Source organism: Aeromonas sp. QDB34, from assembly GCF_027705405.1.
GTDB classification, from domain to species: domain Bacteria; phylum Pseudomonadota; class Gammaproteobacteria; order Enterobacterales; family Aeromonadaceae; genus Aeromonas; species Aeromonas hydrophila.
Map to the genome: position 1 here is coordinate 1 of NZ_JAPDBT010000015.1, position 57,671 is coordinate 57,671.

General features: G+C 60.7%; 49 protein-coding genes and 1 rRNA gene (1 of these 50 running past the window's edge). 23 read left to right on the forward strand and 27 right to left on the reverse strand.

Annotation, left to right across the window (positions count from 1 at the left end; translation table 11 throughout):
• From rrf to OKC29_RS17330, 8 genes are all read left to right on the forward strand, one after another.
• Positions 1–83: ribosomal RNA gene (gene rrf, locus OKC29_RS23075) — 5S ribosomal RNA — on the forward strand; the annotation flags it as partial.
• Positions 84–248: 165 nt separating this feature from the next.
• On the forward strand, positions 249–1,214 hold the full coding sequence (gene ebgR / locus OKC29_RS17300) for a transcriptional regulator EbgR (RefSeq protein ID WP_073348614.1): 966 nt from the start codon (positions 249–251) through the stop codon (positions 1,212–1,214).
• A 321-nt stretch (positions 1,215–1,535) separates the two neighbouring features.
• The gene (gene ebgA / locus OKC29_RS17305) at positions 1,536–4,610 is read left to right on the forward strand and encodes a beta-galactosidase subunit alpha (RefSeq protein ID WP_073348615.1); all 3,075 of its coding nucleotides are present in this window, start codon (positions 1,536–1,538) and stop codon (positions 4,608–4,610) included.
• Positions 4,607–5,062: a beta-galactosidase subunit beta gene (locus OKC29_RS17310; protein WP_073348616.1), complete on the forward strand. Its 456-nt coding sequence runs from the start codon at positions 4,607–4,609 to the stop codon at positions 5,060–5,062. Before ebgA ends, OKC29_RS17310 begins: the two co-directional genes overlap by 4 nt.
• Before the next feature lie 103 nt (positions 5,063–5,165).
• The gene (locus OKC29_RS17315; protein WP_073348617.1) at positions 5,166–6,611 is read left to right on the forward strand and encodes an amino acid permease; all 1,446 of its coding nucleotides are present in this window, start codon (positions 5,166–5,168) and stop codon (positions 6,609–6,611) included.
• Positions 6,612–6,687: 76 nt separating this feature from the next.
• Entirely contained in the window at positions 6,688–7,026 is a 339-nt protein-coding gene (locus OKC29_RS17320) for a tRNA-binding protein (protein WP_005342042.1), read from the forward strand.
• A 166-nt stretch (positions 7,027–7,192) separates the two neighbouring features.
• Complete coding sequence (locus OKC29_RS17325) at positions 7,193–8,629, forward strand: amino acid permease (RefSeq protein ID WP_073348618.1); 1,437 nt, start codon at positions 7,193–7,195, stop codon at positions 8,627–8,629.
• Between the two features lie 211 nt (positions 8,630–8,840).
• Complete coding sequence (locus OKC29_RS17330; protein ID WP_010635494.1) at positions 8,841–9,812, forward strand: bile acid:sodium symporter family protein; 972 nt, start codon at positions 8,841–8,843, stop codon at positions 9,810–9,812.
• A gap of 57 nt (positions 9,813–9,869) precedes the next feature.
• On the opposite strand, the gene ovoA is transcribed toward OKC29_RS17330, so the two are convergent.
• Positions 9,870–12,020 (reverse strand): 5-histidylcysteine sulfoxide synthase, encoded by a 2,151-nt coding sequence (gene ovoA, locus OKC29_RS17335; RefSeq protein WP_073348619.1) that lies wholly within the window; start codon positions 12,018–12,020, stop codon positions 9,870–9,872.
• Positions 12,021–12,384: 364 nt separating this feature from the next.
• Here ovoA and OKC29_RS17340 point away from each other — a divergent pair, with 364 nt between their 5' ends.
• On the forward strand, positions 12,385–13,107 hold the full coding sequence (locus OKC29_RS17340) for a head GIN domain-containing protein (protein ID WP_073348620.1): 723 nt from the start codon (positions 12,385–12,387) through the stop codon (positions 13,105–13,107).
• Positions 13,108–13,160: 53 nt separating this feature from the next.
• Here the strand turns inward: OKC29_RS17340 and fghA are convergent, their stop codons facing one another.
• Positions 13,161–13,997, reverse strand: a complete 837-nt coding sequence (fghA, locus tag OKC29_RS17345; RefSeq protein WP_011704224.1) for an S-formylglutathione hydrolase — start codon at positions 13,995–13,997, stop codon at positions 13,161–13,163.
• Between the two features lie 49 nt (positions 13,998–14,046).
• Positions 14,047–15,174: an S-(hydroxymethyl)glutathione dehydrogenase/class III alcohol dehydrogenase gene (locus tag OKC29_RS17350; protein WP_005307638.1), complete on the reverse strand. Its 1,128-nt coding sequence runs from the start codon at positions 15,172–15,174 to the stop codon at positions 14,047–14,049.
• A gap of 119 nt (positions 15,175–15,293) precedes the next feature.
• On the opposite strand from OKC29_RS17350, the gene OKC29_RS17355 reads away from it, so the two are divergent.
• Entirely contained in the window at positions 15,294–16,199 is a 906-nt protein-coding gene (locus OKC29_RS17355; RefSeq protein WP_073348621.1) for a LysR substrate-binding domain-containing protein, read from the forward strand.
• Positions 16,200–16,259: 60 nt separating this feature from the next.
• On the opposite strand, the gene OKC29_RS17360 is transcribed toward OKC29_RS17355, so the two are convergent.
• The 4 genes from OKC29_RS17360 to OKC29_RS17375 form a co-directional block, all read right to left on the reverse strand.
• A complete protein-coding gene (locus OKC29_RS17360) occupies positions 16,260–17,225 on the reverse strand; it encodes an ABC transporter permease (protein ID WP_016349044.1) in 966 nt (321 codons plus the stop codon).
• Positions 17,226–17,282: 57 nt separating this feature from the next.
• Positions 17,283–18,398, reverse strand: coding sequence for an ABC transporter permease (locus tag OKC29_RS17365; RefSeq protein ID WP_043170712.1), 1,116 nt, complete (start codon positions 18,396–18,398; stop codon positions 17,283–17,285).
• A gap of 82 nt (positions 18,399–18,480) precedes the next feature.
• Positions 18,481–20,061, reverse strand: coding sequence for an ABC transporter ATP-binding protein (locus OKC29_RS17370; protein ID WP_039214817.1), 1,581 nt, complete (start codon positions 20,059–20,061; stop codon positions 18,481–18,483).
• Between the two features lie 83 nt (positions 20,062–20,144).
• On the reverse strand, positions 20,145–21,143 hold the full coding sequence (locus OKC29_RS17375; RefSeq protein WP_024944638.1) for a BMP family lipoprotein: 999 nt from the start codon (positions 21,141–21,143) through the stop codon (positions 20,145–20,147).
• A gap of 492 nt (positions 21,144–21,635) precedes the next feature.
• On the opposite strand from OKC29_RS17375, the gene OKC29_RS17380 reads away from it, so the two are divergent.
• The 3 genes from OKC29_RS17380 to uvrD all read left to right on the forward strand — a co-directional run bounded on the left by OKC29_RS17380 (position 21,636) and on the right by uvrD (position 26,261).
• Positions 21,636–23,555, forward strand: coding sequence for a hypothetical protein (locus tag OKC29_RS17380; protein WP_123784995.1), 1,920 nt, complete (start codon positions 21,636–21,638; stop codon positions 23,553–23,555).
• The gene (locus OKC29_RS17385) at positions 23,539–24,021 is read left to right on the forward strand and encodes a hypothetical protein (protein ID WP_123784996.1); all 483 of its coding nucleotides are present in this window, start codon (positions 23,539–23,541) and stop codon (positions 24,019–24,021) included. The genes OKC29_RS17380 and OKC29_RS17385 overlap by 17 nt, the downstream gene beginning before the upstream one ends.
• A 68-nt stretch (positions 24,022–24,089) precedes the next feature.
• Complete coding sequence (gene uvrD, locus OKC29_RS17390; RefSeq protein WP_077095866.1) at positions 24,090–26,261, forward strand: DNA helicase II; 2,172 nt, start codon at positions 24,090–24,092, stop codon at positions 26,259–26,261.
• Positions 26,262–26,390: 129 nt separating this feature from the next.
• On the opposite strand, the gene OKC29_RS17395 is transcribed toward uvrD, so the two are convergent.
• From OKC29_RS17395 to OKC29_RS17420, 6 genes are all read right to left on the reverse strand, one after another.
• A complete protein-coding gene (locus tag OKC29_RS17395) occupies positions 26,391–27,251 on the reverse strand; it encodes a Txe/YoeB family addiction module toxin (protein WP_242897903.1) in 861 nt (286 codons plus the stop codon).
• Between the two features lie 3 nt (positions 27,252–27,254).
• Positions 27,255–28,412: an AAA family ATPase gene (locus OKC29_RS17400; protein ID WP_073348625.1), complete on the reverse strand. Its 1,158-nt coding sequence runs from the start codon at positions 28,410–28,412 to the stop codon at positions 27,255–27,257.
• Positions 28,409–29,554: a DUF262 domain-containing protein gene (locus tag OKC29_RS17405; protein ID WP_073348626.1), complete on the reverse strand. Its 1,146-nt coding sequence runs from the start codon at positions 29,552–29,554 to the stop codon at positions 28,409–28,411. Before OKC29_RS17405 ends, OKC29_RS17400 begins: the two co-directional genes overlap by 4 nt.
• 254 nt (positions 29,555–29,808) lie before the next feature.
• Positions 29,809–30,252, reverse strand: a complete 444-nt coding sequence (locus tag OKC29_RS17410) for an REP-associated tyrosine transposase (protein ID WP_232090970.1) — start codon at positions 30,250–30,252, stop codon at positions 29,809–29,811.
• 135 nt (positions 30,253–30,387) lie between these two features.
• The gene (locus OKC29_RS17415) at positions 30,388–31,281 is read right to left on the reverse strand and encodes a LysR family transcriptional regulator (RefSeq protein WP_073348627.1); all 894 of its coding nucleotides are present in this window, start codon (positions 31,279–31,281) and stop codon (positions 30,388–30,390) included.
• A gap of 148 nt (positions 31,282–31,429) precedes the next feature.
• Positions 31,430–32,215: a hypothetical protein gene (locus OKC29_RS17420; RefSeq protein WP_073348628.1), complete on the reverse strand. Its 786-nt coding sequence runs from the start codon at positions 32,213–32,215 to the stop codon at positions 31,430–31,432.
• A gap of 231 nt (positions 32,216–32,446) precedes the next feature.
• Between OKC29_RS17420 and OKC29_RS17425 the strand changes: the two genes are divergently transcribed.
• On the forward strand, positions 32,447–32,791 hold the full coding sequence (locus OKC29_RS17425; protein ID WP_226031237.1) for an SH3 domain-containing protein: 345 nt from the start codon (positions 32,447–32,449) through the stop codon (positions 32,789–32,791).
• A 96-nt stretch (positions 32,792–32,887) separates the two neighbouring features.
• Here the strand turns inward: OKC29_RS17425 and OKC29_RS17430 are convergent, their stop codons facing one another.
• On the reverse strand, positions 32,888–34,291 hold the full coding sequence (locus tag OKC29_RS17430) for a hypothetical protein (protein ID WP_073348629.1): 1,404 nt from the start codon (positions 34,289–34,291) through the stop codon (positions 32,888–32,890).
• A gap of 233 nt (positions 34,292–34,524) precedes the next feature.
• Positions 34,525–34,722: a putative selenium delivery protein YdfZ gene (gene ydfZ / locus OKC29_RS17435; RefSeq protein WP_073348630.1), complete on the reverse strand. Its 198-nt coding sequence runs from the start codon at positions 34,720–34,722 to the stop codon at positions 34,525–34,527.
• Positions 34,723–35,000: 278 nt separating this feature from the next.
• Between ydfZ and OKC29_RS17440 the strand changes: the two genes are divergently transcribed.
• The gene (locus tag OKC29_RS17440) at positions 35,001–35,501 is read left to right on the forward strand and encodes a DUF1993 domain-containing protein (RefSeq protein ID WP_024944643.1); all 501 of its coding nucleotides are present in this window, start codon (positions 35,001–35,003) and stop codon (positions 35,499–35,501) included.
• 88 nt (positions 35,502–35,589) lie between these two features.
• On the opposite strand, the gene OKC29_RS17445 is transcribed toward OKC29_RS17440, so the two are convergent.
• From OKC29_RS17445 to OKC29_RS17455, 3 genes are all read right to left on the reverse strand, one after another.
• Complete coding sequence (locus OKC29_RS17445; protein ID WP_017410559.1) at positions 35,590–36,039, reverse strand: SRPBCC family protein; 450 nt, start codon at positions 36,037–36,039, stop codon at positions 35,590–35,592.
• Positions 36,040–36,118: 79 nt separating this feature from the next.
• Positions 36,119–36,631, reverse strand: coding sequence for a cupin domain-containing protein (locus OKC29_RS17450; RefSeq protein ID WP_073348631.1), 513 nt, complete (start codon positions 36,629–36,631; stop codon positions 36,119–36,121).
• Between the two features lie 99 nt (positions 36,632–36,730).
• Positions 36,731–37,387: a DUF3313 domain-containing protein gene (locus OKC29_RS17455; protein ID WP_017410561.1), complete on the reverse strand. Its 657-nt coding sequence runs from the start codon at positions 37,385–37,387 to the stop codon at positions 36,731–36,733.
• Between the two features lie 271 nt (positions 37,388–37,658).
• Here OKC29_RS17455 and OKC29_RS17460 point away from each other — a divergent pair, with 271 nt between their 5' ends.
• Positions 37,659–38,333 carry a chromophore lyase CpcT/CpeT gene (locus OKC29_RS17460; RefSeq protein ID WP_041213570.1) on the forward strand — a complete coding sequence of 225 codons (675 nt, stop codon included), beginning with the start codon at positions 37,659–37,661 and terminating at the stop codon, positions 38,331–38,333.
• A 9-nt stretch (positions 38,334–38,342) separates the two neighbouring features.
• Here OKC29_RS17460 and OKC29_RS17465 read toward each other — a convergent pair whose 3' ends face one another.
• A complete protein-coding gene (locus OKC29_RS17465) occupies positions 38,343–39,227 on the reverse strand; it encodes a LysR family transcriptional regulator (protein WP_073348632.1) in 885 nt (294 codons plus the stop codon).
• Between the two features lie 101 nt (positions 39,228–39,328).
• Between OKC29_RS17465 and OKC29_RS17470 the strand changes: the two genes are divergently transcribed.
• Entirely contained in the window at positions 39,329–39,949 is a 621-nt protein-coding gene (locus OKC29_RS17470; protein WP_073348633.1) for a LysE family translocator, read from the forward strand.
• A gap of 98 nt (positions 39,950–40,047) precedes the next feature.
• Here OKC29_RS17470 and OKC29_RS17475 read toward each other — a convergent pair whose 3' ends face one another.
• Positions 40,048–41,157, reverse strand: coding sequence for a YeeE/YedE thiosulfate transporter family protein (locus tag OKC29_RS17475; RefSeq protein WP_174892440.1), 1,110 nt, complete (start codon positions 41,155–41,157; stop codon positions 40,048–40,050).
• Positions 41,158–41,281: 124 nt separating this feature from the next.
• Positions 41,282–42,904: a methyl-accepting chemotaxis protein gene (locus tag OKC29_RS17480; protein ID WP_162275562.1), complete on the reverse strand. Its 1,623-nt coding sequence runs from the start codon at positions 42,902–42,904 to the stop codon at positions 41,282–41,284.
• Between the two features lie 1,238 nt (positions 42,905–44,142).
• Between OKC29_RS17480 and mgtA the strand changes: the two genes are divergently transcribed.
• On the forward strand, positions 44,143–46,905 hold the full coding sequence (gene mgtA / locus OKC29_RS17485) for a magnesium-translocating P-type ATPase (RefSeq protein WP_073348635.1): 2,763 nt from the start codon (positions 44,143–44,145) through the stop codon (positions 46,903–46,905).
• A gap of 99 nt (positions 46,906–47,004) precedes the next feature.
• Here the strand turns inward: mgtA and OKC29_RS17490 are convergent, their stop codons facing one another.
• From OKC29_RS17490 to OKC29_RS17515, 6 genes are all read right to left on the reverse strand, one after another.
• Entirely contained in the window at positions 47,005–47,652 is a 648-nt protein-coding gene (locus OKC29_RS17490; protein ID WP_162275563.1) for a LysE family translocator, read from the reverse strand.
• Positions 47,653–47,731: 79 nt separating this feature from the next.
• Positions 47,732–48,550 carry an AraC family transcriptional regulator gene (locus OKC29_RS17495; RefSeq protein WP_073348637.1) on the reverse strand — a complete coding sequence of 273 codons (819 nt, stop codon included), beginning with the start codon at positions 48,548–48,550 and terminating at the stop codon, positions 47,732–47,734.
• A gap of 67 nt (positions 48,551–48,617) precedes the next feature.
• A complete protein-coding gene (gene rarD / locus OKC29_RS17500) occupies positions 48,618–49,520 on the reverse strand; it encodes an EamA family transporter RarD (RefSeq protein WP_011704249.1) in 903 nt (300 codons plus the stop codon).
• A 125-nt stretch (positions 49,521–49,645) separates the two neighbouring features.
• Positions 49,646–49,819 carry a hypothetical protein gene (locus OKC29_RS17505; protein ID WP_016349064.1) on the reverse strand — a complete coding sequence of 58 codons (174 nt, stop codon included), beginning with the start codon at positions 49,817–49,819 and terminating at the stop codon, positions 49,646–49,648.
• Between the two features lie 125 nt (positions 49,820–49,944).
• Entirely contained in the window at positions 49,945–51,441 is a 1,497-nt protein-coding gene (locus OKC29_RS17510) for an aldehyde dehydrogenase (RefSeq protein WP_073348638.1), read from the reverse strand.
• 160 nt (positions 51,442–51,601) lie between these two features.
• Positions 51,602–52,144, reverse strand: a complete 543-nt coding sequence (locus OKC29_RS17515; protein ID WP_073348639.1) for a cupin domain-containing protein — start codon at positions 52,142–52,144, stop codon at positions 51,602–51,604.
• 185 nt (positions 52,145–52,329) lie between these two features.
• On the opposite strand from OKC29_RS17515, the gene OKC29_RS17520 reads away from it, so the two are divergent.
• The 5 genes from OKC29_RS17520 to OKC29_RS17540 form a co-directional block, all read left to right on the forward strand.
• Complete coding sequence (locus OKC29_RS17520) at positions 52,330–53,661, forward strand: aspartate aminotransferase family protein (RefSeq protein ID WP_073348640.1); 1,332 nt, start codon at positions 52,330–52,332, stop codon at positions 53,659–53,661.
• Between the two features lie 98 nt (positions 53,662–53,759).
• Positions 53,760–55,256: a CoA-acylating methylmalonate-semialdehyde dehydrogenase gene (locus OKC29_RS17525; RefSeq protein WP_073348641.1), complete on the forward strand. Its 1,497-nt coding sequence runs from the start codon at positions 53,760–53,762 to the stop codon at positions 55,254–55,256.
• Between the two features lie 84 nt (positions 55,257–55,340).
• Positions 55,341–56,096, forward strand: a complete 756-nt coding sequence (locus OKC29_RS17530; RefSeq protein ID WP_073348642.1) for a glutamine amidotransferase-related protein — start codon at positions 55,341–55,343, stop codon at positions 56,094–56,096.
• Positions 56,093–57,208, forward strand: a complete 1,116-nt coding sequence (ald, locus tag OKC29_RS17535; RefSeq protein WP_017410574.1) for an alanine dehydrogenase — start codon at positions 56,093–56,095, stop codon at positions 57,206–57,208. Before OKC29_RS17530 ends, ald begins: the two co-directional genes overlap by 4 nt.
• Positions 57,209–57,327: 119 nt before the next feature.
• Positions 57,328–57,671: the 5' end (the start) of a PfkB family carbohydrate kinase gene (locus OKC29_RS17540; protein WP_011704257.1), read on the forward strand. Its footprint extends 496 nt past the window's final position; the window shows 344 of its 840 coding nt (coding positions 1–344); its start codon is at positions 57,328–57,330; its stop codon lies off the right edge, out of view.

Sequence of the window (57,671 nt, forward strand, 5' to 3'; positions counted from 1 at the left end):
TCCCATGCCGAACTCAGAAGTGAAACGCGGTAGCGCCGATGGTAGTGTGGCATTCGCCATGCGAGAGTAGGACACTGTCAGGCACCTATTTAGAAGAGGCCTCCCATTCGGGAGGCCTTTTTGCATTTCTGCGTTCCAAAAATCTGCCATGTCGCCGGCATTTTAGTAAAAGTGCTGGGCTATCAAGGGATTGCCCGTTACTCTTTAGCCGTTACCGATTAACACGTGATGCTGCCAGCGAGGTATTGATGGCTACGTTGAAGGAAATTGCACAGGAAGCGGGGGTTTCTCTCGCCACGGTATCCCGGGTACTGAACGAGGATCCCAGCCTGAGCGTCAAGGAAGAGACCAAGCAGCGGATCTTCGAGATTGCCGAACGGCTGGAGTACAAAACCAGCAGCGCCCGCAAGGGGGTACACAAGAGCAAGCTGCACTTTCTGGTGGTCTATGCCTATCCCCAGAGTACCGAGGTCAACGACCCTTACTATCTCGCCATCCGTTATGGTATCGAGACCCAGAGTGCCCGCCTCAATATCGAGCTGACTCATCTCTACAACTGTGGTGAAGGGCGCGAGCTGAGCGCCGTGGATGGCATTCTGGTAGTCGGCACCCTCACATCCGAGCGTCTGGCCCAGCTCAGGGCTTGTTCCAGCCAGCTGGTGTTTGTCGACTGCCGTTCACAGGGAGAGTTCGACTCGGTCGATGTGGATCTCGCCCTAATCAGCCAGCAAGTGGTGGATTATTTTATCGCGCAGGGGCATCAGCGCATCGGTTATATCGGTGGCCAGGATGAGAATCCTGATCTGCGTGAACTGGCCTTCCGGGAGTATGGCCAGCGGCTGGGGGTGGTGCAGGAGAGCGATCTCTATCGTGGGGACTTCTCCAGCGCTTCCGGCTACCAGTTGGCGAAGGAGATGCTGGTTGGCGACTGGCCCAAGGCGCTGTTCGTCGCCTCCGACTCCATCGCCATCGGTGTGCTGCGTGCCATCCATGAGAAGGGATTGGCGATTCCTCAGCAGATCGAGCTTATCAGCGTCAACGATATTCCGACCGCCAAGTTCACCTTCCCGCCGCTCTCAACGGTGCGGATCCACTCCGAGTTGATGGGCTCCCAGGGGGTCAATTTGCTGGTTGAGCGGCTGCGAGACGAGCGGGATATTCCACTCCGAGTGTTGGTACCGAGCAAGTTGACCCTGCGCGGCACCACTCGCTGATTTTAGTAAAATATTCTGCTTTTTAGTCGCGCCATCTTGCGGTGGTGCGACACATCTCCCAAGCAAACCTCTTTCCTATATCATCCCATAACGTCATATCATATTGTTTTATAGTTGATTTTATTGCAGATCAGCCAACTGCTATCAACATCCATGCCACTCATCCATATCTTGCCCTTCTTTATCTCCCGCTTCTGATCTCGCTCACAAAACCATCTGTTCATTGTGATCAGGTTAAAACTTTACCAACTCAAAGCTGATATTTAGTAAATGTTTATCTAGAGTTTACCCAGTCAAAGTTGCCTTGTTCCGGGAGGACATGTGAATAACTGGGAAAACGTCCAATTCGTTGGTGAAAACAGGCTGGCCCCGCGCGCCTACTTCTTCTCTTATGCCGACCACGCGCTGGCGGCCACCATGCAGCGCGAGCTGAGCCGCCGTTTTCTGGACCTTGGCGGTCAGTGGCAGTTCCACTACTTCGACCACCCCCTGCAGGTGCCGGAAGACTTCTATCACAGCCCCATGAGCGACTGGGACCAGATCACCGTGCCCAACATGTGGCAGATGGAAGGACATGGTCAGCTGCAGTACACCGACGAAGGTTTTCCCTTCCCTATCGACGTGCCCTTCGTGCCGACCAACAACCCCACCGGCGCCTATCAGCGCAGCTTCATGCTGAGCCCAGCCTGGGACGGCGAGCAGGTGATCATCAAGTTTGACGGGGTGGAGACCTACTTCGAGGTCTATGTGAACGGCCACTATGTCGGCTTCAGCAAGGGGAGCCGTCTCACCGCCGAGTTCGATATCAGTGCCTACGCCAAGGTTGGCGAGAACCTGCTGTCGGTACGGGTGATGCAGTGGGCTGACTCCACCTATATCGAAGATCAGGATATGTGGTGGATGGCGGGGATTTTCCGCGACGTCTATCTGGTGGGCAAACCGACCGCTCATGTGCAGGACTTCTTCATCCGCACTGCGCTGGCGGATGACAATCAAAGCGCTACCCTGAGCTGCGATATCCAGCTGGAGAATCTGGGGGCACCCGCCCGTGATCACCGTCTGGTCTGGTCGCTGCTGGATCAGGGCCGCGAGATCGCCAGCGGCTCGCTCGACCATCTCGCCATCGACGGCAAGTGTGACTGCCGCTTCACGCTGGATCTGGCCACCCCCCATCTGTGGAGCGCCGAAGACCCTTACCTCTATCAGCTGCAACTCTCCCTCTACAACGGTCAGGGCGACCTGCTGGAAGTGATCCCGCAGCGGGTCGGGGTGCGTGAAATCAAGGTCAAGGATGGCCTTTTCTACGTCAACGGCCACTACCTCAAGCTGCACGGGGTGAACCGCCACGACAACGACCACCTCAAGAGCCGCGCGGTCGGCATGGATCGGGTGGAGCGCGATATCGTGCTGATGAAGCAGCACAACCTCAACTCGGTGCGCACCGCCCACTACCCGAATGACCCGCGCTTCTATGAGCTGTGCGACCAGTACGGCCTGTTCGTGATGGCGGAGACCGACGTGGAGACCCACGGTTTTGCCAACGTCGGCGATCTCAGCCGCATCACCGACGATCCCTTCTGGGAGCCGGTGTTCGTGGATCGCATCGAGCGCCACGTGCACGCCCAGAAGAATCACCCCTCCATCATCATCTGGTCGCTCGGCAACGAGTCCGGCTACGGCTGCAACATCAGAGCCATGTACCAGCGCTGCAAGGCGATCGACCCGACCCGGCTGGTGCACTACGAAGAGGATCGCGATGCCGAGGTGGTGGATGTGGTCAGTACCATGTATTCGCGCGTATCCCAGATGAACTGCTTCGGCGAGTTCCCGATGGCCAAGCCGCGCATCCTCTGCGAATACGCCCACGCCATGGGCAACGGCCCGGGTGGCCTGAGCGAATACCAGCAGGTGTTCGACCGCCATCCCCACATTCAGGGTCACTACATCTGGGAGTGGTGCGATCACGGCATTCTGGATCAGGACGAGCAGGGGCGCCCCGTCTACAAGTACGGCGGCGACTACGGCGACTACCCCAACAACTACAACTTCTGCATGGATGGCCTCATCTATCCGGATCAGACCCCGGGGCCGGGCCTGCGTGAATACAAGCAGGTGATCTGCCCGGTCAAGGTGCGCGCGCTGGATTTGGCGAGCGGCAAGCTGGCGGTGGAAAACCGCTACTGGTTCTCCACTCTCGACGATATCCGCCTGCTGGTCGAAGTGAAGGCCGAAGGCGAACTACTGGCCAGCCAGCAGATCCGGCTGGAAGGGGTTGCCCCCGGTGCCACCACCGAGTTGCAGCTCGAACTGCCATCCCTGGATGGGCGGGAAACCTTCGTTCAGCTGCGGGTCATCAAGGCCACCGCCACCCGCTACAGTGCGGCGGAGCACGAGCTGGGCCAGTACCAGTTCCAGCTGAAGGCATCGACTCGCCAGCTGCAGCCCTTTGCCAACCCCAACGCTACCCCGTTGCATATCGCCGATGAGCGCCTCGCGCTGACCTTGAGCGGCAGCGGCTTTGCCCTGCGCTTCTCGCGCCTCGACGGCAAGCTGGTGAGTTGGCAGCAGGATGGCAATGAGCTTATCGAGCGGGCGCCGCGCCTCACCTTCTTCAAGCCGATGATCGACAACCACAAGCAGGAGTACGAGAGCCTGTGGCACCCGAATCACCTGCAGATCATGCAGGAGCACTTCCGTGGCTTAAGCTGGCGTCAGCTGGGTGACGCGGTCGAGGTAACGGTGGAGAGCCTGATCGCGCCGCCGGTGTTCGACTTCGGTATGCGCTGCCGCTACGTCTACACCCTGAGCCCGAATGGTCAGCTGCACGTGGCACTGTCCGGCCAGCCCTACGGCGGCTATGACGACATCATCCCCAAGATCGGCTTCGAGCTGGGCATTCGTCAGGATCTCGAACGGGTGCACTACTACGGCATGGGGCCGGGCGAGAACTATCAGGACAGCCGCCAGAGCAACTGGATCGACAGCTTCAACAGCACAGTCGGCGAGATGTGGGAGCACTACCCCTTCCCGCAGGACAACGGCAACCGCCAGCAGGTGCGCTGGGCGACCCTGACCAACCGTCACGGCGCCGGTCTCTACGTGCGGCCCGATGCCCCCATCAACCTGAGCGTCTGGCCCTACAGCTGGGAGCATATCCACGCGGCGCAGCACATCAACGAGCTGGAGCCGAGCGGTTATCTCACCCTCAATCTGGATCACAAGGTGCTGGGGCTCGGCTCCAACTCCTGGGGCTCCGAGGTGCTGGACTCCTGGCGGGTGCGCTTCGAGCCGTTCAGCTTCGGTCTGACCCTGCTGCCCATCGCCCGTGGCAACCTCAATCCGGCTGCGCTGGCCGGGCTCGATCTCACCATCAACGGCGGGAGGAACCTCGCATGATCACCCTGGATAACCTGACCCTGTTCAAAAACATCTACCGGGAGGGCAAGAAGTGGGGCCGCTGCGTGGAGGCCATCAACAACCTGGCGAACCTCAAGCCCGGTATCTGCCACTCCATCGGGGACTCCCTCACCTACCGCTTGCAGGAGGGGGCCAGCCCGGCCACCTCACTGTTCGAGGGGCAGCGCCGCTACTTCGACGTCCACTACTACCTGGAAGGGGAAGAGACGGTGGAGTGGGCTGCCAAGAGCGAGCTGCGGGTCGAGCAGGCCTATGACGACACCACCGACCGCGAGTGGCTGGCCGGCGAGGTGCGCGAGCGCCAGCAGGTGGGCAACGGGCAGGTGGTGATCTTCGAGAACGACGAGGCCTACCGGTTCGTCGGTGATGCGCCGGTGCGCAAGGTGATCATCAAGGTCACCGTCGAAGGCGGCTACTTCAAGAACAAATAACAAGCCGCCGGTTCTGCACAGATAAAAGCCGGAAGGGCGGGGCTCACCCTACAAATCATGCCCCGCCCTTTTGCGGCAATAACTACAGGTCTGGAGATGCACCATGTCTGATTCCAAACGTAATACGATAGGCAAGTTTGGTCTGCTGTCGCTCACTTTCGCGGCGGTATTCAGCTTCAACAACGTCATCAACAACAACATCGAGATCGGTCTGGCCTCGGCTCCGATGTTCTTTCTGGCCACCATTTTTTACTTCATTCCGTTTTGCCTGATCATTGCGGAGTTCGTGTCACTGAATAAAAACTCCGAAGCGGGGGTGTATGCCTGGGTGAAGAGCTCCCTCGGCGGTCGTTGGGCCTTTATCTCCGCCTACACCTACTGGTTCGTGAACCTCTTCTTCTTCACCTCCTTGCTGCCGCGGGTCATCGCCTACGCCTCCTATGCCTTCCTCGGCTACGAGTACATTCTCACCCCTGTGGCGACCACGGCATTGAGCATGGTGCTGTTCGCCTTTGCCACCTACGTCTCCACCAACGGCGCCAAGATGCTCGGCCCCATCACCTCGGTGACCTCGTCCCTGATGCTGCTGCTGACCCTCTCCTACATCCTGCTGGCGGGGGCGGCACTGGTGGGTGGCGTGCAACCGGCTGACCCCATCACGGTAGAGGCCATGGTCCCCGATTTCAGCTGGGCCTTCCTCGGTATCACTACCTGGATCTTTATGGCAGCCGGTGGCGCCGAGTCAGTGGCGGTCTACGTCAATGACGTGAAGGGCGGCTCCAAATCCTTCGTCAAGGTGATCATCATCGCCGGGATCTTTATCGGGGTGCTCTACTCCATCGCCTCGCTGTTGATCAACGTATTCGTGCCAAGCGGCACCCTGAAATATACCGGCGGCTCGGTGCAGGTGTTCGAGGGGCTGGCAGCCTACTTCGGCCTGCCGGAGATCCTGATGAACCGCTTCGTCGGTCTGGTCTCCTTCACCGCCATGTTCGGCTCCCTGCTGATGTGGACGGCGACTCCGGTGAAGATCTTCTTCTCCGAGATCCCGGCCGGCATCTTCGGCAAGAAAACCGTCGAGCTGAACGAGAACGGCGTGCCCGCCCGCGCAGCCTGGATCCAGTACCTCATCGTGCTGCCACTGATGGTGATCCCGACCCTGGGCTCCAACACTGCACAGGATCTGATGAACACTGTTATCAACATGACCGCCGCCGCTTCCATGCTGCCGCCGCTGTTCATCATGCTGGCCTACCTCAATCTGCGCCTGAAGCTCGATCACCTGCCGCGGGAGTTCAAGATGGGTTCGCGCACCACCGGCATCGCTGTGGTCTCGGTGCTGATCGCCATCTTCTCGGTGGGCTTCCTCGCCTCCACCTTCCCGACCGGTGCCGACATCATGACCATCATCTTCTACAACGTCGGCGGGATCGTGATCTTCCTCGGCTTCGCCTGGTGGAAATACAACAGATACGAGGCCTCCCTCAGTGCCGAAGCGCGTGCCAAAGAGGCCCAGCCGACAGCGCAGGTTGCCATGCAGACGCCATAGGCACGGCATTGAATCCCAATCAAACCGGGTGGCCGTTGGCCACCCGCAAACCGTTGAACCAGAAAAGGAAAAGAGCATGAGCGAGACGATCGAGTTTGCCGAATTCAAACGGGTCGAGATGAAGGTGGGCAAGGTGCTGGAGGTGGTTCGTCACCCCGGTGCCGACAAACTCTACATCGTCCAGATCGATGTGGGTGGCGAGCGGCCGCTGCAGACCGTCACCAGTCTGGTGCCTTACTACAGCGAAGAGGAGCTGATGGGCAGCGAGGTGGTGGTACTGACCAACCTCAAGCCCACCAAAATGCGCGGTGAGCGATCCGAGTGCATGTTGCTCTGCGCCGAGACCCCGGACGAGAGCCAGAGCGTGCTGTTGCAACCGCGGGTGCCGATGGCGCCGGGCACTCCGATCGTCTGAATGGTATTGCGAGCCGGTGCGGGAGACGGTACCGGTTCAGCAACGAGGCCGTCCACGCGGCCCGATCATAACAAGAGAGTAAAGCGCGGGGCCGACAGACCCTTGCCGAACACATCACAGAGTCACAGCGTTACCCGCAGGGAGCGCAAGTCCACTGGAGGACACCATGTCTGAATCCGTACGCGGCACCATAGGCAAGTTTGCCCTGTTGTCGATGACCTTTGCCGCCGTGTTCAATGTGCGCAACATCGTCAACAACAACATCGAGCTGGGGCTCAGCTCCGCCCCCATCTTCCTGCTGGCGACCCTCGTCTACTTCATCCCGTTCGTCTTCATCATCGCCGAGTTCGTCTCGGCCAATAAAAACTCCGAGTCGGGGATGTACGACTGGCTGAAAAAACCGCTCGGCACCCGGATGGCCTATCTGGGCTCTTTTCTTTACTGGTTCGTGAACCTGTTCTGGTTCGTCTCATTGCTGCCCAACGTCATCGCCTACGCCTCCTACGCCATGCTGGGCTATGAGTACAGTTTCTCCCCCATGGTCACCTCGATCATCTCCATCGTGCTGTTTGCGGCGGCGACCCACATCTCCACCAAGGGTGCGAGCTGGCTCGGCAAGATTGCGGAGATCGTGGCCTACGGGGTATTTGCCCTGTTCGCCATCTATGTGCTGGGCGCGTTGATGGCCCTGAGTGGCGATCATGTGCCGGCCCAGCCCATCACGCTGGAGGCGATGACTCCCACCGTCAACTGGGCGACGCTGGGCATCATGTGCTGGATCTTCCAGGCGGCGGGCGGTGCCGAGACCGCAGCGGCCTACCTCAATGATGTGAAGGGGGGCCAGAAGTCCTTCATCAAGGTGATCATCAGTGCCGGTATCGTCATCGGTGCCATGTATGCGGTCGGTTCCCTCTTGGTGAACGTGTTCGTGCCGCGCGAGAGCCTCACCTATGCCGGCGGCATGGTGGAGATCTTCACCGGCATGGCGCAGTATTTCGGGCTCTCCGAGGCGCTGGTGGGCCGCTTCGTCGGCGTGGTGCTGTTCATCGCCATGTTCGGTTCCATGATGATGTGGACCTCGGCGCCGGTGAAGATCCACTTCTCCGAGATCCCGCAGGGGGTTTACGGCGAGAAGACCACCCAGCTCAACGAGCACGGCGTGCCGGTGCGCGCCGCTTGGTGGCAGTTTGTCTTCGTGTTCGCGATGCTGGTGGTCAACGGCTTCGGCTCCGAGTCGGTGCAGCAGATGATGAACACCGCCATCAACCTTACCGCCGGCACCGCCATGTTGCCGCCGATCTTCATCATGGTGGCCTACTTCGTGTTCCGCTGGAAACATGACGACACCCCGCGCGAGTTCCGCATGGGGTCGCGCAAGTTTGGGATGGGCGTGGTGTCGGTGCTGATCGCCATCTTCGTGGTGAGCATGAGCGCCTCCGCCTTCCCGAGCGGGGTGGATCTGGTGCGCGCCTTCTTCATCAACGTCTTTATGACCGCGGTCTTCTCGGCGCTGGCCTACTGGTGGATCTCCCGCTTCGAGAAGCGCCAAGCCCGCAAGCAGGCCACCGGCACAGCCGGCGGCAAGCTGGCCAAGCAGAGTTGAAGCACAAGGCTGGCCGGATCCGGTGGCCAGCCGGGCTTGCTTAATTTCCGACAGATAAAGGGGCGTCGCTCAACTTTGCGCCTCCCGTTTATCGGGGTAAGCTGGAGATTCGTTTCAACAGGAGCTGTGCCACAGCTCCTGTTGTGTTTCCTGTCGTCCCCGATCACCGGCCCCGCGAGGGGACGGGATCTGCTTTCACCGGAGACCGCTCGTGCGTCTGGATCCCTTTACCTCTGTACTGATTGTGGTGGTCGCGCTGGCCTCCTTCTTCCCCTGCGAGGGGCAGGTGGCCGTCTGGTTCGGTCTGCTGACCAAGCTGGCGGTGGCGCTCTTGTTCTTCATGCATGGCGCCAAGCTGTCGCGCCAGAACCTGCTGGCGGGCCTCGGCCACTGGCGGCTGCACCTGGTGGTGATGGCCAGCACCTTCGTGCTGTTTCCGCTGCTGGGGCTCTTGCTCACGCCGCTGGTACCCCACTGGCTGAGCCCGGCCATCTACCTCGGTTTCCTCTACCTCTGTGCCCTGCCCGCCACCGTGCAGTCGGCCATCGCCTTCACCTCCATGGCCGGGGGCAATGTGTCGGCGGCGGTGTGCAGCGCCTCGGCCTCCAGCATTCTCGGCATCTTCCTCTCGCCGGTGCTGGTGGGGCTGATGATCAATGTGCAGGGGGAGGGGGTCGATACCTGGCACTCCATTCAGGCCATCATGGTGCAGCTGATGCTGCCGTTCGTGGTGGGCCACCTGTCGCGCCCGCTCATCGGTCGCTGGGTCGACAGCCATCGCCCGCTCATCGGCAAGCTGGATCAGAGCTCCATCCTGCTGGTGGTCTACGTCGCCTTCAGCGAGGCGGTGGTGCAGGGGATCTGGCACCAGGTTGGCTGGTACGATCTGGCCAGCATCGTGCTGCTGAGTTGCGTGCTGCTGGCGCTGGTGCTGGGCTGGAACGTCTGGATCAGTCGCCGCCTCGGCTTCAACAGGGCGGACGAGATCACCATCGTCTTCTGCGGCTCCAAGAAGAGTCTGGCCAACGGGGTGCCCATGGCCAACGTCATGTTCCCGGCCGCCAGCGTTGGGGTCATGGTGCTGCCGCTGATGATCTTCCACCAGATCCAGCTGATGGTGTGCGCCGTGCTGGCCCGCCGCTACCACGAGCAGGAGGCCGTGCCCCAGGTTCAGCAGGGGTAAGCGGTCCGGATAAAAAAGAGGGAGGCCATGGGCCTCCCTCTTTCGTTTGTCGCCTCGTCAGCGTTTGCGCCAGACGGTGAGCTGGGCCACCGTGTGCTGGTACTTGCGGGCGGTCTCGCGGATGACGAAGGGGACGTCCCTCGGGGGCATCTGCTCCTCGAACTCCGCTGCCAGCAGCCGTTGCAGCGCCTGATAGGTGCCGAGGGCCTCGCCGTTCTCACGCACACCGCCGAGCCAGTTGGCCTTGGGGGTGTAGTCGGTCAGCCAGGTGTAGGGGCTGGTGAGCACCAGCAGGCCGCCGCTGCGAAGGCGCGGAGCAATGTCCCGCAGGAAGCGGGCGGGTTCTCGCAGCCGGTCGATCAGATTGGAGGCGAGCACCAGGTCGTAGTCGCAGTACTTGGGCTTGAGGTTGCAGGCATCCCCCTGGCTGAAGTGGACGCGATCGGCCTGCTCACGGCCGAGCTCATGGCGGGAGAGGCGCGCCTCGCAATATTCCACCAGATCGCCTTCCACCGGCACCGCATAACGGAAGCTGTCCTGTCTTGCCAGGGTCAGGGCCACGTCGATGAAGCGGGCCGAGTAGTCGACCCCGTCCACGTGGGCGAAGCGGCGAGCCAGTTCGAAGCTGGCGCGGCCGGTGGCGCAGCCGATGTCGAGCGCCCGCTCATGGCGGCCGCAGAGCTCGCTGGCAAGACCGGCCAGAGCCTCGGCGTAGTTGGCGACCCCGAAGTGGGTCGGTCCGTACTGGAAGTCGAGATACTGAGCGACGAGCGTGTCGGTTTCATAGGGGTTCACGATGACGGGCTCCTGATGGCGGGATACCAGGTAGCGGAAGCCCGCGTGCTGGAAGAAGTGGCGACGGAAGGCGTAGCGGGAGGACTTGAGTGCCTCGTTGCCGGTGCTGATCCAGCTCCCTCCCTTGATGAGGGTGTGCTTGCCGTCGAAGGTGGGGGTGGAGAAGTCGTCGTAGAGGGGATGCACCTTGAACCCCTCGAAGCCGTCGATGGCGGTGCTGGTCCACTGCCAGACGTTGCCCACCAGATCGAAGAAGCTGCCCTGCGGGCAGGCATCCACCGGACAGGACGACGCGAAGCGGGCCAGGTTGATGTTGCCGGGCGCCTCGATCCAGTCCGGCTGATCGCCGGTCAGCTGTTCGCGCAGCAGCATCCACTCCGCCTCGCTCGGTAGCTGGACGGGCAGGCCGGTCTGGGCCGCCTGCCAGCGACAGAAGGCGGCGGCCTCCAGCTGGTTCACCTCCGCCGGCCAGTCCCAGGGCATAGGGACCTGCTCGGTCATCAGCCGCAGTTGCAGTTGCTCGGGTTCGAGGGGGTCACCGACCCAGAAGGTGGGCATGTGGGCCCTGGCATACTGGCGCCAGCCCCAGCCTTCGTCATCCCACCAGGCGCGGGTCTGGTAGCCACCCGCCTGCACGAAATCGAAAAATTCTGCGTTGCTCACCAGCATGCGACTGGCCTGGAAGGGGGCCAGTTCGATATGGCGCTCGCCGTATTCGTTGTCCCAGCCGTAGGTGGCGTCTTGTTTGCCGAGCCGCACCCGGCCACCGGCCACCGGCAGCAGGGTGTTGGCGGGCACCTCGTCACGGCGATGGCGCGCCTCGGAGCAGACCGGCCACTGGGGCTGGCTGCGCACCCAGGCCAGCGGCAGCTGGCGGATCAGCACGCTGGAGGTCTCGAGGTGGATGCGCTCGTGCTCTATCCCCATCAGGATGACCCAGGCCGGACTCTGCCAGTCGATGGGCAGGGTCAGCGGCATCCGCTCGATGAAATCACACACGAGCGCGCGCACCCGGCCGCGATAGTCGCGCAGCTCGCTGACGGAGGGCCAGTCGTAGTGGGTCTCGTCCAGATCGTCCCAGCTCATCTCGTCCACCCCGATGGCGACCATGGCCTCGATGCGGGCGTCGAGGCGGCCCTCGATGAGGCGGGCCGCCAGCAGCTTATTGATGAAGAAGGCGGCGGTGTGGCCATAGTAGAAGATGAGCGGGTGGCGCAGGGGGATCGCCTTGTCAAACCAGGCCCGCTCGTCGGCCAGGCAGTCGAACAGCGAGTCGTAGAGATCGAAGGTCTGGCAGAAGTAGGCGAGCAGCTCGCGGCGCTTGTGTTCGGGATCGCTGCCGGTCAGCAGCGGGGTACGGGTCGATTCCGGCAGGCCGGTGGCGGTGAAATAGAGAAGAGTGGCTTGGGTCACGCTCTGACTCCTTGTTGGCAGTGAAGACTGACAAGACAGTGGTAATGGCATTACCGCAATGGAGAGCTTTGTACGCACAAGGTACCACTATTGGCTCAACAGACCGGCGCGGCAACCAAAAACTTCCACGGCTTGTCAGCATAGCGACCCCGCGAACGGCTCGCCAATCGCTCCTCCACCTGCTCGTTTGGGGATGGTCAGATTCGCCAGATTATGGTCTGAATGGCTCTCCATTTGCTGTGATCATGTAGCGTAAAAATGAATATATTCTTGTAAATCATGCGGTTGATTAACTGGCACAGGCTTTGCGATGGATGCTGCCCAAGGGGCCACGACTGGCCAATACACAATGAGGAGAGTGGCGATGAAATGGATAATAGGCGTGGTGCTGGCGGTCGGGCTCAGCGGTTGCAGCTGGCTGGATGATACCCGGGTGAGCGGGGCGGGGGCCGTGATCGAGCAGCAGCACGGGGTGGGCCGGCAGGTGACCCGGGTGCTGGCCGGCGTGCCTGCCAGCGTTCATCTGGTGGCCGGCGAGCCGCGCGGGCTGCGCATCCGCGGGCAGGAGAACCTGCTGCCCTACCTGGTGCTGAGCGAGCGGGGCGACAAGCTGGAGATCGAGGTGAAGGACGGTTACCGGCTCGATCCGACCGAGCCGCTGGAGATCACCATCACCCTGCCCGCGCTCCATGAGCTGGCGCTGGCAGGGGTTGCCAACGGCGAGCTGCGCGGCTTCAAGGGGGAGACGCTGGTGCTGTCGGTGGCCGGGGTCGGTGACATCGTCGCCGACGGGCTCGAGCTGGATCGGCTGGAGGGCAACATCGCGGGCGCCGGCAGCCTGGATCTGGGAAGCAGCACGGCCAGGGCGGTCGAGCTCAACATCGCCGGCTCGGGGGATGTGCTGGGGGCCGAGCTGCAGGGGCGCGAGGTGGAGGTCAATATCGCCGGCAGCGGCGACGTGGAGGTCAGGGCTCAGGAGCGGCTCAAGGTCGGCATCGCCGGCTCGGGCTCGGTCAGCTACTGGGGCGATCCCGTGCTGCAGAGCGAGATCGCCGGCTCCGGCGAGGTGAGCCGGCAGGGCAGCTGACTGGTTTTGTCTACCGACCAGAAAAAAACAGGCCCGTCACGGGCCTGTTTTGATCAGAGGTGGCGGGCGTGAAAGCGCAGGTGCGCCTCGATGAAGCTCGCCACGAAGTAGTAGCTGTGGTCGTACCCGGCGTGGCGGTTGAGCTCCAGCGGCCACTCCTTGCCGGCGGCCGCATCGGCCAGGGCGTCGATGTGCAGCTGTTCGGCCAGGAAGGGATCGTCCAGCCCCACATCCACCAGGGTCGGCAGCGGTGTCACCGGGTGGTGGCGCAGCAGCTGGCAGGCGTCCCACTCCTGCCACAGCAAGGGGTTGTTGCCGAGGTAGGCGCCGAGCGCCTTCTGGCCCCAGGGGCAGCGGCTCGGGTGGCTGATGGGGCTGAAGGCCGACACCGAGCGGTAGCGGCCTGGCTCGCGCAGGGCGGCGATGAGCGCCCCGTGGCCACCCATGGAGTGGCCGCTGATGGCACGCTTCGTCGAGACCGGGAAGTGGGTCTCGATGAGCTCGGGCAGCTCGCGGGTGACATAGTCGTACATCTGGTAGTGATCGCGCCAGGGATGCTGGGTGGCGTTGACGTAGAAGCCGGCGCCCATGCCGAGATCGTAACCGGGGTCGTCCGCCACGTCTTCACCGCGCGGGCTGGTGTCCGGCGCCACCAGGGCGATGCCGAGTTCGGCGGCGATGCGCTGGGCGCCCGCCTTCTGCATGAAGTTTTCATCGGTGCAGGTGAGGCCGGAGAGCCAGTAGAGCACGGGTACCTTCTGGCCGGTGAGGGCCTGGGGCGGCAGATAGATGGCGAAGCGCATCTCGCAACCCAGCACCTCGGAGGCGTGGCTGTAGCGCTTGTGCCAGCCGCCGAAGCTCTTGTTGCTGCTGATTATGTCCAGATTCATCGGGGGAACTCCTGCACCCCGCCCACGATGGCGGGCGGGGTGATCATGCTCAGTAGTGGATGACGCTGCGGATGCTCTTGCCTTCGTGCATCAGATCGAACGCCTCGTTGATCTGCTCAAGCCCCATGGTGTGGGTGATGAAGTCGTCCAGCTTGAACTCGCCCTGCATGTAGCGCTGTACGTAGCTCGGCAGCTCGCTGCGACCGCGCACGCCGCCGAAGGCGCTGCCGCGCCAGACCCGGCCGGTGACCAGCTGGAACGGACGGGTGCTGATCTCCTGGCCGGCGCCGGCCACGCCGATGATGACCGACTCGCCCCAGCCTTTGTGGCAGCACTCCAGCGCCGCGCGCATCACCTTGACGTTGCCGATGCACTCGAACGAGAAGTCGACGCCGCCGTCGGTGAGCTCGACGATCACCTCCTGGATGGGCTTGTCATAGTCGTTCGGGTTGATGCAGTCGGTGGCGCCCAGCTTGCGGGCCAGTTCGAACTTGCTCTCGTTGATGTCGATGGCGATGATGCGGCCGGCCTTGGCCAGGCGAGCGCCGATCACCGCGGAGAGGCCGATGCCGCCCAGCCCGAAGATGGCGACGCTCTCACCCTCTTTCACCTTGGCGGTGTTCATCACGGCGCCGATGCCGGTGGTGACGCCGCAGCCGAGCAGACAGACCTCTTCCAGCGGGGCGGCCGGGTCCACCTTGGCGATGGAGATCTCGGGCAGTACCGTGTATTCGCTGAAGGTGGAGGTGCCCATGTAGTGATAGATGGGCTGGCCATCCTTGGAGAAGCGGGTGGTACCGTCCGGCATCAGCCCCTTGCCCTGGGTGGCGCGGATCTTCTGGCACAGGTTGGTCTTGCCGGATTTGCAGAACTTGCACTCGCCGCACTCGGGGGTGTAGAGCGGGATCACGTGATCGCCCACCTTGACGCTGGTGACGCCCTCGCCGACGGATTCGACGATACCGCCCCCCTCGTGACCGAGGATGCAGGGGAAGACCCCTTCCGGATCTTCACCGGAGAGGGTGAAGGCATCGGTGTGGCAGACGCCGGTGGCGACGATGCGTACCCGCACTTCGCCCGCCTGGGGCGGCATGACCTCGACTTCTTCGATGGAGAGGGGCTGGCCCGGGCCCCAGGCGATGGCGGCCTTACACTTGATGCTTTGAACCTGTGCCATGACGGATGTCCTTATTGTTGAGCAGGGTGAGGAGAATGGGTTCGGACATCCAGTGTAGTTTCCCGCTTATTTGGTGATAATAAGGCGAAATCTGAAATCACTTTTACAGACAGGTAATAATGTTCGGCTGGGAAGGGATCTGTGAATTTGTCAGCGTGGCGGAGCAGGGGGGGTTTACCCCGGCGGCGCGCAAGCTGGGGGTGTCGGTGGCGCAAGTCAGCCGCCAGGTGGCACAGCTGGAGGATCGGCTGCAGGCCAAGCTGCTGCTGCGCACCACCCGCCAGGTGCGGCTCACCGAGCTCGGCGAGATTTACTATCGCCACTGTCGCCAGTTGCTGGACAACCTCTACGAGGCGGAGCTGGCGGTGGGGCGCCATCAGGCGGTGCCGCAGGGCACCCTGCGCATCACGGCCCCGGTCTCCTACGGCGAGAGCCGCATCGCCCCGCTGGTGAACGACTTCATGGTGCGCTTTCCCCAGCTGGAGGTGACCCTCAACCTCACCAACCAGCTGCTGGATCTGGTGCACGAAGGCTACGATCTGGCGCTGCGGCTCGGCCACCTCAAGGACTCCAGCCTGGTGGCGCGCAAGCTGGCGCAGCGGGTGCCCTATGTGTGCGCCTCACCGGCCTACACCGCCCGCCACGGCATGCCCAACAGCCTATCCGAGCTCACCCGTCACACCTGCCTGGTGGGCAACAGCGACGAGTGGCACTTCACCCTGGATGGCCGTCCCCACAGCGTGCGGGTGCACGGACTGCTGCAGTGCAACAGCGGCCATGCCCTGCTGGATGCGGCGCTCAAGGGGATCGGCATCATCCAGCTGCCGGACTATTACGTGAGCGACCACCTGGCCCAAGGCGAGCTTATCGAGCTGCTGCCGGAGCTGCGGGCGCCGGCGGAGGGGATCTGGGCCCTCTATCCCCACAACCGCCATCTCTCTCCCAAGGTGCGGCTGCTGGTGGACTATCTGGCGGAGCGGCTGAGCGATCCCCATCAGCCTGCGCTGGTGCGCCCCGTCGGCTGAGCTCAGCTCAATAAAAAAGGCCCGCATGTGCGGGCCTTTTGCATGGCATGAAGGACGGGGCTATTCCCGTTCCTTGACGTAGGGGGTGCCGAGCGCCTTGGGTGCCACCGCCTTGCCGATGAAGCCGGCCAGCAGGAACACGGTCAGGATGTAGGGCAACGCCTCGATGGCCTGCACCGGGATCGGGAAACCGCCGATGCTGACCCCTTGCAGCCGGATGGCGACCGCATCGAGGAAGCCGAACAGCAGGCAGGCCGCCATGGCATTCCAGGGGCGCCACTTGCCGAACACCAGCGCCGCCAGCGCCATGAAGCCCTTGCCCGCGCTCATGTTGGGGATGAACTGGGCGGTCTGGGCCACCGCCAGGTAGGTGCCGCCGATGCCGGCCAGCAGGCCGCCGATGATGAGCGCGGTGTAGCGCATGCGCACCACCGAGATACCGGCAGTGTCGACCGCTGCCGGCGCCTCGCCCACCGCCCGTAGGCGCAGACCGAAGCGGGTACGGAACAGCACCCACCAGGCCAGCGGTACGGCGGCGAACGCCACGTACTCCAGCAGGGAGTGGCCGCTCAGCAGCTCGCTGTAGAGCTGGCCGATGACCGGCACGTCATACAGCTCCTTGGCATAGGGCAGGTCGATGGGGGCGAAGCGGGCCGCGCCGGACAGCGCCGGGGTCTGACCGCCCTGATCGAACCAGTAACGGCCCAGGGTGACGGTCAGGCCGGCCGCCAGGATGTTGATGGCCATGCCGCTCACCACCTGATCACCACGGTGGGTGATGGTGGCAAAGCCGTGCATCAGGGCGAACAGGATGGAGACACCCACCCCGGCACCCAGCCCAATCCAGGCAGAGCCGGAGACGGCTGCCGCCGCCGCACTGGCGAACGCCGCCGCCAGCAGCTTGCCCTCGAGGGCGATGTTGACTACCCCGGAGCGCTCGCAGAACATGCCGGCCATGGCCGCCAGGATCAGCGGCGGCGCGGTGCGGATGGTGGCATCCAGCATCAGGATCAGAATTTCAAACATGGTGATACCCCTTCACTGTCAGGCTCGGCGACATCAGGATCTTGATTTCACTCATGATCAGGCCCCCTTGACTTGCGCAGAGCGGTTGGCAAACGCCAGATAGAGCTGCTCGATGCGCGGACGCATCATGTGCTCAAGGGCGCCACAGAACAGGATCACCAGACCCTGCAACACCACCACTATGTTGCGGTCCACCCCGAACTCGAAGCTCAGCTCAGCGCCGCCCTGATAGAGGAAGCCGAACAGCAGGCTGGCGATGATGACGCCGACCGGGTGGTTGCGCCCCATCAGCGCCACCGCGATGCCGGTGAAGCCGAAACCTTCCACGAAGTTGAGCTTGATCTGGTGCAGTTCACCCTGCAGCACGTTGAGGGCGAAGAAGCCCGACAGCATGCCGGAGATCACCATGGCCAGGATCACCACCTTGGGATAGGAGATACCGGCATAGGCGGACGCACTCTGGCTGGCGCCGACCGAGCGGATCTCGTAGCCCCAGCGGGTATGCCAGATGAAGACCCACACCAGGGCCGCGCAGAGCAGTGCCCAGAAGAAGCTGATGTTGAGCGGGCTGTTCGATATCTCCATGCCGAATGCCCCCGCCAGTTCGCTCATCTTCGGCAGCCAGCTCGCCTCGGCAAACACCTTGCTCTCGGTGGCCATGGAGCCCGCCGGCTTGAACACCTCGACCAGCAGGTAGGCCATCAGGGAGGCGGCGATGAAGTTGAACATGATGGTGGTGATGACGATGTGGCTGCCGCGCTTGGCTTGCAGCCAGGCCGGGATGAAGGCCCAGGCCGCGCCGAACAGGCCGCCGGCGATGATGGCCAGCGGCAGCAACAGGGCGAACGGCAGGGAATCACCCAGCAGCAGACAGACCAGACCGACGCCGAGGCCGCCGATATAGGCCTGCCCCTCGCCACCGATGTTGAACAGGCCGGCGTGGAAGGCCACCGCCACCGACAGACCGGTAAAGATGAAGCCGGTCGCGTAGTAGAGGGTGAAACCGACCCCTTCACCGGTGCCGAAGGCGCCGTACCACATGATCTCGGCGGCATCGACCGGGTTGATGTCGAGGTAATAGAACAGGATGGCCGACACCAGGAAGGCCAGCAGGATGTTGACCGCGGGCAGTACGCCCACGGAGATCCAGGCAGGGATACGTGCTTGGCTCATGGGCGAGCCTCCTTGGCAATCTGGTCGGAGACGGGGGGGTTGACCATCAGCAGGCCGAATCCGTTACAAGTGGCTGTGACCTTCATGATGTGGCTCCTTGTGATTGGCTGGCCGCCACGTCGTCAGGAACTATGTTCGCCATCATCAGACCGATGGTGCGTTCATCCGCCTTGGCGGCATCCAGCTCACCGACGATGCGACCGTCGGCGATGACCAGGATGCGGTCTGAGAGGCTCATGATCTCGTCCAGTTCCACCGATACCAGCAGCACGGCTTTGCCCTTGTCGCGCATGGCAATGATCTGCTGGTGGATGTACTCGATGGCGCCGATGTCGACCCCGCGGGTCGGCTGGCCGATCAGCAGTACGTCCGGGTCCTGCTCCACTTCCCGGGCGATCACCAGCTTCTGCTGGTTGCCGCCGGAGAAGTTGGCGGTCTTGTGCTCGGGATGGGGCGGGCGCACGTCCCACTTGTCCATCTTGGCCTGGCAATCCTGCAGGATCGCCTCCTTGTTTTGCAGCCAACCCTTGTTGTATTGCGGACGGCGGTGATAGCCGAGGATGAAGGCCTCTTTCGCCTCGAAGCGGTTGATGAGACCCATCTTGTGTCTGTCTTCCGGCACGTGGCCGAGACCGAAGTTGCGTACCCGCTCCGGGTCGGCCGGGTGGCTCACGCTCACTTCGTGGGCCTGCCCGCCACCGGTGATGGTGAAGCTGCCCTTGCTCGGCTTGAGGATGCCGCCGAGCAGGCTGAGCAGCTCGGACTGGCCGTTGCCGGAGACACCCGCGATGCCGACCACTTCACCGGCCCGCACCTCGAAGCTGACGGATTTGACCCGCTCCACCCTGGCGTCGTCCACATAGCTGAGGCCATCGACCTTGAGCTTGGCGTCGCCCGGCTGGGTCGGCCCCTTGTCGACCTTGAGGCGCACCTTGCGGCCCACCATCAGTTCGGCCAGCTGCTCCTTGTCGGTATCCTTGGTGGCGACGTGGGCCACCATTTCACCACGGCGCATGATGGAGACCTGATCGGTGATGGCCAGGATCTCGCGCAGCTTGTGGGTGATGAGGATGATGGTGGCACCCTGATCGCGCAGCTTCTTGAGCACCTCGAACAGGTGATCCGCCTCTTGCGGGGTCAGTACCCCGGTCGGCTCGTCCAGGATCAGGATGCGGGCGCCGCGATAGAGCGCCTTGAGGATCTCGACCCGCTGTTGCAGGCCTACCGGCAGATCCTCGACCTTCTCGTGCAGCGGCACTTCGAGACCATAGTCCCGTGCCAGCTCGCCCAGCAGTTTTTCGGCCGCCGCCAGGCTCTTGCCCAGGTGCCAGCCGTTTTCCGCGCCGAGAATGACGTTTTCCAAAACCGTGAAGTTGTTCACCAGCATGAAGTGCTGGTGCACCATGCCCACGCCTGCGGCAATCGCATCTTGTGAGCCATGGGGTTTGAACGGGTTGCCGTCGATGAACATCTCGCCTTTGTCGGCGTGGTAGAAACCGTAGATGATGCTCATCAGGGTCGACTTGCCGGCGCCATTTTCGCCGACGATACCGTGAATGCTGCCTTTACGAACCTTAAGGTCGATCTGCTTGTTGGCGTACACTTCGCCAAACCGCTTATCGATACCCCTTAATTCGATGGCATAGCGATCTGTCTGGTCCATGATGCAGTCCTTGCGGGTCATGAAAAGAGACTAAAAACCGGCCCGTGCGGGCCGGTCGTTGGGTTGAGAGTAGTAGCGGTTACTCAGTATTTGCAGGTGCTGTCGCTCATGTAGTCGTGCACCTTGACCTTGCCGGAGATGATTTCGGCCTTGATGGCGTCCACCTTGGCTTTCATCTCGGGGGTGATCAGCTTCTCGTTGTCTTTGTCGAGCGCCCAATCCACACCACCCTCGGCCAGACCCAGGTTCTTGATACCCGGTTTCCAGGTGCCCTTGGCGGCGTCATCCCAGGTCTGGTAGGCGGCCAGGCCAACCGACTTGACCATGGAGGTCAGCATGGTGCCCGGTTGCAGGTGGTTCTGGTTGGAATCCACGCCGATGGCCAGCTTGCCTTCGTCCTTGGCGGCCTGGTAAACACCGATGCCGGTACCGCCGGCGGCGGCATAGACCACGTCGGCGCCCTTGGCGAACTGGGACTTGGCGAGTTCCGCACCCTTGGCCGGGTCAGCAAACGCCGCCGGGGTGGAGCCGGTCATGTTCTGGAACACTTCGATCTTCGGATTGACGTACTTGGCACCCTGCTCGTAGCCGCACTCGAACTTGCGGATCAGCGGGATGTCCATGCCGCCCACGAAGCCGACCTTGCCGGTCTTGGAAGCGATGGCAGCCAGCGCGCCCACCAGGAAGGAACCTTCATGCTCCTTGAAGATGACGGACTGGACGTTCGGCTTGTCGACCACCATGTCGATGATGGTGAACTGGGTTTTCGGGAACTCGGTCGCTACTTTCTCTACCGCGGAACCCATGTTGAAGCCGACGGCAACGATCGGGCCGTTGCCACGGCTGGCCAGACGACGCAGACCCTGCTCACGCTGGGCTTCGTTCTGGGGTTCGAACTCCTTGACCTTGACGCCTTTGTCCTTGTTGTAGACTTCGACGCCATTGCGGAACACGGCTTCGTTGAACGATTTGTCGAATTTGCCTGCGGTGTCGTAGATGACGGCGGGCTGGGAGGCTGCCTGGGCAGAAAGGGCAGCGAGAGTGAGGGCGGCAACGGTGGCCAGCTTGAGCACTTTAGTCACGATCGTATCCTTGATTGTTATGTGAGGGTCCACAACCTGCCGGGGCAGGCCATAAAGCACGCTGGCTAACTGTAAGTGAGCCACGGTGTGGGTCAAGGAGATCATAAAGGAAAAACGTTTGCGTTAACGGTTTGAAATATAAGCAAATCGCTTTATAAGTGGTTGTTTTGATGCCTGTTTTCAGATTTAAATTCTGTGAATAATTGGCTCCAAATGACATTTCTGTTTGTATTCATAAGGTTATAAGCAAGCGTTTTCACATGATGACCAATATTAAGGCTTCTATTGGAGCCCTTTAATGGTTTGGTATCAGTATCTTTCGTTATTAGCGCTAGTTGGAGAGTGCCCCAGATAGTGAATTTGACGGCGAGAGTGAACGAGCTCATATAGCTGCACATTGCCGCTTTTCATATGAGTACTCTTGTGTATTATGCGACTCGACTGCGCCTCCTGGATGGGGGCGTGTTTTTTCACTTATTCGAGCGATAAAAAATGAAAAAAAATGTGCTGAGTGCAGCAGTGGCTTGCGTATTGTCAGGTGTCATGTTGACCGCTTGTGGAGGTGGCGGCGACGAAGGTGGCAACGGTGGCAACAGCGGTGGTGGCACCGACACCGGCAGCAAGCCCCTGCACACAGCGATTTTCCTCGATGCCGCCGTTGCTGGCCTCAACTACCGGTGCGCCAATTACAGCAGCATCACCAACGCCAATGGTGAGTTTCTGTTCAATGATGGCGACAGCTGTTCCTTCACTCTGGGCAACCAACTGTTGGGTTCGGTGACGCTCAAGGCTGGTAGCTCTTTGGTCACTCCCTATACCTTGGCGGGTGATGACAAGAACAAGGCGATCCGCATCGCAGCCCTGTTGCAAACTCTCGACAGTGATAACAACCCGGAAAATGGCATTACCCTCGACACGGCACTGGTCGCACAACTGGGGATCATCGAATTAGGTAGCGATGACGCCTTTAACACCTCACTGGTCGAGGCCCTGAAAACGGCAGGCCTGACCAAGGATGTCGTCTCCCTGGCCGCAGCGAAAGACCATCTCTCTGCCACTCTGGCGGGTGTCAATGGCCGCTCTGTCGCGGTCGACAAGGTGCTCTCTGATCTGCAGGCACTGACTGACCTCAAGAATCTGGATGTTGAGAGCAAGCTCAAGGACTACAAAGGCACCCTGCAGGCTGAAACCACAGAGAGTGGCAAGGTAGATCGCCAGATAGTGCTGGCAATGCTATCCATGCTCGAGGTGACCAACAACCCCGTTGTTGCCGAGCGGCTGGGCTTCGTATCTTCTTCCGTGGGCAGTGGTTACAGTTCCAATCTGGCCAAGGTTATCGACGTGATCATCCACACCCCCGGTACCGCTTCAGTAGCGCTCAAAGGTGGCAAGGGTTACACCCATGATGTTGCCCAGCTGATGGGCGCCTATGCCGACAGCATGGAAAAAGTCGCTGCTACTTTGGCCGACATCCAGGATCCGGATTACAGCGCTACCTATGGTGATGACGAGTCTGTCACTCTCAACTTCGACGGCGCCAAGGCCCTGCGGGCCTCGGCGATGGCGATGGCATCGGCACTCAATATTGCTGCCTCCTACCAGTACGGTCCGGACAACGCCTATGCCACCCAGGAAGAAGAGGTGACCTTGCCACGTATGCACATCAAACAGTCCTGGGGCATGCAGTTAAGCACCACTTATGAAGAGAGTGCCAGCACCTTCAAGGCTCAGTTCAGTCAGCTGGATATCGAGCCGGACACCCTGGTGAATCATGCCGACTTCTTCCGTTTGACTGATGATGCCAAGGTGCGTTTGGGCAAGGCCAAGGCGCAGTTAAAGGATGCCGTGAGCCTCGCACTGACTGTCGATCAGGGCAAGCTGGATGAGTCGCTGACCCAGGAGGAGATCGAGGCCAATACTGCTACCCTGAAGCAGCTGGCTGACCATTTCTCGGGCAAGGTGGCCACTATCCAGTGGGAAAATACCGAGACCAAATACGTCAACACTGACATGGGTTGGGAGCCGCAGAACGTCGGAGTGAAGTACAACATCAATGTGCTGCCGTTCTTCGATGAGATGCTGGATCGCAGTGATGTAGCCATCAAGGTGGCGGGCGCCTGTGCTGGTTCTGTGGGCGAGCGGGATGCCGAGTTGTCCAAGGCAATGGGGATGCCCATGTGTCTCATTTCGAGCAACGAGTTCAAGACGCTTGCCGAGAACGATCGTGGTGCATTGGAGTACATTGGTTGGATGCAGGAAGATCAAGACAGCTACACCACTATCTACGCCAAGGGGGTGAGCTATGACTGGTCAACTCAGATGACGCCGCTGGCCGGTTCGACCTTCGACAAGATCTTTGTCTCTTGTACCGATCTGGATGGCAACAAGGTCAGCTGTGCTGATCAGCTGTAAACAATGCAGAGCGCTCCTGTTGGGAGCGCTCTTTTTGCTGATGCCGGCGGCGCAAGCTGCCGGCATGTTGGCACGCTACAACGACTATCGGGAGCGTGTCTTCGATAGTCAGGGCCAGTTGCAATATCAATTGAACACCCGTGAATACTTGCAGCGGATGCCCAGCGGGCGTCCGTCATTGTCCAGTCTCTTTGCGTTGCGCGAAATACAACGGGAGTCACTGGAGTTGAAACAAGGCACCTTGATGGTGGATGCCGTCATAGTGCACTTCCAGCATGGGTATTATCAGGACGGCATGCTGATAATGGGGAACACTGAAGTGACCCTGCCTGAAGGCCGTTTGCACGCTGCCTCCCTTCGTTTTGACCCTGTCCATCAGGTGCTGGATGCACCACGCGCCATGTTATTGAGCTTTTCTGGTGATGTGTTGGGCCAATATCGGAACTATCACCGCCCCCTTCGTTGATCCTGCTGGTTGGTCTCCGGCCGCTCAGGCCGTATAATCCCCGCCTGTATAAATAAACAGGAGTGGTGATGGACGTTTCAACCCTGCTCGACGGGCTCAATGACAAGCAAAGAGACGCGGTGGCGGCCCCCCGTTGCAACCTACTGGTGCTGGCCGGTGCCGGTTCGGGCAAGACCCGGGTGCTGGTGCACCGTATCGCCTGGCTGATGCAGGTAGAACGCTGTTCACCCTTCTCCATCATCGCGGTGACCTTTACCAACAAGGCGGCGGCCGAGATGCGTGGCCGGGTCGAGAAGGTGATCGGTGACGGCGTGCGCGGCATGTGGATCGGCACCTTCCACGGCATCGCCCACCGATTGCTGCGGGCCCACCATCTGGATGCGGGGCTGCCGCAGGATTTCCAGATCCTCGACTCCGACGACCAGTACCGGCTGATCCGCCGGGTGCTCAAGGCGCTCAACCTCGACGAGAAGCACTGGGCCCCGCGCGCCGTGATGGGCTACATCAACGGCAAGAAGGACGAGGGGCTGCGCCCTGGCGACATCGACCTCTATGGCGATCCCGTCACCCGCACCTATCAGCAGATCTACAAGACCTATCAGGAGACCTGCGATCGCTCCGGGCTGGTGGATTTTGCCGAGCTGCTGCTGCGCGCCCACGAGCTGTGGCTCAACAAGCCCCACATCCTCGAGCACTACCGCGATCGCTTCCAGAACATCCTGGTGGACGAGTTCCAGGATACCAACGGCATCCAGTACGCCTGGCTGCGGATGCTGGCAGGAGATTCCGGCAAGGTGATGATCGTCGGCGACGATGACCAGTCCATCTACGGCTGGCGCGGCGCCAAGATCGAGAACATCCAGCGCTTTCTGACCGACTATCAGGGCGCCGAGACCATCCGCCTCGAGCAGAACTACCGCTCCACCGCCAACATCCTGAAAGCCGCCAACTGCGTCATCGCCAACAACGCCGAGCGCCTTGGCAAGGAGCTGTGGACCGAGGGCGCCGAGGGCGAGCCGATTTCGCTCTACGCCGCTTTCAACGAGGTGGACGAGGCACGCTTCGTGGTTGGCCGCCTCAAGGACTGGAAAGAGAAAGGTGGCTTGCTCGCCGACTGCGCCATCCTCTATCGCTCCAACGCCCAGTCGCGGGTGCTGGAAGAGGCGCTGATGCAGGACGCCATGCCCTACCGCATCTATGGCGGCCTGCGCTTCTTCGAGCGCCAGGAAATCAAGGACGCCATGGCGTACCTGCGCCTTATCAACAACCGTGGCGACGACGCCAGCTTCGAGCGGGTGGTCAATACCCCGACCCGCGGCATCGGCGATCGCACCCTGGAGATACTGCGCAACAACGCCCGCGATCAGGGCCAGAACCTGTGGCAGTCCGCCAAGACCCTGCTCAATGACAAGGTGCTGACCGGTCGTGCCGGCAACGCGGTGCGCGGTTTTGTCGATCTGATCGACGCGCTGGAGGAGCAGGTCTCCCTGCTGCCGCTGCATCAGCAGGCGGATATCGCCATCCAGCACTCCGGCCTCAAGGCGATGTATCTGGCGGAAAAGGGCGAGAAATCCCAGGCGCGGGTAGAGAACCTGGACGAACTGGTCACCGCCTGCCGCCAGTACCAGCGCCCGGACGAGCTGGAAGACATGAGTGATCTCTCCGCCTTCCTCGCCCACGCGGCGCTGGAGTCCGGTGAGAATCAGGCGGACGAATATGCCGACGCGGTGCAGTTGATGACCCTGCACAGCGCCAAGGGCTTGGAGTTCCCGCTGGTGCTGCTGGTCGGGGTGGAAGAAGGCATGTTCCCCAGCCAGCAATCCACCGAGGAGTCGGGCCGACTGGAAGAGGAAAGGCGTCTCTGTTACGTGGGCATGACCCGCGCCATGGAGAAGCTCTACATCTGTTACGCAGAGAGCCGCCGCATCTACGGCCGCGAGATGTTCCACAAGCCGAGCCGCTTTATCCGCGAGATGCCCGCCGAATGTCTGGAAGAGATCCGGCTGCGCACCCAGGTGAGCCGCCCCACCCAGTACGGCCGCTTTAGCCAGAACGAGGTGCAGCAGAGCTTCGATGCCAGCGGCATCAAACTCGGCCAGCGGGTGCTCCATCCGAAATTCGGGGAAGGAATCGTGCTCAACTTCGAAGGGGTCGGCCAGCAGAGCCGGGTGCAGATCCAGTTCGACGACGTCGGCGCCAAGTGGCTGGTGACTGCCTATGCCAGATTGGAAGCGCTCTGATTTTTCCTGCCTTTTGAAATAACCAACCCGGCTTAGGCCGGGTTGGTTTTTGATAATAAACTACTGCCGGTTAGAACTTTGATTCTATTTATTGTTTAGATGTACCACATGGTGAAAATCAAATATAAATTAATAATGGCCAAGGCATTGGGATATTTCTATATGATTATCACTTACTATTCTATAGACCAAACGGTGCTCGGCATCAATTCTTCTTGAAGAAAAGCCTGCTAAATTTTCTTTTAATTTTTCCGGTTTACCAATTCCTTCTGAAGGTGTTATTTTTATAGACTTGATTAACTCATAAACTCTATCCAAGTAATTACCTCCTTTTTCTAACAATCTAGGAAGCTCTTCTCCAGCCTGTTCAGAAAAAGATACTCTATAGATATACAAAGTGCTGACAATGTCACAAAAGACAAATAACTCATCAGAACTTTTAGGCTTTGTTATTAGCCTACTTAGCTCAGCATGATGATACTCATAATGTTCAGCATTCGTAAGCAATAAGACTTCAGCATCCTGTGAAGTGCCATCAGCAAAAGCCTTCTCTAATAGAATACTATTGTGTAGCCACCTTTCACTTGTGTGAAAATTGACCGAAAATGTATTCCATATATGAGCACATGCTAACCCACCATTATTTACATTACCATCTAGATAATATTCACTATCTACCGTGAGTTCAAATTTTTGCGCATGTTCATCATCTCTTATTAAGGGGCTTTCAAAGAAACTTGACTGATTGGTGAGAAGACTTCTAAGCCGCGTTTTAATATCACCATTAGGAAGCCCCCCCATAAATGCAGGTAGAGATTTTGATTCTGTAAAAAATGACAAATCCTTAAAATGATGATTAACTCTTATAGAGCTAACTCCATTAGCTCTAAGCATATTTACAAGCTCAATATAGCCCTTGACTTGATATTCCCAGTTGTTATCACTTAATGGGAGTGATAATTCATTGAAGACAACAAAAGCAACCATCATCAATCACCAAAGTAACTTATCTAATTGATTATCCCACTCATCAAAGAAACCCGATGGCCAAGAGTCCACAGAACCATCATCATTAATGCTAATTTCTGTAGCAGACGAAGATAATGAGTCTACATTACGTTGAAAAAAATACACTTTAGACATTTCTTTAGAGATTATGCCTTCTTTTGTACAAACTCTAATAGAGTTTAAAATATGATCGCTATGTGTTTCCAAAATGATTTGCACACCTTTAGAGGCAACAAGACTGATCAGTCTTGCTAAATTTGCCTGTCCTTTAGGATGAAGATGGGCCTCTGGGTTTTCAATTATTAGGAGATCATTTTCTTTCGCCATCAGTAGCTGTGTGATAACTGGTAATACATGTGTTACACCAAAGCCAACATTGACTGGAGTTATTGGGCGAGAGCGATTATGTCCATAAGTATAATTATATGTTAGTGCTGCTTTATTGGCTTCTGGTATTATTTTGGAAGACACATCAATGTTACTACTTATTTCAGAAAGCCATTTAGATACATTTTCAAGAAGATGATCAGTGTGACTATCAGGGTGAGCTAGTGCCTTGATCTTTATTGGAGTTGACTTGTTTTTAGCTAAATAATGCGCTGTAAATTGCCCATGTATCCCCAAGGATTCATCCTCTATATCTGAATTAGATAGTGGATAAATAATATCTGGGGACTCTCTGTTTGTACTCAAATACTTAAAGTCAGGAACGAGTCTTCGTAAGGAACCCAATTTAGATAATAATCTATTACTTGACTCTTTTGTTTTATTGTATTCTATTAACTCCACTTTCCAATGTTGGTTAGCGCAGTTTGACAGATTGACTTGACCCAGCGTATCACTCACTGATAATACAATCTCATCATCAGATGCATCTATATACAATAATCCACCATCTTGCCCCAATTTAACTAATGGGCCATTTATATCAAATCTAGGTATTTTTGCCTTACTATCCTTCATACCTTCTGAAACAAATGAAAAACGAATATTTTCATTGTTTTGTTTCAACAGAAGTAATGCCTGAATTATGGATGACTTACCAGCACTGTTAGAACCAGATAAAACATTTAAATTTGAGAGCTCAATTCTAACACTCTCAAAACTTTTAAAGTTTTTTAATGAAATGACACTTAGCCTCATTTTATATCTTCCATTTCGCCAATCAATTTTCTCATTTCTGAGAAGCGATCTGTAACAGCTCTCTTTGAGCTAGTCCCTTGAAATATAGCTTGACTTAAAATAGATAACTCGTCAGATAGCATATCCCTCAACTTCTGATTGAATATATCTTTGTTATTAATGAATTTCTCAGTGTCTTTTATTTGACTAAAGCAAACAGTTAAGACATCAAACAACGATCTATTTAAATTTCTTTTACCATCACCAATGATCGCTTTGCTAAATTTATGGTTAGGACCAAAAATAGCCTCTGAGATCCTCAACGCTCTCCTAAAATCATCGCTTAATATTTTCAATTCGGATGATACGTACTTGTTTTCATCTATTCTCTCCATCGCTCTATCTAAGAATGAAGATAATGATTTAAAATTATCATCAATTTTAAGGAGTCTAAATGCGAAAAAGCGCAAAGCAAGCTCACGGTCCAGCATTCTATCTGTGCGAATATTAACAACCCGTTTGAAATCTATAGACTCACATTCATCCTTCAGGAATTTAACTGCTATTCCTTTTTGGTTCAGTGCCTGCCGGATCTCTTGAGAATTTAGTTTCAACCCCCCGGTATTAATTCTATTGAATATAGAATATCTTACTTCCTTAGGCGTCTGTGGCTCTATCTGATAAGTGACAATCTGAGTTTCATCAATTACTCTTTGCATTGGCCTAGGTAGATCGGCATAAGTCAGACCATTTAGTTCTCCTAAAAACTCTAAGTTAGTGAGTTTCAAGGGCCTTTTATTATCTACCGCAAAGCGCTTTATAGCAGACAAACGTTGTAATCCATCAACAACAAGCCAACGCCCTGGTTCAGACACGTCAAAATAGAAAATTGGCAAGGGCATCTTCAATAAAATAGACTCTATAAGCCTACTCATTTGAGTGTTTGTCCATAGACCACTCTTTCTCTGAAATGTAGGTTGAAGGTCAATTTCATCATAATTCAATCTAGCAATTAGAGCAGATAATGCAATTGTCTGAGTGTTAACCTTAATATCCTTGGTAGAAAATGGAGATGCCAAACTAACATTTTCAAGTTGCTCCTCTATTTCCAACTCGTCCGAGTCTTCAAACAGATCATCGAATTCTTGAGCCTCGTGGTTCATAAATACCCCACTGTTAAATTAAAAATAAAGCCACAACGATGCATAGCATGGAATGCTCATAACACATAAAAATCACAGCTAATCATTGCTATTTCTCTGTAGTGTACCTTTGTCTGGGTACATAGATCTAGTTGGTGTTGATTCTCTGAGAGGTAACCCTTATAAAAATTTTGAGATAAAAACCTAGGACATACACTTTTCTGCTTCGATCCTTCGCAAAGGAAAAAACCTTGAAAGGTTCACTCCAATCCCTTCTACGGCCAATCGGCCACCCGCGTGACATGACCATGCTTGAGCGGGTTGATATGGACGTAATCCATATGGCGGCGGTAATCCTGCTCATCCCGGATCAGATGTTCCCAATAATGGCGCTGCCAGATGCCCCGCTCCCCGTGGTGTAACCGGGTCTGGCTGCGCCGCTCTTTCACCGGCAAGGCGCGGGAGAAATGGCTTTTAATGAGCCGCCAACGCAGGGGGAAGTCTGTGTCCCCCTCCGGCAAAGAGAGAATGCAGTGGAGATGGTCGGGCAACACCACCCATGCGTGGATGGCGAAGAGGTGAGCCTGTTGCACCTTGGCAACGCTGTGGTGCAGCAAGTCGATCTGCTCCACCAGCAACCGGTTGTTGCGCCGCTCCAGCAGGTTGACGGTAAAGAACCAGGTTCCTCCGGGCCACCATGCCCGCCGCCAGTTGGCCATACCTTTCCTCTCGTCTCGGCCGAAAAGCCAAGCATAGCCTTGCCGTCTATATACCTAGTCACGCGAACGTCCGATTACGCTTCGCTAATCGAACCTACATGCAGGCGGGTTCCAACAGGTATCCACCTATCGGGCTCACCTCAACTGAAACACCTTGATGAGAAATTCGATAAAGAGCCGCACGTTGGGGGACTGCTCCTTGTGGAAGGGGTAGACGGCGAACAGGGCGTGGGGGTCGGGTTGCCAGTCGGGGAGCAGTTTGACCAGGGTGCCGTCCGTCAGCTCGCTTGCCACGAACTCGTGCGGTACCAGGATCACCCCAAGCCCTTGCACCGCCGCCTGTTTCAGGGCGATGCCGTTGTTGGCGCAGAAGCTGGCAGGGCGCACGTCCACTGTCACGTTCTCCGCGTCCCGGGTAAAGCACCACTTGTCGGGGGAGGAGGAGAGGCTGTAGCGCAGGCAGTTGTGCTCTTTGAGATCCTCCGGCTGGGCGGGCTGGCCCGCCTCCTTCAGGTAATCGGGGGCGGCGCAGAGCACCCGCTGCACCTCGCACAGGGGTTTGGCGCGCAGGGTTGAGTCCTCCAGAGTGCCAGCTCCCCGGATCACCACGTCCAGCCCCTGATCCACCAGATCCATGTAGGCGTCGCTCAGAGCCACCTCGATGCCGATTTCCGGATAGCGGCGCTGAAACTCGCAGACCAGGGGGTTGAGCCGGATCAGCCCGTAGGACATGGGCATGCTGATCCTCAGCCTGCCCCTGGGGGTGAAGGAGGTGGCCATGATGGACTGGTCGGCGGCCTCCAGGCCGTCCAGCACGGTGCAAATCTGGCGGTAATAGGTCATGCCGGCTTCGGTGACGCTCAGCCGCCTTGTTGTACGGTTGATGAGGGCAATGCCGAGAAAGGCTTCCAGCTCGTTGATGTTCTTGCTGACCGCCGCCTGCGAGAGGCGCAGGTCGTCCGCCGCCGCCCTGAAGGTGCCCATTTCCACCACCCGGCGAAAGACGTTCAGCGCCGTGATCTTGTTCATCCTGCCCCCGATAATTCACCACTGGTAAACGATGGTGCCATTATGGCGCGGTGAATTCACCGTCTCCGGCTCATCGGGCGCCAGGTAACAGAGAGGCGCAACAAGGGCGGCAGGGTCTTGACCCGACCGCCCGGTGCCGCGCGGAGGCTTATTGCGCCTTGCCTGGGGCGGGGGGCAGACTGATGCCGACATCGGCCCAGGGGTTGGTGCCGAGCAGTTTGGCGTGGGGCACGTCGGCCTGGTAGCGCATGGTGAATGCTCTGGGGCCGTGGGCGAAGGCCACCAGCAGCCCCTGTTTTGCATCCATCAGCCCGGCGTGCATGCCCAGTCCGTGATAGCTGATCCGCACGGCCTTGTCCTCAAGGCCCACCTTGTCTATCTGGAAGCGGGCGATGCTGCCGTCTTTGAGGGTAAAGCCCCAGCGGAAAGGCCCGCCACTGACCACCGTCATCACCTCGTCGATGTCGGTGCCGTCTTCTGCGGAGTTGACGTGCATGCGGCCGTATTTCCCCAGCACGGAGCTGCGGGTGCGCTCGTCCAGCGCCATCAGGTCATAGACCTTGGGATAGGGGCCGACGCCGGTCTCCTCGGTGGCGACGCCGCCCCCTTGCACCGCGGGCGCGCGCCCTGCGAGCCTGGCCTGCTCCAGCAGCTCCCCCTGACTCAGGTTGAAGGCCGCAATCAGGGCGCCGAGCTCCGCTTTGGTCAGGGCGCGGCGGTGGGAGGCTGCGAGCAGCGGCCTGGCGGCCTCGGGAATATCGACGGTGACCACGTTGACACCGATGGGGTTGAGCGCTTTGTTGACCGCCTCGACCCCGCTGACGGCGGCGCGGCCATCGCTGAACTTCACCGAGACCAGGTCACCGGCGAAGGTGTTGAAAGAGAGGGCCGAAGCGATGGTGCCGGCCAGGAGAGTGACATGGGTGAGTTTCATACAAGACTCCTCGTTAAGGTTCGATGAGCAGTCTAGGGCGATGGAAAGTGCACTGAAATGGCACTCGGATGATATGAAAATTCACTGACAGTAATGAATAGCAGGGGGGGCAGAGGGGCTACCTCGGGGGATAGCATCCCCTGCCAGAGGATGTGAGCCCGGATAACACAACGGGGCCTGGATTGTGGTATGACTCGGGGCGTCACCCATCAGAACCAGTCGGAGGACACGATGATGCTGGCGTTGATCACCACGGCACACCACACCTGTTACCCCAACCCCATCGTCTTTCGGGCCGGAGAGCGGGTGCGCATCGGCCACGAGGATGACGAGTTTCCGGGCTGGGTGCGCACCTTTACCGCAGACGGTAACGAGGGGTGGGCGCCCCTGTCGCTGCTGACGCCGATCAGCGCGGAGGAGGCGCTGGCACGCCAGGACTATACCGCCCGCGAGCTGGATGTGGTGGCGGGGGAGCGGGTACGGGTGGAGCGGGAGCTGGCAGGCTGGCTCTGGGTACATAACGATCAAGGGCAATCGGGCTGGATCCCGGCCAGCGCCATCGCGTCCGTCTCTTGAGGTCGTTGATGGTGGCGGGTGAGGTGTTGTGATCACCCGCCGTAACGATATGGCGCAGCAGGCTGGCGGATTCAGAGTGAATGTTGCGCCGCGCTCTCAATCAAGAGGGGGAGTTTTTCCCTGTCGCATCAGCTGGTAAATCAGATGGCCATGTTCTTTGCGATAGATGTCACTGTGCGCGCCGCCACCACTTAGATAGGCGTTCTCACTGATGAGACTGCTCGCATCGATATAGGTGATGTTGCTGCGGGCTGAGCCGCTGACACCGAACAGGTTACCGTGATGATCGGCGAAGGCGCAGCGAATAAGGGTGTTGGTATTGGAGCAAATATCTGCATAGCTCCTGGCATCGCCGGCATAGCCTCCCCCGGGCGCCTTGCTCATGGCTTGGTCATTAATCGATGCCGTCAGCGCTACCTGCTTCACCAGAGGGCAAAATACCGTCGCTGAGGTTGATGTGGCGTTATCGGTCAGCTGGGTCAGTTTAAAGGCTCCTTGCAGGTTGATCAGGTTATCAATACCCGCAGTGGGGGGCTGGTAGTGATCCTGATAAATGGCCGGACCAAAGCAGGCAGCCACATTGGAAGCGCGGCTGCCAAAGCTATGGCCAATCAGCGAGGTCGTGAGTTGCGCTTGCTGGGCTTGAGGCAATGCGGCTTTTACTTCCGGCAGTGTCTGCTGTATCAGCACTCCCAGCCAGCTCAGGCCAAGTTCGTCGGCGTCGCCGGCCTTGGTGGGAAAGCTGGTGAGTCGATAAATCGGTTCAATCCAACTGCTGCTCCATTGGCTAGGCCAGGTGACACCGATAACCAGGGGATTGAAATCGGCAGGAGCACTGCGTTTCACATTGAGCATGATGGAGTTGAAGTTGCGAATGGCTTCTTCTTGCACCGTATTCCAGCCCATGACAATGACCACGATGTCGCTATAAGGCTTGCCTGTATTGGCCTGTGTCATCAGGCGCTGAATCATGCTCTGTTTTAACTGCTTCAGCGCATCCCAACTGTCGTCATAACCGCAGACCTCTTTATCCTGGCAACGCCGATGCGTGACGACCATCGGTAGCATATTCTGCTCGGCACAGGGTTCAACCAGCTGGGATTGTGCGGGCTCCAGTCGTTGATAAAGGTTATACAAGGCACAGGTATGGTTTTCGGCAGATTGGGGCTGGGCCTGCTCTCGCAGAATATGTGAGATATACAACAACTTGGGTTGGTTTAATAACGCGTCTGTTGATGTCTTTAAGGTCTTCTCTGAGGGGGGGCTGACCTTCACGCTTTGCGGGGTAGAGACCAGATCTCGCGGGCTTTTTTCCACGCCAATCAGATAACCATCAAAACGCAAACTCAGTTCATCCGGATAATAAAGAACAGAGTGATACAACATGGTGGTTTCACCATCCGTACTCAATTGCTTTTCTGCCGAGGCAAGCCGGCGTTGAGGAGCATTGGTACAACCCTGTAATAACAGACAGACGATCAGAAGGATTTTCCCGTACATGATTCACTCTCCTTGTTATGTGTCACCCCGATGAGGGTAGTCCGTACTGGTGAGTCGATGTAGTAGAAGGGGTTGAACCGCCCCCTGTTCATGGCGATCCCCGTGCCGATAGCGTGCATGCTCCCATGACGCGGCGTGGGGACGGATGTAGAGGAGAAATCAGAAACCCGGCCCCGACGGGGCGCGGCGGCCGGGTGAATTGTAAAGAGTAGGGTGACAGGTAACGCGGGGTATCAGCCTAGTCTAATCAACTCGATGGGGGCGTAGTGCTCCCGGGAGTTGGCCAGCAGCACGCACTTTTGATGCTCGGCCTGATAGGGGGTCAGGTTGTCGGTGTGAGCCTCTTTCAGAACGTCGACGGCGCCGGTGGCGGCGATCATCACGCGCTGACCCGCTGTGAGCGCATTGCGGTTTCGATCATAGATTTTCATGGCACTCTCCTTTTGTGGGGCCCGGCGGTATGCCCGGGCTGCGCGAATCAGCCTACGCCCCTGTCAAAGAGTGATGCATGTCACAGATCAAAAAAGAGCCAAAGAGGGACTCAGTGCGTCGGCAAGGGTGAGCGGACCTGCCGCGCGGGGTCGTCCAATCCTGTCGCTGGGAAGGCAGGTGGATTCTGCTTTTTGCGGGGGCAGGCTCGAACAAACGGGGGGATACGCTATAGTGGATGCCGCTCGTTTAACTGCCTTCAACCAACCGAGAGCGCATTATGAATCGTGATATCGTCGCCCAGTTTATCAAGATGCTGACCAACCTCGACCAGTGCCTGGCCAAGGCCGAGGCCCACGCTGCCGCCAAGAAATTCAACGTGGAGAACTTCTTCGGCGATCGGCTGATCGTCGACATGCTGCCATTCAGCAAGCAGGTGCTGATCTGCTGTGACAGCGCCCGTGCCGTGGTGGCCACCGCCAGCCTGAGCGAGCCGCCGGTACTGGGTGATGACCCCAAGACCATGGCGGATCTGCGCGCCCACCTGGCCAAGACCCTCACCTACCTGCAGAGCAAGCTGGATGCCGATTTCAGCCAGTATGCGAGCGGCCACTACTACCCCTACTGGGCCGGTGGCAAGGGGATGGACGGCTACACCTGCGTGCATGAGTACGGCATCCCCAACTTCTACTTCCACCTCACCATGACCTATGCCCTGCTGCGCAAGGCCGGGGTCGAGCTTGGCAAGGGGGATTACCTGGGCGCCATCAACCTGCAATAAGCTCATCCCGTCATTCGGGCGTTGCCCCGCATAAAAAGAGCCTGCCACTGTGGCAGGCTCTGTCGTTTTCGGGGTCACCAGCGGGCGGTTACTGCGCCGGGATTTCGGGCTCCACCAGGGCGGCCAGCTGGGCCAGCGACTCCTGCCAGCCGAGGTAGCACATCTCCACCGGGATGACCTCGGGGATCCCCTCCTGCACGATGGCGAGCTCGGTGCCGCACACCACCCCGGTCAGGATCACGGTCACGTGCATCACTCCCGGCAGGTTGGGATCGTCGAACCGGTCGGTGTAGCGGATGCGCTTGCCCGGTTCGAGCTCCAGGTATTCGCCGCCAAAGGCGTGGCTGTTGCCATTGCCAAAATGGGTGAACGCCATCCGGAAGTGGCCGCCGACCTGCGCCTCCAGCTGCTCCATCCGGCAGGTGAAGCCATAGGGTGGCAGCCACTTGGCCAGCGCATCGGCCTCGATAAAGGCCCGGTAGATCCGCATCGGCGGTGCCTTGAGCACCCGGTGCAGCCGCACTGTTCCTGTCCTCATCTCTCTGTTCCTCGTTGCCTTGGGTCCATCAAGGATAGTCGGTTGCGTCCGTTTGCCGACGACTGGCCGGCTGCGGGCCCTAGAAGGGACCCTTGCGCTCGCGCAACTGGTCGGGCAGGCCGTCGTGCTCCCCCAGCTCGCGTTCGGGCACCGCATCCCAGTGGCGGGCGCCGATGAAGCGGTTGCGCTCCGGGTGCACAGCGTAGTGGATATGGTTGTCCGCCCGATCGGTGTCGCCCACGCAGAGCAGTCGCACCGGCTGATCGGTATTGTTGATGAAGGTGTGGGCCAGCCCATCGCCGGCCTTGAAGCCGACCGAGTCACCGGGCTGCAGCCGATGCAGCACGCCGTCGAGCCAGACGTCCGGGGTGCCTTCCAGCACGTGGACGAACTCGTCCTCGGTCTCCTCGGCGTGGGGCCAGCTGGTGCGCCGGCCGGGCGGCAGCAACTCGTGGTGAATGCCGAGGCGGGCAAAGCCGTAGTGCCTGCCGAGGGCGCTGCCCAGAGAGAGCAGCTCCTCGCTGCCGGAGTAGCGGCCGGGCTCGGGTTCCTGCAGCTCGCGCCAGTGCTTGATGCTGGGGTGACGGTTCATGACGGCTCCTTGTCGAAGTGATGGGGGAAACAAGCGGCCCCGTGCTGGGGGCACGAGGCCGGTGGTGGGCGCCTTGCGCCCGGGGGGCGGCGAGCCGGACTAGCGGCCCAGGTTGTCGGCCAGTTGCTTGGCGCGGCCGGCGGCCCACTGGTCGATCATCTTCTCCATCTCGCTGGCGGTGATGGGGCTGTCCTTGTGGGTGGTGTCCGGGCTCTCGCGCGCATCCATCACCCGTACCAGCAGTTTGCCGTTCTGGGAGTCGAGCAGCTGGGCCATGCTACCCACCTTGAGCAGGTAGGGCTCCTTGCCGATCACCTCGCGGGTGACATTGATGGCGATCTTGGCGGGCAGCAGATCCCGCAGCTTGGGATCGGGCCGGGTCAGGTCGAAGTTGGTGATGGCGGCCTGCACCCGCATCACGCCGGGACCGGGGGCGGTGGCAATCTTGACGCCGTGGCTCATCAGTTCGCGCTGGAAGGTAGCGTGGTAGTAGCGGCCGATCTCGTTCTGCTCGTTGGCGGTCAGCAGATACCACTGGCCGTTCTCCTGGCGGATGAACTGCAAGGGGTCGAGCAGCACCTGATGGTACTGGCGCAGATCCACGCCGGGCTCCTTGTAGATGCGCTGGTTGGGGTTGCTTTCGCTCTGCTGGAAGGCGGTCAGCGGAATCGCCTGCAGGCTGTGGGAGACCTGATTCTTCACCGCGCAGCCACCCAGCAGAATGGCCACCATGCCCGCGATTACGGCTCTTTTCATCTTTTGCTCCTGATTGCGGCGCTTGCCCGACCCTGGCATCCGGTGCACAGGGCATTGCAAGAGAAATAACCGATTCAAAGAGCGCCCACAAGCGAAGAGTGCAGCGGCGTTCAGGCGGGATCCAGCCCGCAGGCGGCGGCCACCCAATTGCCGGGACATGACGCTAATACGATGATTTTGCTTCGGATCGGCAATCATTTGATCAAGGTTGCGGATATTGGCGCCGTTCGCTCATATAATCGCCGCCATGAAACTGATTCGGAAGGATTCGATGACCAGCCTGATGGCGGCCCTGTGCGGGCTGCTGCTCTCCTGTCTGGCCTGGGCGGCACCCACCCCCTTCGTCACCACGCCCCCTGACAGCACCACCACGGCACCCTCCGCCAGCATGGAGCCGCTGCTCTCTTGGTTTACCGGCGAGTTCTCCAGTCGCGAGCAGGCCAGCTACGACAACCGCTTCACCAGCGCCGAGCTGCGGCTGGTGGAGATCTGGCCCGGCTACAAGGGGTTTCGCTGGGTCTATGCCGAGCAGTTCCTGACCGAGCGGGCGGTGCGTCCGTTCCGCCAGCGCATCTACCGCTTCTCGCTGGTGCCCGACGGCCGCATCCTGATGGCCGAGCTGACCATGCCGCGGGCCATCGATTTCGCCGGCGCCTGGCGTCAGCCCGAGCTGCTCGACTCTCTCACGCCGCAGCAGCTCTCTTTGCGTCAGGGCTGCGAGATCTGGCTGACCCGCCAGCCGTCGGGGGAGTACGCCGGCCACAGCAAGGTGGGCAGCTGCTCCACCAATTTTGGCGGCGCCAGCACCCTGGTGCAGTACCTCTGGATCGGCCCCCACAGCGTGAGATTGCTGGATCGGGCCTACGACACCGAGGCCCATCAGCGCTGGGGCAGCCCGGGGGAGGGCTATGTCTATCTGCGCCGGGTGAAACAGCGCGGCGAGTAGGGCTGCGCCCTACAGCTGGTGGCGCTGCTCGCTCAGGTAGTCGATGAGCAGCCGCAGGCGCAGTGGCAGGGGCTCCCTGGCCGGGTAGAGCAGGTTGACCGGGCGCGGGGCGGGCTGGGCATCCGCCAGGATCTCCTGCAGGGTGCCGCGTTCTAGCTCCTCGCTCAGCAGGGCGCGCGGCTGCAGCAGGATGCCGGCATGGTTGAGGGCGGCCACCTTGAGGGCGCTGCCGTGGTTGCTGATGAAGGGGCTGTCCCACAGGTGCAGCTGTTCGAGCGGAAAGGCCTCGGCCAGGCTCGACTGGCCGAGCCAGGGGCTGAATCCCAGGCAGTGGTGGCGGGCCAGATCCGCCAGCGTGAGGGGAGTACCGTGGCGTTGCAGGTAGTGCGGGGACGCGCAGATTACCGAATCGGAACTGGCCAGTGGCCGGGCGATGTAGCCGGCGTCCTTGGGCTGGCCGACCCGGAAAATGAGATCGAAGCCGTCGCCGATGACGTCCACCAAGCGATCCGACAGGTCCAGCTCGATGCGGATCTGCGGGTAGCGCTCCATGAAGCGGCACAGCAGCGGCGTCAGCCGGTAGCTGCCGAAGGTGACGGGGGCATTGATGCGGATCCTGCCCGCCGCCTGGCCGGTGTTGGCCAGGGTGTTCTGCTCCAGCTCCCGGTAGTGTTGCAGCAGGTTCTGGCAGCCGGCGAGGTACTCCTGGCCCGCCTCGGTCAGGCTTTGGCAACGGGTGTTGCGATTGAGCAGGCGGGAGCCGACCCTGGCCTCCAGCCACTTGATGTACTTGCCGATCATGGCCGGCGTCATCGCGAAACGATCCGCCACGGCGGCGAAACTGCCCGCGCGGGCAACCTCGACGAAGATCTCGATGGCCGTCAAGCGATCCACTCTAAACTCCTAGTTTATAAAGCCGAGCGCCACTATGTCTGGCTGGCGTCGCGGCTGTCAATATACTGGGCGGCAGCCAATCCACGCTGGAATTTCTCCCGATGACACTCGACTATTACGCCCTCTATCTGCTGCTCGCCATCGGCACCGTGCTGAGCCCGGGGCCCGCCGTGATCTACACCATAGGCAACACCCTGACCCGCGGCACCCGCCACGCCATCGCCGGCTTTTGCGGGGTGGCGGTGGGCATCCTGCTGGTGGCGAGCCTGGCCTCGCTGGCAGTGCTCTGGTTCACCCGCTGGCTGGCCGCGGGCCAGCAGATCCTCACCCTGGGCGGTGCGCTCTACCTGCTCTATCTGGGGCTCAACGCCTGGCGCCAGCGGGCGATGAGCCCGGTGCCGGGGGCCGGGCCGGATCGGGATTGCCGTCGCAGCTTCATCAAGGGGGCGCTCATCAGCCTGCTCAACCCCAAGGCGATCATCTTCTTCACCAGCCTGTTTCCCCAGTTCATCGACTTTCGTCACGGGGCGCTGGGCCAGTGCATGCTGCTGGCGGTCACCTTCAGTGCCGTGGTGCTGGTGGTGCATGGCGGCTACTGCCTGGTGTTCCACTGGGTGGGGGCGCAAGGCTATGGCGAACGCTTCGCCAGGGTGATCAACCGGCTGTCGGCGGTGATGTTCACCGGCTTCGCCCTGTTGCTGCTGTTCAAGGGGTTGAGATAGAGAAGAACAGGGTCTGGGGTGCTGCTTGGGATCGGCATACCGGCTTGGAAGGGAAATCGTGACGGGATGGCGTGTAACCGCGCCATCCCGTTGTTTTATCAGAGTTTGAACAGCGGGCGCAGGCGGATGCCGATCAGGCTGCCGGCGAGGGCCATCAGCATCCAGACCCAGCCGTGCAGGCTGCCGGAGGCGGTGCCGTCGAAGAAGCCGCCGAGGTTGCAGGCGCTGTACATGGCACCCATCCCCATCAGCAGGCCGCCGAGGATGGAGGCCAGGCTGTTGCCGATCCGCATCGGGGCGAAGGTGCCGCCACCGCTGATGCAGCGCGCCAGCATGGCCCCCAGGATCCCCAGCCAGAACATGCCTACCATGGGGTTGATGAACAGCGGTTGGGCCAGCTTGGGGTTGCCCTCGAACAGACCGAACAGGGAGGCACCGCGCAGCGCCATATCATAGACGGCGCCGGTGATGGTCCAGGCCGAGCCGTGCAGGGCGACCACGGACGAGTTGAGCAGAGCTATGATGATGCCGCCGGTCAGCACGGTGAAGCGGCCATCGCGCCAGAACAGGTTGCCGCCGCTGAAGAGGGGCTTGAGCTCACCGGTACGTTTGAGCTCGCTCTTGCGAAACAGCAGGAACAGCGCGGCGACCAGCGCCAGGTTGAGCAGCATGCCGCTCCAGATATTGCCGGTCAAATCCTTGGCCAGCACCACATGGCTGGAGAAGGTGGCCTCCAGTTCGGGCCGGAACTGGTTGCTGATGAGGGTGCCGATGCCGTAGCAGAGCAGCACCAGCCAGAAGCGGGGTTGCCCCTCGCCGCAGCAGTAGAGGGTGCCGGTGGCGCAGACGCCCGCCAGCTGCATGCCGATGCCGAACAGGAAGGCGCCGACGATGAAGGGAATGCCGATAGCCATCACGTTGCCCACCATGGCATCGCCAAACAGGGCGTGGCTAAAGGAGAGGAAGCAGGTGAACAGCAGAATTTCGATGGCGATGGTGAGCAGGTGAACCCGCACGTAGTAGCTGTTGCGCTTGGTCAGCATCTCGCGCCAACCGAACACGATGCCGAAGCGGCTGAAGGAGAGGGTAAAGCCGAAGCCGAATCCGATCAGGGCCATCAGAGCCCATTTCATACCAAAGGTGTTGCCGAGCCAGAATAACGCTCCCCCCGCGATTGCCACGATGGGGAGCGACCATTTTCGATTCATGCCTGTTGATCCTTATAGCTGGATGAAGAATTGGGAGTGCGGATCCTATTCCCTCATTGAGTCCAAGGCTATCGATTTAACCCTGTGGGCGCGAATGGGGGCAGGACGGACCCTGCCCCGGGGATCAGTGGCGAGGTGGTGGCGCGAGGTGAAAGTGCTGGGTCTGGCGGGTCAGTGCCTGGGAGTTAGTCGCTACCGTATCGGCTTCGCTCGCCGCATGGCGGGCGCTGTCGTTGACCTTGGCCGCAAGGCGGGACATCTCGCCGACGTTGCTGTTGATGGCGTGGATCAGGCTCTTCTCCTGCTCCAGCAGGGCTCCGACCTGATCGATCCGTTGGCAGATCTCGCCGCAGCCCTGTTCAATGCTGGTGATGCTCTGCTTGGCATCGGCCACGTGCTCCACCGTTTTGCCCACCCTGGCCAGCTCGGTGTCCATCTCGTTGACGGCCCGCTGGCTGGTATCCTGGATCCGGCCGATGATGCTGGTGATCTCCGTCGTGGCCTCGCCGGTGCGGCTGGCAAGGGAGCGCACCTCGTCGGCCACGACTGCAAAGCCGCGCCCCTGTTCACCGGCCCGGGCGGCTTCGATGGCGGCGTTGAGCGCCAGCAGGTTGGTCTGCTCGGCGATACCGTGAATGGCCCCCGCCAGACCTGAGATCTGCTGGGACAAACCGGCCAGGTCGCCGATGGTGCCGGAGACCCGCCTCACTCCGTCAGCCTGGGCACGGATCACCTGCTCCACCTCCTGAATGACCAGCCGGGTGGCATTGGCGTGGGCCTCGGAGCCCGAGGTCATGCCGGTGACCTGCTGTAGTTGGGCATCGCTTTGTTGGATCAGGGCCTGCAGCTGCTCGATCACCTCTTCCACCTGACGGGCTGCGTCCACCTGGGCCAGGCTGTCGTCCACATGCTGGCGAGAGAGGCTGCTCAAGCCGGTGGCCTGCTGATGCAGCGTCCCCGCACTCTGCTGCAGGGCGGCGACCAGGGTGGCGAGTTGATCCCGCATCCGGCCGATGCGTTGGATCAGATCGCCAATGGCATCGTCGCCGGGAGGCGGCATGGGGCTGTCGAGGGCTCCCTCCGCAATGGCTGCGGTCGCCTTACCGGCGGCCAGCAACCGTTGTTGGGTCGGTCGGCCCAGCCAGAAGACCAGGGCGCAGCCGGTCAGCGCGGCGGCGAGCAGAAGCCAGTAGCACATCCGGGCGGTGCGGCTGAGCTGCGCCAGCTGCTCGACGGCATACTGGCTGCCACGGGTGACGGTGGCATCGACTCCAAGCCGGTGAGCCAGGTACAGGGTGCGCAGCTGGGCGGCGATGGCTGTTGCCTGCTCGAGCCGGCCGGCCTGCACGGCCGGAATGAACTGACTGTCGAGCAGTTGCCAGAAACGTTCGGCCTGGGTGCGCTGTTCCCCCAGCAGGCTCTGCTTGAGCTGGTCGTCGAGTGTGCTCTCCTGCCAGAAGCGATTGCGGTCGTTGAACTCCTGCTCCAGGCGGGCGAGCGATTGCAGCAACCCCTCCCGCTCGCTCGCCGCGGCATGCAGCAGGGTATAGACCTGCAGTTGCGCCTCGATGAGGTAGAGCGGGGGCGGCAGTATGTCCGCGACGACATCCTTGCCTTCGCCCATCTTGTCCGCTGCGCTCTTCACCGAGTAGAGGCCAAAGAAGCTGATGGATATCAGGATGATGAAGATCAATATGCCCAGCGCCTGGCTGAACAGCAGCGAACGATCATGGATTGCCTTGAACATGTAACCCCCATATGAATCCGGCACATGGATAGCATAGTCCCGTCCCGTATAAAGACCTGCCGTGCTGGCCATATCGCGGCGGGCGTTGCTGTCAGTGAGGGCTGACGGAGCGATCGACATCACGGCTGGTCGGTTGAGCCATTCTCAAATAGGCGTTGAGAAGCGTTCGCGAAAAAATAGGAGAATGGCAATTCATGGCTGGTAATTTATTAAAATATGAATTTATATTTTGCGCCGCCAAATATTTCTGGGTAGAATCTTGGCGTGTTATCAACAGATGGAAGGATATTATGGAAAGCGACAGTTGTAGCCGATTGCACAGCGCGATGTGGGCTAATCAGAACTGAGGTTGATATTCCTTCTTCTCCCTCACTCTGATCGCTCAGAGTGTGGCATCTAGCGAGTCATCCCGACTCTTGCAACCCAGTCCCGCCGGGACCTGCGTTGCTCCCCGGATTGTTCCACTCCCTCTGCGAGCCATGCCGCCTCGCGCCCCAGCAATTGCACGCCTTGCCACGTACGCCCTTTGTCATGGGCCCGGGGCTGCCCGTTGCGCCCGTTCACCGGATCTTTGGCGAGCAGGGACAAACAGGCCGGCGTGAAATAACAGGATGGACAGCTCGTATTGAAAACAATGTGGTTTTCGATAGGCTGTGTTGCGAATTTAAATAATGAAGGTCTCTTCCTTATATATTTGGAAATATGCGCTGGCTATTTCTCAATATATTCATGGGGTGCGGTTGATTGCTCATGTGACCGGACCATGAACCCTCATCATTATTATTCGGCCATCATGCCGTTATTGTTGCCTGTGGTTATCCTGATCTCCTTTATCGGTCCTGGCCGCCCCGTTGCGGCCCTTGCCTCCTGCCGATAACGCCGCCGCGCGGATCTGTCCGCCGGCGATGACCTGCCGTGCCCTCGATATGCCGGGGCCGGCTTGCTGCCGCTCAACTCGGAGGAACCGTCATGACCGAAGAGCCCAAACCTAGACCCTCGGGGTCCACGCCTACCCACTCCTGATCCCCTGCGGGGAACGGGATGCGGTGTCCTGACCCCTGATCTGATCCAACCATGCTGGTTAGCGCGACGGCAGACATTTGTCTGACGGGACGCCCCGTGCGCGGCAATTGACCGCATCGGCAGCATGTTGGGTTCACAGCCTTCGATATCAGTACTGACGCCAGGCTTGGCCCGCGACAGGGCCCTGTTTTGCGTAAAAATCAGGATAAATAATTATGAAACAACAACATACTGCCAGCCGGCATAAGCAGCAGGGCTTTGTTGCGCCGGGCACGCAGAAGGAGAAGATCTCCTCCAGAGTGCTCGACGAGGCCGACAAGTCTCTCGAGTACACTTTCACCGCCGTGCGCGGCAACATCGATGGTCTGACTGCGACTGAGGCTGCCAACCGACTGGCCGAATTCGGTCCCAACGAGGTGACCCACGACAAGCCACCCCATGCGTTTGTCCAGCTGCTGCAGGCGTTCAAGAACCCCTTCGTGCTGGTGCTGATCGCCCTGGGTCTGGTCAGCTACGTGATGGACGTGCTGATGGCCGAACCGGGTGACGAGGATTGGGTCAAGGTGATCATCCTCGGCATTATGGTGGGTCTGAGCGGTCTGCTGCGCTTCTGGCAGGAGTACCGCTCCGCCAAGGCGGCCGAGGCGCTCAAGTCGCTGGTGCGCAACACCGCCACCGTGCAGCGTCGCCCCTCGCCGGGGGCAGCCCCCCTGCGCAAGGAGGTGGCGATGACCGAATTGGTGGCCGGTGACATAGTGCACCTGCAGGCGGGGGATATGATCCCGGCCGATATCAAGCTGATCGAATCCCGCGATCTCTTCATCAGTCAGGCGGTGCTGACTGGCGAAGCGCTGCCGGTGGAGAAGTATGACACTCTGGGCGCGGTAGCGGGCAAGTCGGCGGAGGGGGCCAGTGCCGGTGAGGGGGGCATGCTCGATCTGCCCAACATCTGCTTTATGGGGACCAATGTGGTGAGCGGTACTGCCCGGGCCGTGGTGGTGGCGACCGGCAGCGACACCTACTTCGGTTCGCTGGCGCGCAACGTGGTGAGCCACAAGCGTATTGAGACCAGCTTCGATCGCGGCGTGAACAGCGTCACCAAGCTGCTTATCCGCTTCATGCTGGTGATGGTGCCCATCGTCTTCATGCTGAGCGGGGTCAGCAGCGGTGACTGGATGTCGGCGCTCACCTTCGCGCTGGCGGTGGCGGTGGGGCTCACCCCCGAGATGCTGCCGATGATCGTCTCCGCCAACCTGGCGCGCGGCGCGGTGGCCATGGCCAAACGCAAGGTGGTGGTGAAGCGGCTCAACTCGGTGCAGAACTTCGGTGCCATGGATGTGCTCTGCACCGACAAGACAGGCACCCTGACCCAGGACAAGATCATCCTCGAGCATCACTACGACGTGCGCGGCAAGCGGGACGACCGGATCCTGCAGCTGGCCTGGCTCAACAGCTTTCACCAGAGCGGCATGAAGAACCTGATGGACATCGCGGTGGTCGAGCACGCCGATGCGCTGGGGGAGAGCTGCAAGCCTGCCAACTACCGCAAGGTGGACGAGCTGCCGTTCGACTTCGTGCGCCGGCGCCTGTCGGTGATTGTGCAGGACGATCTGGGCCAACAGCTGATGGTCTCCAAGGGGGCGGTGGAAGAGATGCTGGCCGTCTCCAGCCAGATCGCCGATGGCCAGGAGGTGCGGGAGCTGACCGACGCGGATCGCCGCGCCCTACTGCGCCAGAGCGAGGAGTTCAACGCTGAGGGCTATCGGGTGCTGATCGTGGCGACCCGCGAGATCCCGGCGACCGAGTGCAAGCAGAGCTATCGTACCAGCGATGAGGTCAAGCTGGTGGTGCGCGGCTTCCTCACCTTCTTCGATCCGCCCAAAGACTCGGCCGCACCGGCCATCCGCGCCCTCAATGAGTACGGCGTAGCGGTCAAGGTGCTGACCGGCGACAACCCCATCATCACCAGCAAGGTGTGCCGCGATGTGGGGCTGGAGCCCGGTGTGCCGCTGCTTGGCAAGGATATCGAGGTGATGGACGATGTGGCCCTGTGCACCGTGGTCAAGCACACCACCATCTTCGCCAAGCTCACCCCGCTGCAGAAGTCGCGGGTGGTGAAGGCGCTGCAGGCCAACGGCAATACCGTCGGTTTCCTCGGCGACGGCATCAACGATGCACCGGCGCTGCGGGATGCGGACGTGGGGATCTCGGTGGACAGCGGCGCCGACATCGCCAAGGAGACCGCCGACATCATCCTGCTGGAGAAGAGCCTGATGGTGCTGGAGGAGGGGGTGATCAAGGGGCGCGAGACCTTTGGCAACATCTTGAAGTACCTCAACATGACCGCCAGCTCCAACTTCGGCAATGTCTTCTCGGTGCTGGTGGCCTCCGCCTGGCTGCCCTGGGCGCCCATGCTGGCGATGCAGATGCTGATCCAGAACCTGGTGTATGACGTCTCCCAGATGCTGCTGCCGTGGGACAAGATGGACCCCGAGTTCCTCAAGCGGCCGCGCAAGTGGGAGGCGAGCAACATCAAGCGCTTCATGTTGTGGCTCGGCCCGACCTCCTCGGTGTTCGACATCAGCACCTACTGTCTGATGTGGTTCGTGTTCGGTGCCGGCGCCCTCTATGCCACCGCCAACGGCAGCATGGATCCGCTGGTCAACGGTCAGGCCATCATGAACTCCGGCTGGTTCATCGAGGGGCTGGTGTCGCAGACCCTGGTGGTGCACATGCTGCGTACCCGCAAGATCCCGTTCCTGCAGAGTACCGCCACCCTGCCGGTGCTGCTCTCCACCTCGATCGCCATCGCCATCGGCTGCTACCTGCCGTTCTCGCCGCTGGCCGAGCACTTCGGCTTCATCACTCTGGATGGGCCCAAGTACTTCATGTGGCTGGTGATCACCATGCTGGCCTACATGGGGCTGACCCAGACCGTCAAGAGCATTTACATCAAGCGCCACGGCCAGTGGTTCTGATGAAGGGCTGGTGAGAGGGCCGGTTACCCGGCCAGGAACAATGAACGCAAAGAGGGATGGCCTGTGCCATCCCTCTTTTTCATGGCGGCAAGACAGGGGTCAGTGCAGGACCAGGGCATAGGCCTCGCCGGCCATGCCGGTCAGGATGGAGAGGCTGACGGCGCCAAACAGCAGGCCGGTGACCAGATTGAGCGGACGCTGCACGCGGCCGAGCAGGCGCTGGGCCCGCACGGTGGAGAGGCTCCAGGCCAGCACGCCGAACCAGACCAGGGAGAGCAGGAACAGCTCCAGCACCAGCAGGCCACGAGTCAGGCCGTCCACCTGTGGCGTCACCATGGCGGCCAGCAGCCCCATGAAGAACAGCAGTGCCTTGGGGTTGAGCAGGTTGGTGGCAATGCCGCGCTGCACCCCCTTGCGCCAGCCCTGCGCCTCGCCGCCGGCGTGCAGGGCGAGCTCGGCCGAGCTGTGCCAGGCCGCCTTGAGCGCCCCCCAGCCGAGCCAGCCCAGATAGAGGGCGCCGACCACCTTCACCGTGATGAACAGCCAAGGGTGTTCGGCAATCAGCAGGCTGATACCGGTGAGGCTGAGGGTGGCATGCACCAGGATGGCGAGCGCGATGCCGAGTGCTGCGCCCAGCGCGGTGGGCCTGTGCAGGCTGGTGCGCAGGATCAGCGCGAAGTCCGGACCCGGGCTCGCCAGGGCGATGAGATGGATGAGACCTATGGTCAGAAACAGGCTGGTGAACATGGAAACCTCTGCGACAGTATCGAGTTCACAGCATGGCGGATTGTGGAGTCGCCGGATTGTAAAAGATTGCAGTGCGGAGTTAGTCGGCGCGCCCGCTGGCGGCCAGCATCTGCTGGCGAAAATCGGCAGGGGTGAGGCCGAACGCCTGGCGAAAGCCGTGGTGGAAGTGGCTCTGATCGAAGAAGCCGACCGCCAGTGCCACCTCGCTCACCGGCAGGCCGCTGCCGAGCAGGCGCTTGCTCTGTTCGAGCCGCAGTCGCTTGAGCCAGGCGTAGGGGGTCATGCCGGTCTTCTTCTTGAACTGGCGCAGGAAGGCGAAGCGATCCAGTCCGAACAGGGCGCCCAGATCCTCCAGACTGTGGCGTTCATCCAGCCGAGCCAGCAGATGGTCGCGCAGGTACCTGAGCTGGGGGTCGGCCAGGGCGTGGCGCTCCGGCGCCAGGTGCAGCAGCTCGCCGAGCAGGGCCAGCAGCTCGCCCTCCGCCAGCAGGCCGTCGGGGCTGGGATTGTCCAGGTACATGTGCAGCCGGGCGAAGCCCTGATAGAGGTCGGGGCGGCGCTGCAGCCCCTGGTCGAAGAAGGGCTCCGGGCTGTCCGGCAGCCAGCGGGCCAGCTGCTCGGGGGCGATGGCGAACACCCGCACCTCGTACCCTTCCGGCAGCAGGCTGAGGCCGTCGTGCATCTCGTCCGGGTTGACGGTGGAGAGCTCGCCGCGCACCAGGTGGTGGCTGCTGCCCTTGTGGATGAATTTCTGGCCGCCCTGCTGCACCAGACCTATGTGGTAGTCCAGGTGCACATGGCGGCCATAGCTGAACTCCCTGTGGTGAGAGTGGGAGAGTTCAACCCCCGGCAGCAGCCGGGATTGCCAGTAGTGGATGCGGGATTGGGGTGCGCTCATCGACTATTGATAACCTGAAACCCGAATGCGGGCTTGTAGATTATTGCAGCGTGGCGCCCCCTTGCCGTCAAGCCTGCTCCGCTGCCTGCCGGCGCTTGCCGCTGCGCAGTCCGTCCAGACTGAACAGCACCAGCGCGCTCCAGATGAAGGCGAAGGTGATCATCTTGTCCAGCGCCAGCGCCTCGCCATAGAGGGTGACCGCCAGGATGAACATCAGGCTCGGCCCTATGTACTGGAAGAAGCCCAGGGTGGAGAGCTTGAGCCGGGTGGCGGCGGCGGTGAAGCAGAGCAGGGGGGCTGTGGTGACCGCACCGGCGGCGATCAGCAGCAGGTTGAGGTGCCAGTCATTCTGGGTGAGATGGCTGGTGGGGCTGTCGGCAAAGCCCCACAGATAGATGGCGGCCGGCGGCAGCATGATCAGGGTCTCGATCAAGAGGCCGGTCAGCGCATCGAGGGCCAGCTTCTTGCGGATAAGGCCATAGATGGCGAAGCTCGAGGCCAGCACCAGCGCGATCCAGGGCAGGGAGCCGAAGGCGATGATCTGGATCGCGACGCCGATCGCCGCCAGCCCGACCGCCCACCACTGCAACCGGCGCAGCTTCTCGCTCAGGAACAGCATGCCGAGCAGCACGTTGAACAGCGGGTTGATGTAGTAACCGAGGCTGGCATCCAGCATGTGGCCGTTGTTGATGGCCCAGATGAACAGCAGCCAGTTGCCGCCGACCGTGATGGAGGTAAAGGCCAGGGTGAGCAGCACTTTCGGCTGGCGCAGCACCGCCTGTACCTTGTGCCACTGGCGGCCGAGCAGGGTCAGTACCATCAGCAGGGCGCACGACCAGATCATCCGGTGGGTCAGGATCTCGGCGGCCGGCACGGCGGCAATGGTCTTGAAGTAGATGGGGGCCAACCCCCAAAGGGTATAGGCGCACAAGGCGTAGATGACGCCCTGGCGCTGAACGTGTTGCTGCATGCGGATAACCTTCACTGGAGAGTTGGATGCGGGAAAACATCGCAAAAAATCAGTGTAGCGATCCTTTTGCGGGGAAAGAAGTTAATAAATGATGATCAGCGGATTTTAACGGCGTACTGCCCGGCTCAGCGGCCACCGCCACGGCGGATCTTGTCCACATCCAGCAGCAGCCACAGCATAAGCGCGATGGCGGAGATCCACGGACCCCAGGTCACGTAGGCCTCGCCGTGTCCCAGCATGTAGAACAGCAGCGGCAGTCCTATCACCAGAAACAGTACACTTCCCAGAAAAAATAACATTTTTATCTTTATATTTAAGGGCTTGTCTATTTGATGATTATATCGATTGAGGCCGGCGATGAAAGGGCAAAAATGAAAAAGGGGGATTTCTCCCCCCAATTCGCAGATAAGCGTCATTTCTGATGCTATTCGAGCTGGATCCAGGTGCTTTTCAGCTCGGTGTACTTCTCCAGCGCATGCAGTGACTTGTCGCGACCGTTGCCGGACTGCTTGAAGCCGCCGAACGGCATGGTCATGTCGCCGCCATCCCAGTTGTTGACGAACACGGTGCCGGCACGCAGGGCGCGGGAGCCTTTCACCGCCTTGTTGAGATCCGCCGTCCAGATCGCGGCGGCCAGACCGTAGTCGGTGTCGTTGCCGAGCGCAATGGCCTCCTCCAGCGTGTCGAAGCCGGTCACCGCCAGCACCGGGCCGAAGATCTCCTCGCGGAAGATGCGCATCTCGGGGGTTACCTCGTCGAAGATGGTGGGCTCGATGTAGAAGCCGCCGCTCTCGGTATTGGTGCGCTTGCCCCCCAGCAGCAGCTTGGCGCCCTCCTGCTGGCCGATGGCGATGTAGTTGAGCACCTGCTCCATCTGGATGTGGTCCACCATGGCGCCGATGCGGGTGGCAGGGTCGAGCGGGTTGGCCGAGATCCATTCGCGGGCATGGGCCAGCAGCCGGTCCATGAACTGCGGTTTGATGCTGTTTTGCACCAGCAGGCGGGAGGCGGCGGTACACACCTCACCCTGGTTGTAGAAGATGGCGCCAGCCGCGCTTTTGGCGGCGGCGTCCAGATCCGGCGCATCCGCCAGTATGATGTTGGGGCTCTTGCCGCCACACTCCATAAAGGCGCGCTTGAGGTTCGACTTGCCGGAGCACTGCACCAGATGCTTGCCGATCTTGGTGGAGCCGGTGAAGGTGATGCAGTCCACGTCCATGTGCATGGCCAGCGCCTCGCCCACGGTATGGCCGAAACCGGGCAGCACGTTGAACACGCCGTCAGGGATGCCTGCCTCCTTGGCCAGACCCGCGATGCGCAGGGCGGTGAGCGGGGATTTCTCGGAGGGTTTGAGGATCACCGAGTTGCCGGTGGCGAGCGCCGGCCCCAGCTTCCAGCAGGCCATCACCAGCGGGAAGTTCCACGGCACGATGGCGGCGACCACCCCGAGCGGTTCGCGGGTCACCAGCGCCAGGGCGGACTCCTCGACCGGCGCGACCTGATCGTAAATCTTGTCGATGGCTTCGGCGTTCCAGGCGATGCAGTTGGCGGCGGCGGGGGCATCATAGCCCATGGCGTCGCCGATGGGCTTGCCCATGTCGAGCGACTCCAGCAGCGCCAGCTCCACCTTGTTGAGTCGCATCAGTTCGGCGAAGCGCTGCATGATCTGCTTGCGCTGCTTGGGTGGCAGACCGCTCCAGCGTTTGTCGTCGAAGGCGGCGCGGGCAGCCTGCACCGCCAGTTCGGCATCGGCGGCGTCACAGGCGGCGACCTTGGTCAGCAGCTTGCCGTTGGCCGGGTTGATGCAGTCGAAGGTGGCGCCGTTGATGGCGTCCCGGTAGCTGCCGTCGATGAAGGCTTGCGAGGGCAGGGTCAGGTGGGAGGCCTTGTGTTGCCACTGGGCCAGGGTCAGGTCACTCATGTTCACTCCTTGAACCGGCAAAAAGTCAGTTTCCGCGTATCAATATGCTAAACATCCTGCCGCTTGTAAATCCATCTTGTAACAATTCGTTAAACACTTTGCCAATTTGGCCTCATCCGGAGCCCGTCTCGGCGAGGGGCGGGATCTCCCCTCTCATGGCTTAGAAGCTGGCGGGGGTGTTGGCCGAGATCAGCACGCATTCGTGCTCATCCACATTGCGGAAACGATGCGGGGTGCGGCTGTCGAAGTAGTAGCCGTCTCCCGGCGTCAGCAGGTAGACCTGCTCGCCGACGGTGACCTCCACCTGGCCTTGGATGACGATGCCGCACTCTTCGCCTTCGTGGCTCAGCATGTCGTCACCCGTGTCGGTGCCCGGTGGCAGTATCTCCTGCATCATGCCGATGGCACGGTTGGCGCGGCTGTGGCCCACCAGGCGGTAGCTGATGGGGTGGGTACCGAGATCCGGCATGTCGGCGGCGCGGAAGATCACCTCGGAGTCCATCTCCGTCTCATCGGTGAAGAAGGTGGCCAGCGACATGGGAATGCCTTCCAGCACCTTGCGCAGGGAGGCGACCGAGGGGCTCACCTGATTTTTCTCGATCTGGGAGATAAAGCCGTTGGTCACACCGGAGCGTTTCGCCAGCTCGCGCTGGGAGAGGGCCGCCTTGGTGCGAACCGCCTTGAGGCGGTGACCGATATCCATCGATAGACACTCCTTGACTGTTTACTATTATTAAATTTGTGTTAAATATCTTATACCACCCCGCTCAGAGCAGCTAGCCGGGTGATACCATATGGGGCAAGTTTGAGCCCTTTTTTAAGATTTTAGGTGTTTAATTTAATAGGCATTGGCCGATAGTTACTAAACACCTTAAGGATGAGGTGACCATGAAACCGATCAGCGACATCAATACTCCCTCCGACATGTCCGCTTTCTGGATGCCGTTCACCGCCAACCAGCAGTTCAAGGCGGCGCCGCGCATCCTGAAGTCGGCAGAGGGGATGTATTATCACTCAGAGGATGGCCGCAAGATACTGGATGGCACTGCCGGGCTCTGGTGTTGCAACGCGGGTCATGGTCGGCGCGAGATTGCCGAGGCGGTTTCCCAGCAGATTTCCCACCTTGATTTTGCCCCTACGTTCCAGATGGGACACCCCCTGCCGTTCGAGCTGGCCAACCGGCTGGTGGAGATCGCCCCCAAGGGGCTCGGCCACGTCTTCTATACCAACTCCGGTTCGGAATCGGTGGATACCGCGCTCAAGATCGCGCTGGCCTGGCAGCGGGCGCGCGGCCAGGGCACCCGTACCCGGCTGATCGGCCGTGAGCGCGGTTACCACGGGGTCGGCTTCGGCGGCATCTCGGTAGGCGGCATCCCCGGCAACCGCAAGTGGTTCGGCTCCCTGCTGGGCGGGGTGGATCACCTGCCCCACACCCTCAACATCGCCAAGAATGCCTTCACCAAGGGGCTGCCCGAGGAGGATGTGGCGCTGGCCGACGAGCTGGAGAAGATTGTCTTCCTGCACGATGCCAGCAACATAGCGGCGGTGATCGTCGAGCCCATCGCCGGCAGTACCGGCGTGCTGATGCCCCCCAAAGGCTACCTCAAGCGGCTGCGGGAGATCTGCACCAAACACGGCATCCTGCTGATCTTCGATGAGGTGATCACCGGTTTCGGCCGCCTCGGTGCCCCCTTCGCCGCCCAGGAGTTCAACGTCATTCCCGACATGATCACCTGCGCCAAGGGGCTGACCAACGGCGCCATCCCCATGGGGGCCGTGCTGGTGAGCAACGCCATCTATGACGACATGATGGTGGCCGGCAAGGGGGCCATCGAGCTGTTCCACGGCTACACCTACTCCGGCCATCCGGTGGCCGCCGCCGCGGGCCTCGCGACCCTCGAAATCTATCGCAACGAGAACCTGCTGAGCCGCGCCGCCGATCTGGCGGGCTACTGGGAGGAGGCGGCCCATTCGCTGAAGGGCTGCAAGCACGTGAAGGATGTGCGCAACTACGGGCTGGTGGCAGGCATCGAGCTCGAATCCATGCCGGATGCGCCGGGCAAGCGCGCCTACGAGGTGTTCGTGCGCTGCTTCGAGAAGGGGGCGCTTATCCGGGTTACCGGCGACATCATCGCCCTGTCGCCGCCCCTCATCATCGAGCGCAGCCAGATCGACGATCTCTTCACCCTGCTGCAGGACGCCCTGCAGGCCCAGGACTGACTTTTAACCGATTGATGGCGCCCGTCGCGGCGCCACTTGCCCGTGCCTGCTCCCCGGGGCGGCGCGGGCAGGCACGCATAACTCATCACGGAGGATTTATGACATACAGGGTCAGCAACTTCATCGACGGCGAGACGACCGAGAGCCGCAGCGAGCGCTTCGGATCCATCTTCAATCCCGCCACCGGCCAGCAGCAGGGCCAGGTGGTGCTCAGCACCGCCGCCGAGTGCCAGGATGCCATCGCCAGCGCCGAGCGCGCCCTGGCTGACTGGGCGCAGACTCCGCCGCTGGTGCGGGCCCGGGTGCTGTTTCGCTTCAAAGAGTTGATGGAGCAGCACAGGGACGATCTGGCGCGGCTGATCAGTCGCGAGCACGGCAAGGTGTTCTCCGACGCTCAGGGCGAGCTGACCCGCGGCCTGGAGGTGGTGGAGTTTGCCTGCGGCATTCCCCATCTGCTCAAGGGGGAGCACTCCCTCAACGTGGGCCGCGGGGTCGACAGCCACTCCATGATGCAGCCGGTGGGCGTCTGCGCCGGCATCACCCCGTTCAACTTCCCGGCCATGGTGCCGCTGTGGATGTTCCCGGTGGCCATCGCCTGCGGCAACACCTTCATCCTCAAGCCCTCCGAGAAGGATCCCTCCCTCTCCCTGCGCATGGCCGAACTGCTCAAGCAGGCCGGCCTGCCGGACGGGGTGCTCAACGTGGTCAACGGCGACAAGGAGGTGGTGGACGTGCTGCTGACCGACCCGCGGGTCGGTGCCGTGTCGTTTGTCGGCTCCACCCCCATCGCCCAGTACATCTATGCCACCGCCTCGGCCCACGGCAAGCGGGTGCAGGCGCTGGGCGGCGCCAAGAACCACATGCTGGTGATGCCGGATGCGGATCTCGAGCTGGCGGTCTCCGCTCTGATGGGGGCGGCCTACGGTGCGGCCGGCGAGCGCTGCATGGCCATTTCGGTGGCCGTGGTGGTGGGGGATGAGACGGCTGATGCGCTGGTGGCCAGGCTGTCGCCGCTGGTGGCGGCGCTGCGGGTGGGCCCGGGGCTGGGCCAGAGCCCGGAGAACGAGATGGGGCCGCTCATCAGCCGCGAGCACCTGGCCAAGGTGCGCGGCTATGTGGATCAGGGGGTGGCCGAGGGGGCCGAGCTGGTGGTGGACGGTCGGGGCCTGAGCCACGGCGAGGGTTACTTCATCGGCGGCAGCCTGTTCGACCGGGTCGGCCCCGAGATGCGCATCTACCGGGAGGAGATCTTCGGCCCGGTGCTGGCCATCGTGCGGGCGCCGGACTACGAGACGGCGCTCAGGCTCATCAACGAACACGAGTATGGCAACGGCACCGCCATCTTCACCTGTGACGGCGACACAGCGCGGGACTTCACCGCCCGCGTGCAGGTCGGTATGGTAGGGGTGAACGTTCCCATCCCGGTGCCCATGGCGTTTCACAGCTTTGGTGGCTGGAAGCGGTCCATCTTCGGGCCGCTCAACATGCACGGGCCGGATGGGGTGCGCTTCTATACCCGGATGAAGACGGTGACTGCCCGCTGGCCCCAGAGCCTGCGGGCGGGCGCGGAGTTCTCCATGCCGACCATGAAGTAATCAACCATGCAGCAGCTAGCCCGGACATGGCCCGGTGGCAGGAATCCACCTTCGTTCGCCGCTATCACTGTGAAGGAGTAACAGATGCGACTGGGAATTCTCGATTGTGACCGGCTGGACCCCGACTTGGTGGGGGATTTCGGCCCCGTTTACTCCGAGATGTTTATCAAGGGCTTCCGGGCACTGGCCCCCGGGCTGGAGTTTCGGGTCTGGTCGGCGCTCGATGGCGAGCTGCCGGCCGATCTGCAGGAGTGCGATGCCTGGCTCATCACCGGCTCGCGCCACGATGCCTACAGCGACATCCCCTGGATCCGGGCGCTGCGCGACTGGATCCGGCGCGCCCACGATGCCGACGTCAAGCTGGCCGGGGTCTGCTTTGGCCACCAGGTGATCGCCCAGGCGCTGGGGGGCGAGGTGATGAAGTCCACCAAGGGCTGGGGGCTGGGGGTGTCGGTCCATCCCATGCTGGCGCGGCAACCCTGGATGGAGCCTGGGCTCGAGACCATCCGGATCCTGGCCAGCCACCAGGATCAGGTGGAGCAACTGCCACCGGGGGCCACCCGGCTGGCGGGCAATGACTTTTGTCCCAATTTCATGTTTTTGCAGGGTGACCACATAGTGGCCATCCAGGGACATCCGGAATTCTCGGTGGCGTACAACCGGGCGCTGATCGAGCGGCGGCGAGATCTGCTGCCGGACGATCGTTACCAGCGCAGCCTCTCCTCGCTGGAGGGAGAGGTGGATTCGGCCACCATGATGCAGTGGTTGTTGCAATTTTTGGGCATCCTGCCCGGCGCCGACACGGCCGCCGGCGGGATCACAGCAGGAGAGCGAGCATGATTATTGGCGTACCCAAGGAAATCAAAAACCATGAATACCGGGTCGGCATGACTCCCGCCGGAGTGCAGGAGCTGACGGCCCGGGGACACAAGGTGCTGGTGCAGCAGCAGGGAGGCGAGGCGATCGGGCTGTCCGACGCCGAGTACCAGGCAGCCGGTGCCGAACTGGTGGCCAGCGCGGCGGAGATCTTCGCCCGGGCCGAGATGATAGTGAAGGTGAAGGAGCCCCAGCCGGAGGAGTGCGAACTGCTCAGGCCAGGTCAGCTGCTGTTCACCTACCTGCACCTGGCACCGGATCCGGTGCAGACCCAGCTGCTGGTGCACTCGGGGGCGGTGGCCATCGCCTACGAGACGGTGACCGACGAGCGCGGCGGCCTGCCGCTGCTGGCGCCCATGTCCGAGGTGGCGGGGCGGATGGCGATCCAGGCCGGTGCCCACAGTCTGGAGAAGGCGCAGGGGGGCAATGGCACCCTGTTGGGTGGGGTGCCCGCGGTGGCGCCCGCCAAAGTAGTGGTACTGGGCGGCGGGGTGGTCGGCGTCAACTCGGCGCGCATGGCGCTGGGACTGGGGGCCGACGTCACCATCCTGGATCGCTCCCTGCCGCGGCTGCGGGAGCTGGACAGCCTCTACGGCCCGGCCCTCAAGACCCTCTACTCCACCCGTACCAACATAGAGGCGTGCATCGCCCAGGCCGATCTGGTGATCGGCGCCGTGCTGATCCCGGGGGCGGCGGCGCCCAAGCTGCTGACCCGCGACATGCTCAAGCTGATGCGCAAGGGCTCGGTGCTGGTGGACGTGGCCATCGATCAGGGCGGCTGTTTCGAGACCTCCCACCCGACCACCCACGAGGAGCCCACCTACGTGGTGGACGGCATCATCCACTACTGCGTGGCCAACATGCCGGGCGGGGTGGCGCGCACCTCCACCTTCGCGCTGACCAACGCCACCCTGCCGTTCGTGCTGGCGCTGGCCGACAAGGGTTATGCCCGGGCGCTGCAGGACGATCGCCACCTGCGAGCCGGTCTGAACGTGTTCAAGGGCAAGATCACCCAAGCGGCGGTGGCGCAGGCGCTCGGCTACGAGTACGTCAGCGCCGAGTCGGTACTGGGCTGACGCAGCCGTCGCGCGCCCGCTCGGCAAACGTCGAGCGGGCTCACAAACCCCGCGATTTCAGGGAGGGCCGTCACGGCCCTTTCTCATATACTGGGCTCCCCTGTCAGTGAGGTCTCTTCATGTCCCGCATTCTGCTGCTCGCCAATCTCAACTGTGATCACGTGCTCTCTCTCTCCGAACCCCTGGTGGCCGGTGCCCGCCTGCAATACCTGGATCAGGGCCGCCGGCTCGGTGGTGGCGCCGCCAACACCGGCATCGGGCTGGTGTGGGCCGGCCACGAGGTGACCATCGCCTCGCGCATCGGGCTGGACGAAACCGGCGACTGGTTGCTGGAGCAGGCGGCGGGCTACGGTCTGGACTGCAGCCATGTGGAGCGTTTCGGCGGCGAGACCGGCGAGCTGCTGATCCTGGTGGACTCCACCGGCGAGCGCACCATCCTCAGGCGGCCACGGCGCCCGGATCT

What these genes read in the sequence shown, in the direction of transcription:
- ald (WP_017410574.1), top strand. Translation starts at nt 56,093, where the DNA reads ATGATTATTGGCGTACCCAAGGAAATCAAAAACCATGAATACCGGGTC.
- OKC29_RS17430 (WP_073348629.1), bottom strand. Translation starts at nt 34,291, where the DNA reads ATGTACGGGAAAATCCTTCTGATCGTCTGTCTGTTATTACAGGGTTGT.
- OKC29_RS17370 (WP_039214817.1), bottom strand. Translation starts at nt 20,061, where the DNA reads ATGGACCAGACAGATCGCTATGCCATCGAATTAAGGGGTATCGATAAG.
- OKC29_RS17515 (WP_073348639.1), bottom strand. Translation starts at nt 52,144, where the DNA reads ATGGATATCGGTCACCGCCTCAAGGCGGTTCGCACCAAGGCGGCCCTC.
- OKC29_RS17400 (WP_073348625.1), bottom strand. Translation starts at nt 28,412, where the DNA reads ATGAGGCTAAGTGTCATTTCATTAAAAAACTTTAAAAGTTTTGAGAGT.
- OKC29_RS17310 (WP_073348616.1), top strand. Translation starts at nt 4,607, where the DNA reads ATGATCACCCTGGATAACCTGACCCTGTTCAAAAACATCTACCGGGAG.
- uvrD (WP_077095866.1), top strand. Translation starts at nt 24,090, where the DNA reads ATGGACGTTTCAACCCTGCTCGACGGGCTCAATGACAAGCAAAGAGAC.
- OKC29_RS17455 (WP_017410561.1), bottom strand. Translation starts at nt 37,387, where the DNA reads ATGAAAAGAGCCGTAATCGCGGGCATGGTGGCCATTCTGCTGGGTGGC.
- mgtA (WP_073348635.1), top strand. Translation starts at nt 44,143, where the DNA reads ATGAAACAACAACATACTGCCAGCCGGCATAAGCAGCAGGGCTTTGTT.
- fghA (WP_011704224.1), bottom strand. Translation starts at nt 13,997, where the DNA reads ATGAATCTGGACATAATCAGCAGCAACAAGAGCTTCGGCGGCTGGCAC.
- OKC29_RS17380 (WP_123784995.1), top strand. Translation starts at nt 21,636, where the DNA reads ATGAAAAAAAATGTGCTGAGTGCAGCAGTGGCTTGCGTATTGTCAGGT.
- OKC29_RS17405 (WP_073348626.1), bottom strand. Translation starts at nt 29,554, where the DNA reads ATGAACCACGAGGCTCAAGAATTCGATGATCTGTTTGAAGACTCGGAC.
- OKC29_RS17325 (WP_073348618.1), top strand. Translation starts at nt 7,193, where the DNA reads ATGTCTGAATCCGTACGCGGCACCATAGGCAAGTTTGCCCTGTTGTCG.
- OKC29_RS17425 (WP_226031237.1), top strand. Translation starts at nt 32,447, where the DNA reads ATGATGCTGGCGTTGATCACCACGGCACACCACACCTGTTACCCCAAC.
- ydfZ (WP_073348630.1), bottom strand. Translation starts at nt 34,722, where the DNA reads ATGAAAATCTATGATCGAAACCGCAATGCGCTCACAGCGGGTCAGCGC.
- OKC29_RS17480 (WP_162275562.1), bottom strand. Translation starts at nt 42,904, where the DNA reads ATGTTCAAGGCAATCCATGATCGTTCGCTGCTGTTCAGCCAGGCGCTG.
- OKC29_RS17440 (WP_024944643.1), top strand. Translation starts at nt 35,001, where the DNA reads ATGAATCGTGATATCGTCGCCCAGTTTATCAAGATGCTGACCAACCTC.
- OKC29_RS17360 (WP_016349044.1), bottom strand. Translation starts at nt 17,225, where the DNA reads ATGTTTGAAATTCTGATCCTGATGCTGGATGCCACCATCCGCACCGCG.
- OKC29_RS17395 (WP_242897903.1), bottom strand. Translation starts at nt 27,251, where the DNA reads ATGATGGTTGCTTTTGTTGTCTTCAATGAATTATCACTCCCATTAAGT.
- OKC29_RS17340 (WP_073348620.1), top strand. Translation starts at nt 12,385, where the DNA reads ATGAAATGGATAATAGGCGTGGTGCTGGCGGTCGGGCTCAGCGGTTGC.
- OKC29_RS17315 (WP_073348617.1), top strand. Translation starts at nt 5,166, where the DNA reads ATGTCTGATTCCAAACGTAATACGATAGGCAAGTTTGGTCTGCTGTCG.
- rarD (WP_011704249.1), bottom strand. Translation starts at nt 49,520, where the DNA reads ATGCAGCAACACGTTCAGCGCCAGGGCGTCATCTACGCCTTGTGCGCC.
- OKC29_RS17505 (WP_016349064.1), bottom strand. Translation starts at nt 49,819, where the DNA reads ATGTTATTTTTTCTGGGAAGTGTACTGTTTCTGGTGATAGGACTGCCG.
- OKC29_RS17495 (WP_073348637.1), bottom strand. Translation starts at nt 48,550, where the DNA reads ATGAGCGCACCCCAATCCCGCATCCACTACTGGCAATCCCGGCTGCTG.
- OKC29_RS17445 (WP_017410559.1), bottom strand. Translation starts at nt 36,039, where the DNA reads ATGAGGACAGGAACAGTGCGGCTGCACCGGGTGCTCAAGGCACCGCCG.
- OKC29_RS17450 (WP_073348631.1), bottom strand. Translation starts at nt 36,631, where the DNA reads ATGAACCGTCACCCCAGCATCAAGCACTGGCGCGAGCTGCAGGAACCC.
- OKC29_RS17520 (WP_073348640.1), top strand. Translation starts at nt 52,330, where the DNA reads ATGAAACCGATCAGCGACATCAATACTCCCTCCGACATGTCCGCTTTC.
- OKC29_RS17470 (WP_073348633.1), top strand. Translation starts at nt 39,329, where the DNA reads ATGACACTCGACTATTACGCCCTCTATCTGCTGCTCGCCATCGGCACC.
- OKC29_RS17490 (WP_162275563.1), bottom strand. Translation starts at nt 47,652, where the DNA reads ATGTTCACCAGCCTGTTTCTGACCATAGGTCTCATCCATCTCATCGCC.
- OKC29_RS17475 (WP_174892440.1), bottom strand. Translation starts at nt 41,157, where the DNA reads ATGAATCGAAAATGGTCGCTCCCCATCGTGGCAATCGCGGGGGGAGCG.
- OKC29_RS17355 (WP_073348621.1), top strand. Translation starts at nt 15,294, where the DNA reads ATGTTCGGCTGGGAAGGGATCTGTGAATTTGTCAGCGTGGCGGAGCAG.
- OKC29_RS17365 (WP_043170712.1), bottom strand. Translation starts at nt 18,398, where the DNA reads ATGAGCCAAGCACGTATCCCTGCCTGGATCTCCGTGGGCGTACTGCCC.
- OKC29_RS17460 (WP_041213570.1), top strand. Translation starts at nt 37,659, where the DNA reads ATGACCAGCCTGATGGCGGCCCTGTGCGGGCTGCTGCTCTCCTGTCTG.
- OKC29_RS17350 (WP_005307638.1), bottom strand. Translation starts at nt 15,174, where the DNA reads ATGGCACAGGTTCAAAGCATCAAGTGTAAGGCCGCCATCGCCTGGGGC.
- OKC29_RS17420 (WP_073348628.1), bottom strand. Translation starts at nt 32,215, where the DNA reads ATGAAACTCACCCATGTCACTCTCCTGGCCGGCACCATCGCTTCGGCC.
- OKC29_RS17320 (WP_005342042.1), top strand. Translation starts at nt 6,688, where the DNA reads ATGAGCGAGACGATCGAGTTTGCCGAATTCAAACGGGTCGAGATGAAG.
- OKC29_RS17410 (WP_232090970.1), bottom strand. Translation starts at nt 30,252, where the DNA reads ATGGCCAACTGGCGGCGGGCATGGTGGCCCGGAGGAACCTGGTTCTTT.
- OKC29_RS17415 (WP_073348627.1), bottom strand. Translation starts at nt 31,281, where the DNA reads ATGAACAAGATCACGGCGCTGAACGTCTTTCGCCGGGTGGTGGAAATG.
- ebgR (WP_073348614.1), top strand. Translation starts at nt 249, where the DNA reads ATGGCTACGTTGAAGGAAATTGCACAGGAAGCGGGGGTTTCTCTCGCC.
- OKC29_RS17530 (WP_073348642.1), top strand. Translation starts at nt 55,341, where the DNA reads ATGCGACTGGGAATTCTCGATTGTGACCGGCTGGACCCCGACTTGGTG.
- OKC29_RS17525 (WP_073348641.1), top strand. Translation starts at nt 53,760, where the DNA reads ATGACATACAGGGTCAGCAACTTCATCGACGGCGAGACGACCGAGAGC.
- OKC29_RS17510 (WP_073348638.1), bottom strand. Translation starts at nt 51,441, where the DNA reads ATGAGTGACCTGACCCTGGCCCAGTGGCAACACAAGGCCTCCCACCTG.